This is a genomic window from Neobacillus terrae, from assembly GCF_011393025.1.
GTDB lineage: Bacteria > Bacillota > Bacilli > Bacillales > Cytobacillaceae > Neobacillus_A > Neobacillus_A terrae.
This window is the reverse complement of sequence record NZ_JAAOEO010000017.1, coordinates 1-57,013: the sequence shown is the minus strand read 5'-3', so window position 1 is coordinate 57,013 and position 57,013 is coordinate 1. Positions and strand designations below refer to the sequence as shown.

Annotated in this window: 59 protein-coding genes, 1 pseudogene and 2 riboswitches (1 of these 62 cut by a window edge); of the genes and pseudogenes, 13 read left to right on the top strand and 47 right to left on the bottom strand. The window is 40.3% G+C overall.

All coding sequences use genetic code 11. From position 1 onward, the window contains the following. Positions 1 to 644, top strand: partial view of a M23 family metallopeptidase gene (locus tag G8761_RS19675; RefSeq protein WP_420800274.1) — the 3' portion only. Its footprint begins 346 nt before the window's first position; 644 of the gene's 990 nt are visible here — the last part of the coding sequence; its start codon lies beyond the left edge, outside the window; its stop codon occupies positions 642 to 644. A gap of 46 nt (positions 645 to 690) precedes the next feature. Here the strand turns inward: G8761_RS19675 and yunB are convergent, their stop codons facing one another. The 31 genes from yunB to G8761_RS19530 form a co-directional block, all read right to left on the bottom strand. Then, entirely contained in the window at positions 691 to 1,452 is a 762-nt protein-coding gene (gene yunB / locus G8761_RS19670) for a sporulation protein YunB (protein WP_166029674.1), read from the bottom strand. A 73-nt stretch (positions 1,453 to 1,525) separates the two neighbouring features. Beyond that, the gene (locus tag G8761_RS19665; RefSeq protein ID WP_166029673.1) at positions 1,526 to 2,620 is read right to left on the bottom strand and encodes an HD-GYP domain-containing protein; all 1,095 of its coding nucleotides are present in this window, start codon (positions 2,618 to 2,620) and stop codon (positions 1,526 to 1,528) included. Between the two features lie 480 nt (positions 2,621 to 3,100). Beyond that, complete coding sequence (locus tag G8761_RS19660) at positions 3,101 to 3,403, bottom strand: YunC family protein (RefSeq protein WP_166029672.1); 303 nt, start codon at positions 3,401 to 3,403, stop codon at positions 3,101 to 3,103. Positions 3,404 to 3,463: 60 nt separating this feature from the next. Further along, positions 3,464 to 4,816: a bifunctional metallophosphatase/5'-nucleotidase gene (locus G8761_RS19655; RefSeq protein ID WP_166029671.1), complete on the bottom strand. Its 1,353-nt coding sequence runs from the start codon at positions 4,814 to 4,816 to the stop codon at positions 3,464 to 3,466. Between the two features lie 30 nt (positions 4,817 to 4,846). After that, positions 4,847 to 5,668, bottom strand: coding sequence for a sulfite exporter TauE/SafE family protein (locus G8761_RS19650; protein ID WP_166029670.1), 822 nt, complete (start codon positions 5,666 to 5,668; stop codon positions 4,847 to 4,849). 19 nt (positions 5,669 to 5,687) lie between these two features. Beyond that, entirely contained in the window at positions 5,688 to 6,533 is an 846-nt protein-coding gene (locus G8761_RS19645) for a DUF72 domain-containing protein (protein ID WP_166029669.1), read from the bottom strand. A gap of 354 nt (positions 6,534 to 6,887) precedes the next feature. Then, a complete protein-coding gene (gene sufB / locus G8761_RS19640) occupies positions 6,888 to 8,285 on the bottom strand; it encodes a Fe-S cluster assembly protein SufB (protein WP_166029668.1) in 1,398 nt (465 codons plus the stop codon). Positions 8,286 to 8,371: 86 nt separating this feature from the next. Beyond that, the gene (gene sufU / locus G8761_RS19635) at positions 8,372 to 8,812 is read right to left on the bottom strand and encodes a Fe-S cluster assembly sulfur transfer protein SufU (RefSeq protein WP_166029667.1); all 441 of its coding nucleotides are present in this window, start codon (positions 8,810 to 8,812) and stop codon (positions 8,372 to 8,374) included. Then, entirely contained in the window at positions 8,802 to 10,031 is a 1,230-nt protein-coding gene (locus G8761_RS19630; protein WP_166029666.1) for a cysteine desulfurase, read from the bottom strand. The genes sufU and G8761_RS19630 overlap by 11 nt, the downstream gene beginning before the upstream one ends. Further along, entirely contained in the window at positions 10,031 to 11,335 is a 1,305-nt protein-coding gene (gene sufD / locus G8761_RS19625; protein ID WP_166029665.1) for a Fe-S cluster assembly protein SufD, read from the bottom strand. Before sufD ends, G8761_RS19630 begins: the two co-directional genes overlap by 1 nt. 19 nt (positions 11,336 to 11,354) lie before the next feature. Next, positions 11,355 to 12,140 (bottom strand): Fe-S cluster assembly ATPase SufC, encoded by a 786-nt coding sequence (sufC, locus tag G8761_RS19620; RefSeq protein WP_166029664.1) that lies wholly within the window; start codon positions 12,138 to 12,140, stop codon positions 11,355 to 11,357. Between the two features lie 501 nt (positions 12,141 to 12,641). Then, positions 12,642 to 12,794 (bottom strand): YuzK family famiily protein, encoded by a 153-nt coding sequence (locus tag G8761_RS19615; protein WP_166029663.1) that lies wholly within the window; start codon positions 12,792 to 12,794, stop codon positions 12,642 to 12,644. A gap of 157 nt (positions 12,795 to 12,951) precedes the next feature. Beyond that, the gene (locus tag G8761_RS19610) at positions 12,952 to 13,320 is read right to left on the bottom strand and encodes a carboxymuconolactone decarboxylase family protein (protein WP_166029662.1); all 369 of its coding nucleotides are present in this window, start codon (positions 13,318 to 13,320) and stop codon (positions 12,952 to 12,954) included. 509 nt (positions 13,321 to 13,829) lie between these two features. Then, positions 13,830 to 14,663, bottom strand: a complete 834-nt coding sequence (metQ, locus tag G8761_RS19605) for a methionine ABC transporter substrate-binding lipoprotein MetQ (protein ID WP_166029661.1) — start codon at positions 14,661 to 14,663, stop codon at positions 13,830 to 13,832. Positions 14,664 to 14,678: 15 nt separating this feature from the next. Continuing rightward, complete coding sequence (locus G8761_RS19600) at positions 14,679 to 15,347, bottom strand: methionine ABC transporter permease (protein ID WP_166029660.1); 669 nt, start codon at positions 15,345 to 15,347, stop codon at positions 14,679 to 14,681. Then, positions 15,340 to 16,365: a methionine ABC transporter ATP-binding protein gene (locus tag G8761_RS19595; protein WP_166029659.1), complete on the bottom strand. Its 1,026-nt coding sequence runs from the start codon at positions 16,363 to 16,365 to the stop codon at positions 15,340 to 15,342. Before G8761_RS19595 ends, G8761_RS19600 begins: the two co-directional genes overlap by 8 nt. Positions 16,366 to 16,515: 150 nt before the next feature. Continuing rightward, positions 16,516 to 16,625: riboswitch (SAM riboswitch) on the bottom strand. A gap of 122 nt (positions 16,626 to 16,747) precedes the next feature. Next, a complete protein-coding gene (locus G8761_RS19590; RefSeq protein ID WP_166029658.1) occupies positions 16,748 to 18,064 on the bottom strand; it encodes an O-acetylhomoserine aminocarboxypropyltransferase/cysteine synthase family protein in 1,317 nt (438 codons plus the stop codon). Positions 18,065 to 18,133: 69 nt separating this feature from the next. Further along, positions 18,134 to 18,239, bottom strand: a riboswitch (SAM riboswitch). A 64-nt stretch (positions 18,240 to 18,303) separates the two neighbouring features. Continuing rightward, positions 18,304 to 18,663, bottom strand: coding sequence for a hypothetical protein (locus tag G8761_RS19585; protein ID WP_166029657.1), 360 nt, complete (start codon positions 18,661 to 18,663; stop codon positions 18,304 to 18,306). A 207-nt stretch (positions 18,664 to 18,870) separates the two neighbouring features. Then, positions 18,871 to 19,245 carry an MFS transporter gene (locus G8761_RS27915; RefSeq protein WP_338000997.1) on the bottom strand — a complete coding sequence of 125 codons (375 nt, stop codon included), beginning with the start codon at positions 19,243 to 19,245 and terminating at the stop codon, positions 18,871 to 18,873. A gap of 208 nt (positions 19,246 to 19,453) precedes the next feature. Further along, entirely contained in the window at positions 19,454 to 19,714 is a 261-nt protein-coding gene (locus tag G8761_RS27910; protein ID WP_338001002.1) for a hypothetical protein, read from the bottom strand. Then, entirely contained in the window at positions 19,621 to 19,968 is a 348-nt protein-coding gene (locus G8761_RS27905; RefSeq protein WP_420800275.1) for an MFS transporter, read from the bottom strand. The genes G8761_RS27910 and G8761_RS27905 overlap by 94 nt, the downstream gene beginning before the upstream one ends. A gap of 224 nt (positions 19,969 to 20,192) precedes the next feature. Then, positions 20,193 to 20,504, bottom strand: coding sequence for a thioredoxin family protein (locus G8761_RS19575; protein WP_166029656.1), 312 nt, complete (start codon positions 20,502 to 20,504; stop codon positions 20,193 to 20,195). Positions 20,505 to 20,512: 8 nt separating this feature from the next. After that, positions 20,513 to 20,866: a toprim domain-containing protein gene (locus G8761_RS19570; protein ID WP_166029655.1), complete on the bottom strand. Its 354-nt coding sequence runs from the start codon at positions 20,864 to 20,866 to the stop codon at positions 20,513 to 20,515. Between the two features lie 173 nt (positions 20,867 to 21,039). Continuing rightward, positions 21,040 to 21,276 carry a YusG family protein gene (locus tag G8761_RS19565; protein ID WP_166029654.1) on the bottom strand — a complete coding sequence of 79 codons (237 nt, stop codon included), beginning with the start codon at positions 21,274 to 21,276 and terminating at the stop codon, positions 21,040 to 21,042. A 514-nt stretch (positions 21,277 to 21,790) separates the two neighbouring features. Next, entirely contained in the window at positions 21,791 to 22,426 is a 636-nt protein-coding gene (locus G8761_RS19560) for an FMN-dependent NADH-azoreductase (protein ID WP_166029653.1), read from the bottom strand. A 751-nt stretch (positions 22,427 to 23,177) separates the two neighbouring features. After that, positions 23,178 to 23,318, bottom strand: coding sequence for a hypothetical protein (locus tag G8761_RS19555; protein WP_166029652.1), 141 nt, complete (start codon positions 23,316 to 23,318; stop codon positions 23,178 to 23,180). Positions 23,319 to 23,494: 176 nt separating this feature from the next. Then, entirely contained in the window at positions 23,495 to 23,878 is a 384-nt protein-coding gene (gene gcvH, locus G8761_RS19550; RefSeq protein WP_166029651.1) for a glycine cleavage system protein GcvH, read from the bottom strand. Positions 23,879 to 23,959: 81 nt separating this feature from the next. After that, positions 23,960 to 24,316: a Spx/MgsR family RNA polymerase-binding regulatory protein gene (locus G8761_RS19545; RefSeq protein WP_166029650.1), complete on the bottom strand. Its 357-nt coding sequence runs from the start codon at positions 24,314 to 24,316 to the stop codon at positions 23,960 to 23,962. A 250-nt stretch (positions 24,317 to 24,566) separates the two neighbouring features. Further along, positions 24,567 to 26,351 (bottom strand): acyl-CoA dehydrogenase family protein, encoded by a 1,785-nt coding sequence (locus tag G8761_RS19540; protein WP_166029649.1) that lies wholly within the window; start codon positions 26,349 to 26,351, stop codon positions 24,567 to 24,569. A gap of 250 nt (positions 26,352 to 26,601) precedes the next feature. Continuing rightward, positions 26,602 to 27,777: an acetyl-CoA C-acetyltransferase gene (locus G8761_RS19535; RefSeq protein WP_166029648.1), complete on the bottom strand. Its 1,176-nt coding sequence runs from the start codon at positions 27,775 to 27,777 to the stop codon at positions 26,602 to 26,604. Positions 27,778 to 27,835: 58 nt separating this feature from the next. Then, entirely contained in the window at positions 27,836 to 30,259 is a 2,424-nt protein-coding gene (locus G8761_RS19530; RefSeq protein ID WP_166029647.1) for a 3-hydroxyacyl-CoA dehydrogenase/enoyl-CoA hydratase family protein, read from the bottom strand. Positions 30,260 to 30,439: 180 nt separating this feature from the next. Between G8761_RS19530 and G8761_RS19525 the strand changes: the two genes are divergently transcribed. The 3 genes from G8761_RS19525 (at position 30,440) to G8761_RS19515 (ending at position 31,462) form a co-directional block, all read left to right on the top strand. Next, positions 30,440 to 30,574 carry a YuzL family protein gene (locus G8761_RS19525; protein WP_081679976.1) on the top strand — a complete coding sequence of 45 codons (135 nt, stop codon included), beginning with the start codon at positions 30,440 to 30,442 and terminating at the stop codon, positions 30,572 to 30,574. 233 nt (positions 30,575 to 30,807) lie between these two features. After that, a complete protein-coding gene (locus G8761_RS19520) occupies positions 30,808 to 31,089 on the top strand; it encodes a hypothetical protein (RefSeq protein ID WP_166029646.1) in 282 nt (93 codons plus the stop codon). Positions 31,090 to 31,117: 28 nt separating this feature from the next. Further along, positions 31,118 to 31,462, top strand: coding sequence for a spore coat protein (locus tag G8761_RS19515; RefSeq protein WP_166029645.1), 345 nt, complete (start codon positions 31,118 to 31,120; stop codon positions 31,460 to 31,462). Between the two features lie 275 nt (positions 31,463 to 31,737). Here G8761_RS19515 and G8761_RS19510 read toward each other — a convergent pair whose 3' ends face one another. The 3 genes from G8761_RS19510 to G8761_RS19500 form a co-directional block, all read right to left on the bottom strand. Continuing rightward, on the bottom strand, positions 31,738 to 31,986 hold the full coding sequence (locus G8761_RS19510; protein ID WP_166029644.1) for a DUF2573 family protein: 249 nt from the start codon (positions 31,984 to 31,986) through the stop codon (positions 31,738 to 31,740). Positions 31,987 to 32,110: 124 nt separating this feature from the next. Continuing rightward, positions 32,111 to 33,280 carry an FtsW/RodA/SpoVE family cell cycle protein gene (locus tag G8761_RS19505; RefSeq protein WP_166029713.1) on the bottom strand — a complete coding sequence of 390 codons (1,170 nt, stop codon included), beginning with the start codon at positions 33,278 to 33,280 and terminating at the stop codon, positions 32,111 to 32,113. Between the two features lie 133 nt (positions 33,281 to 33,413). Further along, a complete protein-coding gene (locus G8761_RS19500) occupies positions 33,414 to 34,202 on the bottom strand; it encodes a DUF4931 domain-containing protein (protein ID WP_166029643.1) in 789 nt (262 codons plus the stop codon). 226 nt (positions 34,203 to 34,428) lie between these two features. On the opposite strand from G8761_RS19500, the gene G8761_RS19495 reads away from it, so the two are divergent. Both G8761_RS19495 and G8761_RS28160 read left to right on the top strand, forming a co-directional pair. Next, on the top strand, positions 34,429 to 35,208 hold the full coding sequence (locus tag G8761_RS19495) for an undecaprenyl-diphosphate phosphatase (protein WP_166029712.1): 780 nt from the start codon (positions 34,429 to 34,431) through the stop codon (positions 35,206 to 35,208). A 409-nt stretch (positions 35,209 to 35,617) separates the two neighbouring features. After that, positions 35,618 to 35,843 (top strand): annotated as a pseudogene (locus G8761_RS28160) (transposase); the annotation flags it as partial. A gap of 325 nt (positions 35,844 to 36,168) precedes the next feature. Here the strand turns inward: G8761_RS28160 and G8761_RS19490 are convergent. Next, positions 36,169 to 36,831: an FMN-dependent NADH-azoreductase gene (locus tag G8761_RS19490; RefSeq protein ID WP_166029642.1), complete on the bottom strand. Its 663-nt coding sequence runs from the start codon at positions 36,829 to 36,831 to the stop codon at positions 36,169 to 36,171. Positions 36,832 to 37,126: 295 nt separating this feature from the next. Between G8761_RS19490 and G8761_RS19485 the strand changes: the two genes are divergently transcribed. The 5 genes from G8761_RS19485 (at position 37,127) to G8761_RS19465 (ending at position 41,354) form a co-directional block, all read left to right on the top strand. Then, entirely contained in the window at positions 37,127 to 38,071 is a 945-nt protein-coding gene (locus tag G8761_RS19485; RefSeq protein WP_166029641.1) for a helix-turn-helix transcriptional regulator, read from the top strand. After that, positions 38,068 to 38,934 (top strand): ABC transporter substrate-binding protein, encoded by an 867-nt coding sequence (locus G8761_RS19480; protein ID WP_166029640.1) that lies wholly within the window; start codon positions 38,068 to 38,070, stop codon positions 38,932 to 38,934. The genes G8761_RS19485 and G8761_RS19480 overlap by 4 nt, the downstream gene beginning before the upstream one ends. Before the next feature lie 85 nt (positions 38,935 to 39,019). Continuing rightward, positions 39,020 to 39,718: an ABC transporter permease gene (locus tag G8761_RS19475; protein WP_166029639.1), complete on the top strand. Its 699-nt coding sequence runs from the start codon at positions 39,020 to 39,022 to the stop codon at positions 39,716 to 39,718. After that, entirely contained in the window at positions 39,715 to 40,473 is a 759-nt protein-coding gene (locus G8761_RS19470; protein ID WP_166029638.1) for an ABC transporter ATP-binding protein, read from the top strand. The genes G8761_RS19475 and G8761_RS19470 overlap by 4 nt, the downstream gene beginning before the upstream one ends. Before the next feature lie 122 nt (positions 40,474 to 40,595). Further along, on the top strand, positions 40,596 to 41,354 hold the full coding sequence (locus G8761_RS19465) for a (S)-benzoin forming benzil reductase (RefSeq protein ID WP_166029637.1): 759 nt from the start codon (positions 40,596 to 40,598) through the stop codon (positions 41,352 to 41,354). Positions 41,355 to 41,404: 50 nt separating this feature from the next. Here G8761_RS19465 and G8761_RS19460 read toward each other — a convergent pair whose 3' ends face one another. Together G8761_RS19460 and G8761_RS19455 are read right to left on the bottom strand one after the other, a co-directional pair. Beyond that, positions 41,405 to 42,775 carry a HAMP domain-containing sensor histidine kinase gene (locus G8761_RS19460; protein WP_166029636.1) on the bottom strand — a complete coding sequence of 457 codons (1,371 nt, stop codon included), beginning with the start codon at positions 42,773 to 42,775 and terminating at the stop codon, positions 41,405 to 41,407. Further along, on the bottom strand, positions 42,753 to 43,463 hold the full coding sequence (locus G8761_RS19455; protein ID WP_166029635.1) for a response regulator transcription factor: 711 nt from the start codon (positions 43,461 to 43,463) through the stop codon (positions 42,753 to 42,755). The genes G8761_RS19460 and G8761_RS19455 overlap by 23 nt, the downstream gene beginning before the upstream one ends. A 357-nt stretch (positions 43,464 to 43,820) precedes the next feature. Here G8761_RS19455 and G8761_RS19450 point away from each other — a divergent pair, with 357 nt between their 5' ends. After that, positions 43,821 to 45,182, top strand: a complete 1,362-nt coding sequence (locus G8761_RS19450) for a sensor histidine kinase (protein WP_166029634.1) — start codon at positions 43,821 to 43,823, stop codon at positions 45,180 to 45,182. Between the two features lie 272 nt (positions 45,183 to 45,454). On the opposite strand, the gene G8761_RS19445 is transcribed toward G8761_RS19450, so the two are convergent. The 8 genes from G8761_RS19445 to G8761_RS19415 all read right to left on the bottom strand — a co-directional run bounded on the left by G8761_RS19445 (position 45,455) and on the right by G8761_RS19415 (position 54,157). After that, complete coding sequence (locus G8761_RS19445; protein WP_166029633.1) at positions 45,455 to 46,888, bottom strand: amino acid permease; 1,434 nt, start codon at positions 46,886 to 46,888, stop codon at positions 45,455 to 45,457. Between the two features lie 182 nt (positions 46,889 to 47,070). Then, a complete protein-coding gene (locus G8761_RS19440; protein WP_166029632.1) occupies positions 47,071 to 48,300 on the bottom strand; it encodes an MASE3 domain-containing protein in 1,230 nt (409 codons plus the stop codon). A gap of 563 nt (positions 48,301 to 48,863) precedes the next feature. Next, positions 48,864 to 49,019 carry a hypothetical protein gene (locus G8761_RS19435; protein ID WP_166029625.1) on the bottom strand — a complete coding sequence of 52 codons (156 nt, stop codon included), beginning with the start codon at positions 49,017 to 49,019 and terminating at the stop codon, positions 48,864 to 48,866. 272 nt (positions 49,020 to 49,291) lie between these two features. Beyond that, entirely contained in the window at positions 49,292 to 49,741 is a 450-nt protein-coding gene (locus G8761_RS19430; RefSeq protein ID WP_166029631.1) for a C40 family peptidase, read from the bottom strand. 439 nt (positions 49,742 to 50,180) lie between these two features. Next, positions 50,181 to 51,005 (bottom strand): ammonia-dependent NAD(+) synthetase, encoded by an 825-nt coding sequence (gene nadE / locus G8761_RS19425; protein WP_166029630.1) that lies wholly within the window; start codon positions 51,003 to 51,005, stop codon positions 50,181 to 50,183. 257 nt (positions 51,006 to 51,262) lie between these two features. Then, positions 51,263 to 51,394 carry a hypothetical protein gene (locus G8761_RS27690; protein ID WP_275940724.1) on the bottom strand — a complete coding sequence of 44 codons (132 nt, stop codon included), beginning with the start codon at positions 51,392 to 51,394 and terminating at the stop codon, positions 51,263 to 51,265. 81 nt (positions 51,395 to 51,475) lie between these two features. After that, entirely contained in the window at positions 51,476 to 52,522 is a 1,047-nt protein-coding gene (locus tag G8761_RS19420) for a polysaccharide deacetylase family protein (protein WP_166029629.1), read from the bottom strand. Between the two features lie 609 nt (positions 52,523 to 53,131). Beyond that, on the bottom strand, positions 53,132 to 54,157 hold the full coding sequence (locus tag G8761_RS19415; RefSeq protein ID WP_166029628.1) for a ThiF family adenylyltransferase: 1,026 nt from the start codon (positions 54,155 to 54,157) through the stop codon (positions 53,132 to 53,134). Between the two features lie 221 nt (positions 54,158 to 54,378). Between G8761_RS19415 and G8761_RS19410 the strand changes: the two genes are divergently transcribed. Next, the gene (locus G8761_RS19410; protein WP_166029627.1) at positions 54,379 to 56,211 is read left to right on the top strand and encodes an aldehyde ferredoxin oxidoreductase family protein; all 1,833 of its coding nucleotides are present in this window, start codon (positions 54,379 to 54,381) and stop codon (positions 56,209 to 56,211) included. A 61-nt stretch (positions 56,212 to 56,272) separates the two neighbouring features. Here G8761_RS19410 and G8761_RS19405 read toward each other — a convergent pair whose 3' ends face one another. Both G8761_RS19405 and G8761_RS19400 read right to left on the bottom strand, forming a co-directional pair. Further along, positions 56,273 to 56,545, bottom strand: coding sequence for a MoaD-like domain-containing protein (locus tag G8761_RS19405; RefSeq protein WP_166029626.1), 273 nt, complete (start codon positions 56,543 to 56,545; stop codon positions 56,273 to 56,275). 1 nt (position 56,546) lies between these two features. Further along, positions 56,547 to 56,819, bottom strand: coding sequence for a ubiquitin-like small modifier protein 1 (locus tag G8761_RS19400; RefSeq protein WP_166029711.1), 273 nt, complete (start codon positions 56,817 to 56,819; stop codon positions 56,547 to 56,549). Between the last annotated feature and the right edge of the window lie 194 nt (positions 56,820 to 57,013).

Genomic DNA, 57,013 nt, shown 5'->3' with positions numbered 1-57,013 from the left:
GCATCAATGATGATGAAGATGTTCTCTATTCCTTTGCTGTTTATCTTCTCTCCTATGGAATTGACCAGGAGAATATTAAAATTGCTCTATGGGATTATTATAAACGTGATAAAACAGTGGGCATTATTGCGGACAAAGCAAAGATCTACAGGCACTTTGGAAGGATTGATTTAGAGGATTCCGCCTTTCCTGTTCCTATACGGAGCAACCATAGTTATAACAATACATGGGGAGATGCACGAGGCTGGGGCGGGAGAAGAATACATGAAGGAACGGATATTTTCTCCCATTACGGTGTACCAGTCCGGGCAACAAAGTATGGAATTGTTGAAATGAAGGGCTGGAATAAATTTGGTGGCTGGAGAGTAGGGATTCGTGATATTAACAATACCTATCATTATTTTGCCCATCTTAGCGGCTTTGCCAAAGATCTTAAAGTAGGCCAGATTGTAGAACCCGGCACCTTGATAGGCGGGGTAGGAAGCACAGGCTACGGGCCTCCTGGGACCTCAGGAAAGTTCCCGCCTCATTTGCATTACGGCATGTACAAGGACAACGGTTACTCTGAATGGTCCTTTGATCCATATCCACATTTAAGAATGTGGGAGAGAACCGAAAAATTAAAGGCGAGAAAAAATAAGTAATCCGGCATGAAAAGGACTGCCCCTGACGGACAGTCCTTTCCACTTTTTAATGTCCAGGTACTGGGAGTTCCAGAGAAGGCGATGAACCTCCTCCGCCATTGTAAAACTGAGGAACATCCCCTTGTATCAATCCGGCTGCTACCGGTATGTTTTGTTTCAGCTTGGTAATTTTTGTGGCAAAAGGAGTAATAATTTGAATAGAGACATCCAAGTGAATGGAAATTTCAATCCAAGTATTATTAATCCCCATTGGTTTTACAGTGGTTTTAACATCAGGACGGACGTTTCCAATCGCGTTAAAACGAACTGGAATTTTAGGTCCCAGGTTACCTAACAAAGTAATATTTGAGGCCTGGCCTAAGGGAACATACCAAATAATACCCTCCAAATCCTTTGGCTTATCCGTTTCAATTCTTACATCTGACAGTTGTTCGAGTGCAGCAAGATCACCCTTTTCTGCCATCTTTATATTCTTTTCAACTTCCAGAGTCGTTTCTGCCAGAGCTCTGTTAATGATGTCTGTTTTCATATTGTAACTCGAAGCCTTGCCGTTTTTCCCCGGAATTTCTTCCATAATTTCATTGATATCTTTTACGTTAACGGTCTTCTTAATAACAGCCTTTGTTATAACCATAGAGGCAATTTTTCTTGTCTGAGATTCCGCATAGCTCATGAGAGTGGGGGTAATTCCTTTATTGACAATCCACATCCCGGCTGCTGTAGAAAAAATGAAAAAAATAAAAGTTAATAAAAATACATATCTATAAGGCAAAGGGCCTCTACGGAAAGACCTGATGCGCAGCTTCACAAAAAAACCCCCTTTACAAGCTAATTGTATGCTTGTAAAAGGGGAACTAGCTCTAAAAGTTATTAAAATTGAATTAGTTCTTTTTAAAGGTGGTGTCGCATTCAGAAATAATGATATGCAGCTCTTTTTTTAAATCAAGTTCATAAGGCTTGATTTCTTCTCCCTTTTCCTCGAGGACCCTTACAACCGGACGGTCACTCAATCCCTTATTTTGCCTGCTTACAACTCCCTTACGTCCATCTGAAAGCACTACAGTAATTCCCACAGGGTAAATTACGACTGCTCTTCTAAAAGCATCGACCACTTTTGTATCATAAAGAGTTCCAGATCCGGCGTATAAAATTTCCAGAGCCTCATGGGGCAGCATTGCTTTTCTGTAAACCCTGTTGGATGTGATCGCATCGAATACATCAGCCACCGCAAGGATTTTTCCATAATCGTGAATATCATCTCCCGTAATCCCGCGGGGATAACCCGACCCATCAAGCCTCTCATGGTGCTGAAAAGCACAGTGTGCTGCTAAAAGAGGAACTGTCGGGATGCGTCGCAGAATGTTAAATCCATCCTCCGCATGTTTCTTAATTTCTTCATATTCCTCTTCAGTTAACCGCCCGGGTTTCAGGAGAATCTGCTCAGGCACTTTCATTTTGCCAACATCATGCAAAATTGCTCCCAACCCCAATATTTCAAGCTCTTTTGATGTTAATTTCATTTCAAGTCCGATTGCCAGGGTATACATGGTAACGTTCAAGGAATGAGTAAAGATATAATGGTCGTAAGTAAAAACATCAGACAGCAGTACGAGCAGATCTTGATTTCCTTTTATTTCTGAAAGGAGATATTTTATTAAGGATTTAAAATCCCCCGAAGCTTTTTCTATCACTAAGGAACCGGAAACGTACGTATCCTTTTGAATCTTAACGAAATTGGATTCTATCGTAGTCATAGCCTTTCTTCTGGCTTTAACAGGAATAGGGTCCTTTAGTTTAATATCATCAGTCTTTTTATCCTTTACATAAATATAACAGATGCCCATTCCCTCGAGACGGCTTAAAAGCTTGTCCTCCAGTTTGACCCCCTCGTTCAAGAGAATCTTTCCACGGTCATTATATATGGCCTTGCCAAGTATTGCCCCTTTAGGAACGGAGCTGGTGGCGACTAATCTCATAGTAAACTCCCATCTCAAAATAAATCCGAATCGGCTGAGGAGTTCCAGCCGTTTGGAGAGGTAACAGATTTAGGTACAAAGTTCGACAAATTCCTCTATTTCTATTATTATCTAATCCTTTTAATACTTTCAACTATCTTATGTCCCACTTTTATGATTTTTTTAGTGAAAATGAAATTACCCAATAGTGAAAGGTTACAGGACGGTATTAGTCTGGCCTCCGGGAACTAAGTAATGAAAAATTTAAATTTACCAATTTATGATGAAAGTGACTTTCATTAAGAGGATGAACAACAAAGGCAGGCCGCTGCACGAGAAAAAATCGTTCATCCAGGCTAAAGCTCTGGCCGGCTGCAAGCCCGGAAAGTCATTATTAATGTCCATCTGACCACTGCAAATGAATCCCCTTTCTATCAGGAAGGCAACATTGAGGCACTATGTTTTCTTAAAAACACAAAAAGCCCACCGCGATGGCAGGCATTATATCATTTTTAATAAAGCTTCTTTTCCAAACATCCCTGGCAAAATTCCGAGCTTTTCAGCCTCATAAGTTACCGATTCCAGCGGTGCATCAAGAAGTTCCTGAATCGTTTTTACCCCAACCGCACGACCTGCAATGATTCCCCGGTCATGTAATTTAGTATTTAATAATCCAACATCAAGAGCACCACACATAATATAGCCCTTATCATTGGATACAGACAGCAGAGTGGTTTTTGGAAGCTTTACCATAACAGCAAAAAAAGTATTGCCTTTTATGTCAACAGGAAACAGGTCAATCATACTCTCACTCCTTCCCTATCCATAACACTTTATGTTACGGACAGGAAAAGGTGAATTTGTCTATTTTGTCAGTTTCCATGCAAGGAGATCTCGGAGGAACTCGGGCATGAAATACCTTTTATGAGCTGACCGTTGTATCACTGGGAAAAACCTCCCGAAAGTAAACATATCAGGTATAGCAAGCTTGTAAATAGTATTAGGTTTCAAATTCCTTCCTTTTATCCGAATTTCTTGCAGTTCATCAATAAATTCTATCTGATCATAAACCATATTACCCATTACCTTCCCACGGAAGCCAAGCCCTTTGATTTGCATATGAGGCCACTCCTCATCCCTTGTCTGTAAAAGAATTTCCCTAAGTTCATTTCCGGGTAATTCAACTACACAAGGATTAATTGGGTGAGGACAAACAGTCAGCAAATCATATTTTGTTACATCACCCGAAATTGGACCGAGCAAAAGCCCTGCATTTAAAAAGGCACAATCAGCATCGCACCACTCTCTTAATGCCTCACAAAGCAGCTGCGGAAGTTGCGAAGGTTTAAAGTACTCGCTTTTAAGAGGCTGCTCCAGAGTGACAATTTTTTCACCCAGGAGGTGCTTTCCGTTTTCAAAAAGATTACTTGCCTCCTCAGTTTCTCCTACTGGCGCCTCTATTTCATTCACATCGTATAATATAGCCTTTTTATTTGCTGTCAGGCCAATTGAGCTTACATTAAGCTCAACATGTCCAACAAAGGCACCATGCTTTCCAGCCCCGCATAGAAGGGTTTCATTCACCATTTTTCCTTCATGGAGAATATGGTGTGTATGCCCTCCGAGGATAATATCAATATCAGGATAATCTGCGGCAATTCTTTCATCCTCGTGTAAACCGAGATGAGAGAGAAAGATAATGATATCTGCTTTTTCTTTTAATTCAGGTAAGATGTTCTGCAATTCCTGTAGAGGCTCCTCCAGCTTCCAGCCAAGCAAGTCATAAAAAAGGTTGAAGTACACAGTTAAACCGAAGACACCAATCCGAGTGCCTTTTTTTGTTGTGTAGATTGTATACGGTTTTGCCCAGCCGGGACGTTCCCCATTCTTATAAAACAGGTTTCCGAGCAAGACATCAAATTGAGCATCCTGGTAAACACTATCCAGGTCTTCATGAGGAAGGGTTATACCCTCGTTGTTCCCAATCGTTACCGCTGTGTAACCAGCCTGGTTTAATAACTGGGTGTTCCCTTTGCCATGCGTTCCTTCGGTAAAAGGGTGCCATCTATCCATATGGTCACCTATATCGAATAAAAAAACTTCATCACCGGCCTCTTTATGCCACCTTTGGCGTTCCTGAAGCAAATGCCGGATTCGGGGCCAGTGATCAAAATGGCTATGTAAATCATTTGTATGGTAGATATGAATATTTTCCATTTTTGCCCTCATCCTCTAATTTCTTATATGTTAACCAAAAAACCCTTGATAAATAAGCCTTACTCCCACAATAACCAATATGGTTCTTAGGAGAATTACAATTGTTTTGCTCTTAAGTCTTGTATTCAGATAAACACCGACCTTTGCTCCCATCCATGCACCGGGAATTAAAGCGAAAGCATATAACCAGTTCACATTTCCTAATGCAACATGGGTAATGGAGCTGAGGACTGAAGACGGAAATATCATAAACATGGAGGTAGCTACTGCCACATGAGGCGGGAAAAAGAAAATTAAAATCATAGCAGGCACCATTAACGAGCCTCCGCCTACTCCAAAAATCCCGGAAAGAAAACCTACCACAAATGAAATAAGAATGCCTGCAATAGGATTAAAACCATATTCAAAGGTTGTGCCAGTATTATCGGTAAATGTTCTTACAATTCCTTTATCCTTACGATAAGGAATCGGTTTTAATTTATTCTTTAAGGTTAGGATAATTGAGACAAGAATAATAAAAAGGCCGAAAAAAATATTAAAGGATTTAAGATTCAGACTTTCTGTAACCCAGGCTCCAAGAATGCTTCCCGGACCGCTTCCAATTAGGAAAAGCAAGCCGCTTTTATAATCTACCGTTTTATGTTTCATATATGATAAGGTAGATGATAGTCCTGTGAAAATCATCGTGAATAAAGAGGTCCCCACAGCCACCTGTGGTGTTATATGATCAAATCCATGAAGAGTGCCTAAGTATAGCAGCGCCGGCACAACAATGATGCCTCCTCCAAGGCCAATCAATGAACCGAGAGAGCTCGCTGCCATTCCCAGCAAAACCAGTAAAACCCATTCCATATATTATCCTTCTTCCAAGTTAAAATAAATCAAGCTGTCTGGGAGCAAGATTTTCATATTCAATATTTAACAGGCTGATCATTTGCCTGGCATTATCTGCAGCATCTCCGCCGGAGTTGTTATTAAATAAGACATATACTTTCTCCGATTGTTTTTGAAGATTTTTAATGTATTCTGCCCATTCTTCCAGTTCCTGTTGATTATATCGGTACAAGTAACGAACTTCGCGCCAGTTTGATGCATTTTTCTGCTGCCATCCATGGAGATTACGGCCATGAAAGCGCACAAGTACGTTTTGAGGGCTTATGGTTTCTAAAACAATCGGGACCGACCCTTCCCCTGTCTGAGGCTCGTCACACACAACATGAATCCAATCTTCTTCCTTCATAAAAGCAAGTGTCTTTTCGCGAAGATCAGGAGAAAACCATGTTTGATTCCTGAATTCAAGCGCACAAGGTATACTTCCCATTTGCTGCCTGCACCATCTTAAATAATCAACATTTTCCTTTTGGCAATCAAACCATGGCGGAAACTGAAAAAGAACCATCGCGAGTTTTCCAGCAGTTTGATAAGGCTCCAAGGAATCAATAAACGCTTCAAACATTTGCTCCTTGCTTTCGAAGGGGATGGCTCCCCGCTCATGCCCTGTCATACCCTGATAGGCTTTTACGATAAACTGAAATGCATCAGGAGTCTCGTCAACCCATCTTTGTGCATTCTTTTTCGGCTGAACAGCATAAAAAGATGCATCCACTTCTACCGTTGGAAAATAACCTGCATATTCTTTTAATTTATCTCGCGGCGGGATACCTTTTCGATAAAGGCTCTCATGATCTCCCCACCCGGTTACTCCGATATATATCATTAACCCCACCCCCAAAATAAATTTTAACATAGCCTTATGAAAACGCACACTTTGTCGTATTTCTCCATTTCCCCTTTAATAGACGGAGTAAAACTTTAAGACTTAAACAACAAAATTCATAACATATCATTGCCTTCCGCTTATGTTTTTCCTTTTTGAAAAAGAACTTCTTTCAATTCCCCCAGCTTCTGCCTCTTTGAAGAAGTCTTCTACTCCTTTTTCCAAAACTTCTACCTCTTTGTGGCAATCTCCTACTCCTTTCCCCAAAACTTCTACCTTTTCTTACTAAAATAGGAAGTCTTTTCAAATAAAAAAACCGCCTGCCGTAGCGGCGGGCGGTTAGGTTGAATAATATTATCCGATAGAACCTTCCATTTCGAACTTAATCAGGCGGTTCATTTCAACTGCATATTCCATTGGAAGTTCTTTTGTGAATGGCTCGATGAAGCCCATTACGATCATTTCAGTAGCTTCTTGTTGTGAAATACCACGGCTCATCAGATAGAAAAGCTGTTCTTCAGAAACCTTTGATACCTTAGCTTCGTGTTCCAATGAAATATTGTCGTTCAGAATTTCATTGTATGGAACTGTATCAGATGTTGACTGATTATCCATAATGAGTGTGTCACACTCAATGTTAGCACGGGCACCGTCAGCTTTACGGCCGAAGTGAACGACTCCACGATAAGTAACCTTACCACCATGCTTAGAAATTGACTTGGAAACAATTGTAGATGAAGTATTCGGAGCCAGGTGAATCATTTTTGCACCTGCATCCTGGTGCTGTCCTTTTCCAGCAATCGCGATGGACAATGTCATGCCGCGTGCACCCTCGCCTTTTAAAATAACAGCAGGATACTTCATAGTAAGTTTCGAACCGATGTTACCGTCAATCCATTCCATTGTTGCATTTGCTTCGCAGACAGCACGTTTTGTAACCAGGTTAAACACGTTATTCGCCCAGTTTTGGATTGTTGTATAACGACAATAAGCATCTTTTTTAATAACAATCTCAACCACTGCACTGTGCAGGGAGTTAGTTGTATAGACTGGGGCAGTACAACCCTCAACGTAATGCACGTGTGCACCTTCATCTACAATGATTAAGGTACGTTCAAATTGACCCATGTTTTCAGAGTTAATGCGGAAGTAAGCCTGTAAAGGAGTATCCACTTTTACACCTGGTGGTACATAGATAAATGAGCCCCCTGACCATACGGCAGAGTTAAGTGCAGCAAACTTGTTGTCTGTTGGCGGAATTGTTTTTCCAAAGTGTTCACGGAAAATATCTTCATTTTCTCTTAAAGCGGAATCGGTATCTTTAAAGACGATTCCTAAATCTTCAAGTTCTACCTTCATATTGTGATAAACAACTTCAGATTCATACTGTGCAGATACCCCAGCAAGGTACTTTTGCTCTGCTTCAGGAATTCCTAGTTTATCAAAAGTAGCCTTGATTTCTTCAGGTACTTCATCCCATGACTTCTCAGATTTCTCCGATGGTTTTACATAATACGTAATTTCATCAAAGTTTAATGCATTCAAATCGCCGCCCCATTGTGGCATTGGCATTTTGTAAAAATGCTCAAGCGACTTCAAACGGAAGTCTAACATCCATTGTGGTTCGTTCTTCAACTTAGAAATTTCTTTTACTATATCAGCTGTTAAACCGCGTTTTGAACGGAATATGGAAACGTCTTTATCGGCAAAACCGTATTTATAATCACCTATTTCAGGCATCTTTTTTGCCATCTTCGTTACTCCTCCTTATTAAGAAATGCGTAAGCGCCCTGCGCTGGAGCCAAATAAAAAATGGCTCGGTGTAACGCATCCTTTTATTATTCCCCTTCTCCCTGGAATCCCTTTTCCATAGCCTTCCATGCTAGAGTAGCACATTTAATTCGGGCCGGAAACTTGGAAACTCCCTGAAGGGCTTCAATGTCACCTAAATCCATTGTGTCGTCGTAGTCTTTTCCCAGCATCATGTCGGAAAAAATTTTCGAAAGCTTAACTGCATCTTCGACTTTTTTTCCTTTAATAGCTTGAGTCATCATGGAAGCAGATGACATCGAAATGGAGCAGCCTTCTCCCTCAAACCTTGCATCTGCGACAGTTCCATCTTCCACTTTCATGGTGAGCTGTATACGGTCGCCGCATGTAGGATTATTCATATTGACTGTTAGGCTGCCATCCTCCAAAACACCCTTATTTCGTGGGTTTTTATAATGGTCCATAATTACCTGGCGATAAAGAGTATCTAAATTATTGTTAGAAGACATTGCTGAAATACTCCTTTGTTTTGACAAGCCCCTCTACCAGCTTATCAACATCTTCTTCTGTATTGTACAGGTAAAAGCTGGCACGTGCAGTTGCAGTTGCTTCAAGCCAGCGCATAAGCGGCTGAGCACAATGATGGCCGGCACGCACTGCGATTCCTTCAGCATCCAAAACAGTTGCAACATCGTGCGGGTGAACATCGTCCAGGTTAAAGGTTATTACGCCAGCCCGCTTTCCTGCTTCCTTCGGTCCGTAAATCTTTATACCTTCAATTCCAGACATTTTTTCCATAGCATATGCTGCTAGCTTATGTTCATGAGCTTCAATTTTCTCAAGGCCCACCTGCTGAAGGAAATCAATAGCAGCTCCAAGACCAATTGCACCTGCAATAATTGGTGTGCCGCCTTCAAATTTCCATGGAAGCTCTTTCCATGTCGATTCATAGAGGTGTACAAAATCAATCATTTCTCCGCCAAATTCGATTGGCTCCATTTTTTCAAGCAAGTCTTTTTTACCATAAAGGACACCAATTCCGGTTGGACCGCACATTTTATGTCCTGAAAAGGCAAAGAAGTCACAGTCAAGATCCTGAACATCAACTTTGATATGCGGAGCAGCCTGTGCCCCGTCCACCACCATTACTGCTCCGTTTTCATGTGCAATTCTTGCTATTTCTTTAATTGGGTTAATAACACCCAGTACATTAGAAACATAAGTAACAGATACTAGTTTTGTATTAGAAGTTATGGTTTCACGAACATTATCCAAAGACAGGGTGCCATCTTCCTGGAGCTCCAAATACTTAAGAGTAGCGCCAGTCTTGCGGGCCACCTGCTGCCAAGGAATGATATTGCTGTGATGCTCCATCAGAGAAATAACAATCTCATCGCCTTCTTTTAGGTTATCTGCAGCATAGCTTGCAGCCACCGTATTGAGGGCGGTTGTTGTTCCTCTTGTAAAAATCACTTCCTGGATTGATTTTGCATTTATGAATTTGCGGACCTTTTCCCGGGCTCCTTCATAAGCATCAGTTGCTCTTGTTCCCAAGGTATGGACTCCGCGGTGAACATTCGAATTATAGCCGCGATAGTATTGATCTATCGTTTCGATTACTTGAACAGGTTTCTGTGAAGTAGCAGCACTGTCAAGATAAACAAGCGGCCTTCCATTGACTTCCTGGTCTAAGATGGGAAAATGTTTACGAATATCCTCGATATTCATTAGCGCACTTTCCTTTCAATTACTTCCGTAAGCTGATTTTTAACCCCTTCAATTGGAAGCTGATTTACAACTGGTGCAAGGAACCCGTGAATAACCAGGCGTTCTGCTTCTTTTTGAGGGATTCCGCGGCTCATTAAGTAATAAAGCTGTACTGGATCTACACGTCCGACTGAAGCAGCGTGGCCCGCTGTTACGTCATCCTCATCAATTAACAGGATAGGATTCGCATCCCCACGTGCTTTTTCACTAAGCATTAAAACGCGTGACTCCTGCTCAGCATTCGCTTTGCTTGCGCCATGCTCAATCTTCCCAATACCATTAAATATAGCAGAGGCACTGTCCTTCATAACACCATGCTTCAGGATAAACCCTTCAGAATTTCTTCCAAAGTGAACAACTTTGGTAGTGAAGTTTTGAGTTTGCTCGCCACTTCCAACTACTACGGTTTTAGTATCAGTAAAGGATCCATCGCCTACAAGGTTTGTTGTATTCTCAGATATAGTATTTCCGTCATTCATCAACCCAAGAGCCCATTCAATTCTTGCATCTCTGCCGACAACTCCACGTCGGTTTACATAGGTAGTGATACCTTTTGCCAGGTTGTCAACCGCACCGTATTGAACTCTTGCATTGGAATTAGCAAAAACCTCTGTCACTATGTTAAAAATGGCATCAGATGAATCAACGGTAGAAATGTAATTTTCCACATAAGTAACAGAGCTGTTATCTTCTGCAACTACAATCACGTGATTAAATAATGTCGCTTCCGCATTATCATGTACATAAACCGCTTGAACTGGTTCACTGATTTCAACATTTTTTGGAACATAGAGGAAAGTTCCGCCGTTTAATAGAGCAGCATGTAAAGCAGCCAGACGATGCTCATCTGCTTTTACTCCTGTCATAAAGTACTTCTGCAAAAGATCGCTATGTTCGCGGGCTGCTGTTAAAATATCTGTAAAGATAACTCCCTTACCTTTTAAATCATCTGTTAATGATAAAAAAGCAGAAGTCTGATTACGCTGAATATATAAATTTTTACTGCTTGCTTCTGTTATCAAAGCCTTAACTTCCGGAGCAAGCTCATCCAATGAGTTAAAAGTCTGGCTTTCAACTGTATGGCTGCTGAACTGTGTGAAATTCCATTTATCTATTTTAGTCTTATCCGGTCTTGGCATCGGAAGAGTTTCCGCGTTTTCAATTGCTTTTAAACGCAGGTCTCCAAGCCATGCTGGTTCGCCTTTTCCCTTTGAGAAAGAAGCAACATACTCCTTGTCAAATGGCAATTTGGTTTCAGTTGTCATTTCAGATCCTCCTCAACGCTTACGCTTCTTGCCCAACTGTTTCATCTTCAATGCCTAGTTCTTGTTTGATCCAGTCATATCCTTCTGCTTCCAGGCGCTGCGCAAGCTCAGGTCCGCCAGACTTAACAACTCGGCCCTGCATCATGATATGCACAAAGTCAGGAGTAATATAGTTTAAAAGACGCTGATAGTGTGTGATAACCAAGCAGCCGAAATCTTCGCCGCGCATTTCATTAATACCCTTAGAAACTACCTTAAGGGCGTCAATATCCAGACCGGAGTCAATTTCATCAAGGATTGCAATTCTAGGTTGAAGCATCATTAACTGCAGGATTTCATTTCGTTTCTTTTCACCGCCGGAGAAACCTTCATTTAAATAACGCTGGGACATATCCTGGTCCATTTCAAGGAAATCCATTTGCTTATCCATCTTACGGATAAATTTCATAAGGGAAATTTCATTACCTTCACCAAGGCGGCTATTTAGAGCTGAACGTAAGAAGTCAGCGTTTGTTACGCCGTTAATTTCACTTGGATACTGCATTGCAAGGAAAAGGCCTGCACGTGCACGCTCATCCACTTCCATTTCAAGAACGTCCTTGCCATCAAGAGTAATGCTTCCGCTTGTTACAACATATTTTGGGTGTCCCATAATGGCAGAAGAAAGAGTAGACTTTCCTGTTCCATTTGGTCCCATAATTGCGTGGATTTCTCCGCCTTTTATTTCAAGGTTAACACCCTTTAAAATTTCTTTCCCATCAATTTCTACATGAAGATCTTTGATCGTTAAAGTTGACCCAGCCATATATATACCTCCGAAAAATATAATATCTTGTCATAAAGAACTTACTCACCGCTGTTAAAACAGCGCAATCTAGCATCCCTTATGAGATCAGAATTTAAGGACCTAAATTCTGCTTGTACTTAAAATGACATATTTCTATTCTCATTTTATTCTCATTACAATCTTATAACAAATGAAAAGTGTTAGCAACTCTTAAACAGTATTAAATACAGGGGCTGTTACTGGCCTACTCCGTGCGTAACACACTGCTTTGATGTTCTATTTTTTCCTAAGATAGGTCTTTCATGTATGGGAAAACTGTCTCCATTGGGTGAACCCTATATAGAACATTCATCAAAAGTGGTTTTAGAGAGATGCAGTACATTTCTACATAGTGGCGGATCCCTTTGTCCTTCATTGCATCTAAGGTGAATCAACAAGTCTCAAGGCCCTTAAGTAAAAAAGAAAGCCAGTGAGTCTCCACTGGCTTCCGTATTTCTTCATTATTATATATATTAATCATTAAAGATGAACTTTTCTGTCTAAATCAGCAACGATACGCTGACTTTTTATATAGTCTTTTTCCCTTTTTTGCTCAACTTCCATTCTGACATCATGCTTGCGGCAATACACCTCATATCCAATTCCGTGGGCAGTATGCATTGCTTTTTCCATTTCAGCTGTGTAATTGAGGTTAAGACTACTAATTTTAAACGCTTCCCTTCTGTTATTAAAAGTATGGTCTTTATTTTCATACCCTATGAAATTGAATGAAAACGCCAATAGGGAAGAAAGTGCTGCCAACTTTTGGTATAGGGAAGATATTCAAAAATTATTGTTTTAACTGATTAAAGTCATTCATGGCCTCTTGAACAAGTGTCACAGCCTGGCTCATTGCAGCTCCGCCACCAAATGCAGCAGTTACACCGACAGCTTCGAGGATTTCTTCTTCGGATGCTCCTTCATCTAAACAGCCCTTTACATGATAAATAATACAGTATTCATCCTGAGAATACAGGCTTATACCAAGGGCAATCAGCTGCTTATCTTTTTTAGAAAGTGTTCCTTCCTTAAAGCACTCTTCTGTAAAAGCATTATAGTGTCTTGCCAGCTCAGGCATTTTTTGTGTAAAGGTTCCAAGTCCTGCTTTGTATTCATATAGTGCTTCTTCTGTTGAGTTTCTAGGCTCAAAATGTTCCATTTCACACACTCCTACTTTAAGTTTATCAAAATTAGTATGCAAAAATTTAGAAAGGACTATTCCCAGAAAAGCGAAAGCGCCCGTTCACAAAGCAGCTACTATGAGTAGCATGAATATTGCCTCTTCGAAAGTACGACCAGCAGCTTTGGGTCGAGCTGAACATTAGCAGGCTTGATTATGCTATGGCATAGGAGCAATTTCGTCAGACTTATCGCAGGGAGGAACGGGATGGACACTAGCTGCACCAAGTTTCACCTAGAGGTCATCTCGATGCAAGATACTCATTGTAGCTGTTCAAAGTTAAAAAATCACTTGCATGGAGCCAGACAGAGCAGCATACATCTAGAATCCTATGAATGGAGACTAATTTCCCAATAGAAAAACTTGGCATTCGCCGTGCCTTTTTTTGGCGGATGCCTTAGTTTTGCTTATGTGTTCAGAATTTATGGATATAAATTCTGATTAGCTAAAAAAAGCAGGCACATGTGATGCCTGCTTTTCCAACTTTATTATTCTGATACAGGAACAACTGCCCCTTTGTATTCTTTAAGGATGAAGTCCTGAATTTCTTTTGAGTGAAGAACGTTAACAAGTTCTTTAATTTCTTTTTTGTTTTCATCACCTTTGCGGACAGCAATGATATTCACATAAGGAGAGTTTTTGTCTTCAATAGCAATTGAATCTTTTAAAGGATTTAATCCTGCATCAATAGCGTAGTTAGAGTTGATAAGAACCGCGTCTCCTTCTCCATTGTTGTAAATCTTAGGAAGAAGTGAAGCTTCATACTTTGTATCAAATTTAAGATCTTTAGGATTTTCAACCACATCTTTAACAGTTGCAGTAGTTTTATCAATGCCTTCTTTAAGCTTAATTAATCCTTGTGCTTCAAGTAATGAAAGCAAACGGCCATGGTCAGCTACAGAGTTGCTCATGATTAAGTGAGCACCTTTTGGCAGATCCTCCAGCTTCTTATACTTTTTAGAGTAAACACCGATTGGCTCGATATGGATTCCGCCTGCACTAACAAAATCATAATTGTTTTCTTTGATTTGAGCTTTTAAATAAGGAATGTGCTGGAAGTAGTTGGCGTCAAGTTCTTTTGATTGTAACGCTTTGTTTGGAAGTACATAGTCCTGGAACTTTTTGATTTCTAAATCGATTCCTTTTTTAGCAAGGATTGGTTTAGCTTTTTCAAGAATTACTGCATGGGGAACGTTTGAAGCACCTACTACTAATTTCTTATTGCCATTTTTACTGCCTTCTTTTTTATCCCCGGAAGTTCCGCATGCTGCAAGAACAAGTGCCAATGATAATGCTAAAAGAACACTTAACCATTTTTTCATTTTTTTCTGTCTCCTTTATCTTTTATCTATTTTTGAAGTGATGATGTCACCTAAAAACTGAATAATAAATACAATTATTAAGATAATGATTGTCGCAATCAGTGTTACATCATTTTGGCTACGCTGATATCCTTCTAGGTAAGCGAGATTCCCCAGGCCACCTGCACCAATAACGCCTGCCATTGCTGTATAACCAACAAGGGCAATCGCCGTAACTGTGATTCCGGATACGAGTGCAGGCATGGATTCCGGAAGTAATACTTTAAAAATAATGGTTGATGTTGATGCACCCATTGATTTAGCTGCTTCAATTACACCTTTATCGATTTCTCTTAAGCCAATCTCTACCATCCTTGCGTAGAATGGTGCTGCACCTACAATCAAAGCAGGCAATGCAGCATTCTCACCAATCATGCTTCCAACTAGGATGGTGGTTAATGGTATTAATAGGACTATTAATATGATGAAAGGAATGGACCTGAAAATATTTACAAAAGCACTAATTATAGTATTAACAGGCTTGTTCTCCCAGAGATTATCTTTCCCTGTCAGAAATAATAATAACCCGAGAAGCAGTCCCAGAATAAATGTTGCTACTACTGAAATAGCTGTCATATACAAAGTTTCTGTCGTTGCGGCCCACATGCCCGGCCAATCTATATCCTGAAAATACGGCTTATCCATTTCTGATCACCTCAACTCCCACCTGCTGTGTCCCGATGAATTCAATGGCTTTTGCTATCTCATCCTTTGACCCATCAAGATGAATAAAGAGTGTGCCATATGACCCGCTTTGTGTTTGTGAAATTTTGCCTTGAAGGATATTAACAGTAACATCAAAATGGCGGATTAGATTTGTAATAACAGGCTGTTCAGCTGATCCCCCAACAAATGTTAATTGAACAATTTCACCTGAATGATATTGTTCAATTAACTGTTCAACGGTTTCTTTTGTTTCCTCAGGTTCTGTTACCTGCTGAACAAAGCGTTTCGTAATAGGCTGCTGAGGGTTTTTAAACACTTCAAGAACTGAGCCCATTTCAACAATACGGCCATTTTCCATTACAGCTACTCTATGGCAAATTTTTCGAATAACGTGCATTTCATGTGTAATCAGTACAATGGTTAACCCAAGCCTTTTATTAATATCAACAAGCAGCTCAAGGATCGAATCCGTTGTTTGCGGGTCAAGAGCAGAGGTTGCTTCATCGCAAAGAAGAACCTTTGGATTGTTAGCAAGAGCCCTTGCAATGCCTACTCTTTGTTTTTGGCCCCCACTAAGCTGTGAAGGGTAGGAATCTTCCCTGCCTTCAAGACCAACAAGCTTTATAAGCTCATCAACCCTTTTAGTACGTTCCTTCCTAGTCACACCTGCAATTTCCAGAGGAAATGAAATATTTTCACGTACTGTCCTCGACCAGAGAAGGTTAAAGTGCTGAAAAATCATACTGATTTCCTGTCTGGCTTTACGGAGCTCTCCACCCCTAATTTTCGAAACTACCCGGCCGGCAACAGTAACAGATCCTTCGGTAGGAAGCTCCAATCCGTTCAGCATTCGGATTAACGTACTTTTACCAGCACCGCTATATCCAATTACGCCAAAAATTTCACCTTCATTTATTTCAACGTTGACATTGTCAACGGCGTGTACGTTTCCTTGTCTTGAGGAATAAATCTTTCGGACATTTTTAATAGAAATCAATCAACTCACCTACTTCTCTTCCATGTTAGTTTATTACTCTAAAAAGATTGCAAAAATGACGATCATAATTAATTATAGGATACTTAATTCGGTAAAAAATGCAAAAATGCCTTTCTGCACAGGCAGAAAGGCATGATAAACAAGTCCTTTCTCCCATCTCCCAAAGCAATGCTTTGTGTGAATTGGCACCATTTCAATATAAAAATATTGACGGTTGCCGGGCTTCATAGGGCACATCCCTCCACCTCTCTTGATAAGAGTAAATCCGAATTAATATTCAATTAATTTTAAGGTTAAAAGAATTACGTTTGCTATCGTAACATGGAAAAGAAGGGGTGTCAACAAAAAACGACAAAATATCCCTTCCATTAATTTCTATTCCTTAGGATTTTACAGTTTTGGATACAAGGCCAGTAGCTGCCTCAATTGCTGCTTCCAGATCTTCAATCAAGTCCTCAGCATTTTCAATTCCTATTGATAAACGGATAAGATCCTCTGAAACTCCTGAAGCCTTCAATCCCTCTGCATCAAGCTGCTGGTGGGTAGTACTTGCTGGGTGGATAATTAAACTCTTTGCATCACCGACATTTGCCACATGAGCCCAGAGAGTAATAGAGTTAATGAGCTTTGCTCCTGCCTCTCTTCCACCTTTTATACCAAAGACAACAACTGAACCTGCCCCTTTTGGCAAATATTTTTCAGCCAATTCTTTATCAGGGTGTTTGGAATGTCCTGGGTAGGATACCCACTCAACTGCAGGATGGTTGTCTAGGAAGTCAACTACCTTTTGTGTGTTTGCCACATGCTCTTTCATACGTACATGGAGTGTCTCAAGTCCAAGTGTAAACTGAAAGGCATTTTGCGGACTTAGAGCCGGTCCGAGGTCTCTTAAGAGCTGCACTCTCGCCTTAACAATATAGGCTGCTGCCCCAAGCGCTTCAGCATATACAATGTCATGGTAGCTTGGATCAGGCTCAGTCAATCCAGGGAATTTTGGTGAGTTCCAGTCGAACTTCCCTCCATCAACAATAACCCCTCCCAGCGTAGTTCCATTCCCAAGCAGCCATTTAGTGGCTGAATGAACCACAATATCGGCTCCATATTCAATTGGTCTGCAAAGATAAGGAGTGGCAAAAGTATTATCTACAATAAGAGGAACTCCTGCTTCATGAGCAATGCTTGCCACTTTTTCAATATCAAGAACGCGAAGACTAGGGTTGCCGATTGTTTCTGCAAAAACCGCCTTTGTTTTATCGGTTATAGCTTCCCGGAAATTCTCCGGATCCTCAGGATTTACAAACTTGACGTTAATGCCGTACTTTGGCAGAGTTGATGCAAATAAGTTATAAGTTCCGCCATATAAGGTAGAAGCTGAAACAATCTCATCTCCTGCTTGTGCAATATTTAAAATCGCAAGTGTTATAGCGGCCATCCCACTAGCAACCGCCAGTGCTCCTACTCCGCCTTCCAATAATGCAATCCGTTCCTCAAACACCGTAACTGTCGGATTATGAATACGGGTATAAATATATCCAGGCTCCTTTAAAGCAAATAAATCTGCTGCATGATCAGTACTTTTAAACTGGTAAGCATTGTTTTGGTAAATTGGCACAGCGCGTGCCCCGGTCACAGGATCTGGAGATAGTCCTCCGTGAACACTTAATGTTTCAAATCGATAAGCCTTTTTTTCATTACCCATCTTCAATTCTCCTCCCGTTGACATCACATAAAGAACAAAACCCCCGCTTCATAAGAAGAGAGGGCACTCTTCTTATCTTCCAAAGCATAAAAATGCTCTGCTGGATTTAGCACCGTGTTAAATAACCGGTTGCCGGGCATCGCAGGGCCAGTCCCTCCGCCGCTCTTGATAAGAATATTATGTAGTTGTCAGTATTTATTGAATAGTTAAATAAATACTATAATATTTTGAAAAAATCGTCAATCTTTATTTTTATCCTTTTGGGATACTGCCAGAAAAAAGATAGATTCAAGCCTTAACATGCTTCTAAAGGAAGCATTTGCTTTTAGTTCCCCTCTTTTTATTAAGTCTCTAAAAGTTGCTCTGCCTGTAAATAGTTCCTTAAAGGATTCCGCACTGCCATATATTACGGTTCCTTCAGAAAAATTATTACTGAAGTTGTCTATCACTATCTTGTCCCCACAGGACATAAGCGAAAAACTTTTATTATGATCTTCTACTTGAAAATGGACGGGAGCGGAACTTCTATTCCAATATAAATCTGATAAATATTTTTTCTTCTCAAGTTCCTCAACAAAATTTTGCAGCGCTTTGATCATTTTGAACACCCCTGCAAAATTAATTCCTCAAAAGCGATGAATTTCCCTTTAATATTTCTTCGACAGTTATTTTATATTTTTGTAAAAAAAGAAAATGCCGTTCAGTCATTCGGCATTGTCAAACATTTCCCGAGAAATATGACAGGATTTTCTCTGCTTTATACTGCTTTAGCGGAAACTGTCTTTTTCCCCGGACGTATCATACCCCTAAAAACAGGTTGACCCAACAAGATAAAGAATGGCTGTTATGCAGAAGACATAAGCATATCCCCAGTAGGGCCCATATTCAGAAACAACTCCCATAGAAATAGGTCCCATCAGCGGCCAGTCAAGATTAAAAACCATCTGGTTCACTGAATTACCAAGCTCCTTAACCGAATCATCGACCTTTTTCATCATTAGAGAGGATTGGATAGGATTCGCCGCATTTATTAGGGCTTGTCGAAATAGGAAGCCAAGAGCAGCAATCCATAAATGGTGAGCAAAAGCGGTTAGCAGAAGAAATGGAAGAGAAGAAAGCTGAAGAAATACAACTGCTCTTACCCCCCCTACTCTTTTTATAACCTGAGGGCCTATGATCATAGCAAGAGCTGTTGCCGCCTGGCCAAGAGAAATGATTCAGGTTTAGGAGCAGAAAAACGGTCTGCAAAATAAAGATTCAAATATGGAATAACCAGACCAGCTCCAAAGCCAATCAATAATTTGGCCCAAGTAAAAAGAAAAATCATCTTAAGTCCATTGCTCCTCCAGTTTAGCTTTTTCACTGGTTTTGCCGCTTTATCCTCGGACTTTACTGGAAGCTTCTCCTGGAACTTAGACGCAGGGATTGCCCCGATAAGAAAAATAAGCGTCCGATTATTAAGGTTAAACGGATGCTATTTACATTATCTAAGAATAAGGAGAAACCATCATTTAAAAAGCCACCCAGCAGGTTTCCGGATACGTTTGAACCTGTCATTAACGCGAAATGAAGGCTAAATAAATTAACCCTATCTTCAGCCTTCGAATTTTCAGCCATCCAGGGAATCCCTGAAACTTGAGAGAAAGCCATTGTAAGACCGCCCACAAAAGCAAGAAAAACCAAAGAATCCTGAACAGCCATGACACAATACTGAGAAAAATAACTTTTCTTCTTCCAAACCTGTCACTAATTAAACCGGCAGGAACCATAATAAGTGCTGTGGAAAGTGATGCCATTGAAATGATTTGTCCATTAACGGTTTCTGGCATACCCAGCTTCCTAATATAAAAATTATAAATAACCATAAAAACGGCCATATCAATTTGAGTTAATATATTCGCCATAAAGCTGAGTTTAATGTTTCGATTATAGCCACAGAATTGTGCTATAAAGCTTTGATAGAAATGCATGGTGGGCGGTGCTTACTTTCGCTGCCCTAAATATATTTAAGATGCTAACTGAACATGGTGGGTCGAGTGAACTAGAATGATTACCACAAAAAATCCAAAAGGGGATTCGGAATAAAACATTCCGAACCCCCTTTTGGAGATGAAATCATCATTTGTATTTAGTAAATCATTTTTTTAATTTTCTCCACTAAGTATGGGACCGAATGAAAGGCATATATCTTTTCTAGCGCCTCGCCATCCTTTACAAACAATAGGGAGGGTACACTTTCAACGGAAAGGCTTTGAGCCAGGTCAGGGACATAATTTGCGTTTAACTTTCCGATTGACAAGACAGGCATCAACTCAGATATTACAAGCAGCATTTTTGAAGCTACCTGACAAGTTCCACATAAAGGTGTATAAAAATAAACAAGCCCTGTTGAGCCATTTTCCATAAATGAAGTATATTGTTCTTTCGACCATTCATCCATGTACGGCATCAACCTTCCAAAAACTTTGTATGGACATCTATATTGGCCCCTAAAAGAACGGTTGCCAGATGATTCTGCGGTGCAGTAGCAACTTCCCGATACATCCTGTCAATGTATAGATGTTCTGCCTCGGGAATCTCCCTTTTAAATCTTTTTCGCAGTTTTTCTCCTGCCTCGTCTGCATCAAGGAGAATATAAACATCCTTGTCTTCAAGGAATTCAACCAATTCGTCGAGTTTTGTCATGCTGATGGTTCCATTTGTACAGATTATTTCAACCGGTTCCTTTACGATGCTTTTTACCTTCTTTTTATCCGATGTGCCTTCAACAATAATGACCTTATCAACATACTCATCATTCATAAACATCACCCAAATATAGTAATGGCCAGCCCCGAAAATCGAATTGTATCATTGTACTTTAGCATATTCAATGTCCGACAATATTGTGTAATAATTTAGCTGTGTATATTTACTATATCATCATTGTCCAAACATGAGTAGAAAGTTGCTTATCTCCGCGGGCAAGCGGTAATCTAACACCATCCACCCTCATCACAATCTGTATACCGCGCATCCCGGCCTTCAGACACTGTCACATTTTGATAAATCTTAGACTGGTCCGCTTCAAAATGGTGTTCCAATTCATATTGTATATTTTCAGGGAGCTTAATTTTGCCAATTGGGCTATTTTCAAGAAGCAGTTCAATTCCCCCATTCTTTATTTTCCCGACAATACGATCAGTAACATCAACTTTATCTTGTTTTAACATTTCTTCATTCATCCTTCCCTGACTTTTATGTAGGTTTAGCTTTCCCCCTTTTCACCCAGAAAGTATGGTAATAATAAGAAAAGCTTTTCAGTTGTAATGAAAGAATATGTAAGGATAAAAAAAGGCTCTTTTCTAAGAGATTGTTGCTATTTGAAGGAACTGTGAGAAAAAATAGGCGAGACTCCTCGAAAATGCATTCGCATTTCCTTCGTGCGTGAGCGGATTCCATGATGCAAATTCAATGTCCTGCGGGAAAAGCAAGACCAGGCGAGACCCCGCAGGTCGTTAGCTACCGAGGAGGCGTGCTCCTGCGCCACAGAATACTCGAAGAAGCCAATCTTCAGCTCGTCGCAAAGCTGCAAGTAGCTGTACACAGATGCATAATCACGAAGTTATTTACAGACAGTAGCTTGATTGCCCGCGGAAAGCGAGTCTATTTTTAATATTATATACAACAAAGTTTACGAAAAGAGCCTAAAAAAAAGAGCCATGTGGCTGGCTCTTTTGAAATTTCTTAGAATGTCTGTGCAAGGTCTTTCGCACGTGCAATCCCGTTTTCTTTAATTTCCTGTGCTTTTTCTGGCATTGCAGCTTGACCTTCGATGAATAATCCTTCAAAGGAAGGTACACCAAAGAATTGCATCATAATGGACAGATAACGGTGTCCCATTTCCATTTCAGCAGCAGGACCTTCTGAATAGATGCCTCCGCGTGCTTGAATGTGAAGTGCCTTTTTGTCTGTCAGCAATCCAACAGGGCCTTGTTCAGTATATTTGAAAGTTTTTCCTGCAACAGCTACGGAATCCATATATGCTTTCATAACTGGAGGGAAAGAAAAGTTCCAGAAAGGTGTTACAAATACGAATTTATCTGCTCCAACAAACTGTTCACTTATTTCAGCTAAGCGACCAACTTTTGCTTTTTCGAAATCTGATAGTTCTTCAAAAGCAGAGCCTGAACGAAGTTTTCCCCAGCCACTAAAAACATCGGCGTCAATTTGAGGGATATCTTCTTTAAAAAGGTCAAGATGAATGATTTCATCATTTGAATTAACCTCTTTATATGTTTCAATAAATGCCTTACCTGCTGCCATACTAAATGATTGAGTTTCATCATTTGGATTGGCAGTAATGTATAATACCTTTGCCATTTTCGTATCTAGCTCCTCTTTTGTGCATAATCACTGTTGTGGCACAAACCATATTGTTTTGAACTAAAGCATTTTTAATTCAAAGTAATAGTACCGAATAAAAATACTTTTTTCAAGAAAAAAGTTTAAAGATAACTCGCGATGGCATAGCCGTATTTGTATGAGTTCAGTATTAGTGAATTTAAATTCTAATTAGCTAAGAAAAGCGCAAGCGCCCGCTCAGCGAAGCAACTACCTGAGTAAACTTCCTGTAACAGCTTCTCTGAATAGACGACATGCAACTTTGCGACGAGCTGAACATAAGCTTCTTTGAAAAAGCTGTGGCGCAGGATCACTGGAGTTCAATGTTGACCTATCGTAGGGAGAAGCGGGCTGAGCGCAGGAGCTAGACAATTTAAAAGGTAAAACTTTATACTTTCCAGAACAAAAGGCGCAAGCGCCCTGTTAAGATGAAAGGCTAAATACGCCACGTCCTCGAAAAGCTGCGCTTTTCTTCGTGCGATGCGGATGCTTCTGAAGCTTTCCTTGTCCTGATTTCTGAAGTGATTTGGCTTATGACCCCGAGCTGTTCGAATCATCACCTATTGGTCATGATTCTCACAAGATATTCAAAGAAGCATATTCTCGAGGAAAACTGGCTGGGCGCTGGAGCTGGATTACAATAACCTAGTTCGGAGTTTTCCACAAGGTGAAAATCTATAATTTCCTAACCGATAAAAAAAACCTGCATTTAGCAGGTTCCTTGTATTCCTTATTCACCATTAGATAAATCATAAGGGTTGGCTCCGAGGTTTTTTCTGATTTCATCAGTTAGTTCAAACGCAACAGGTTCCTGTCCGTCATTAAATTCCGGGTGAATACTTCCATCAAAATGTAGTGGTTTATTTTCCATTTGATCACCTCCATTTTCCTTTAATTGTTTTTATTATGTACATACATTTTACTATATATTTGGAAAATAAAATACAAATTATTTAGAAAATTCGTTACTTTTTACTTACGTAAAATATAAAACAAAAAAGCGCCCATTTCCAAAAAAGGAAAAGGAACGCTTTTATAAATCTTTTATTAGTCTTCTTTAGTCATTTCTTCGTATTGTTCTGCAGTCATAAGATTATCAATTTCGCTGCTGTCAGAAGGCTCAATTACAACCATCCATGCTTTTTCATATGGAGATTCATTTACAAATTCAGGGCTGTCATTTAGGTCTTCATTTACTTCTACTACTTTTCCGCTCACTGGTGCATAAAGTTCGGAAACTGTTTTTACTGATTCAACACTGCCGAATGGCTCGTCTGCAGTTAATTCGTCTCCAACTTCAGGAAGCTCAACGAAAACGATATCTCCCAGCTCAGATTGAGCAAAATGAGTAATACCAACGCGAACTTTTTCTCCTTCAACTTTTACCCACTCGTGTTCTTCTGAATAACGTAAATCCTTTGGTGTTGTCATTGAAATCCCTCCACTATTTCGTTTAATAAATCTATCCTTATAAATAGATAGCCTGAGTTAGTGCTTACAGCCGATAATGAATTAAAGCCACTTTTGCTTATATTCCTCTTCTTTAAAGCCGACAGTAACATGATTACCGTCAGTCAAAAGGGGACGCTTGATTAGCATTCCATCAGAGGAAAGCAGGTCCAAAAGTTCTTCCTCGGACGCTGACGTAACTTTATCCTTAATACCTAATTCACGGTATTTTTGACCGCTGGTATTAAAAAACTTCTTTAATTCCAGACCGCTCTTTTTATACAGTTCCTCTAGCTCATGGCGAGAGGGAGGATTGTCCACAATATGTACTTCATTATAAGAAAGCTCGTGCTCATCAAGCCACTTTTTTGCTTTCCTGCATGTGCCGCATTTTGGGTACCAGTAAAAAGTTAATGCCACTTCTTCACCATCCTCTATTTTCTCAATGGGACTTACTCAATATGAATATTATCATATCAGCTTTTAAATTCCTAACAAAAGAAGTACTCTTTGAAACCGTATTCGCGGAAATACCACTATAATATTTTCGACCCTTCTAAAAAAATTCCTTCTAACAAGTAGGGAAACTTTTTTGCCTTTAGAAAATGAAAGGCTCCCTTCAGAAACAGGGAGCCTTTCAAGGCAGTATGCCGATTTTTTCAGCTATGCATTAAACGACAAAACGTTCTGCTTCAATCAGTCTATCGGCTGCTTCACGCTTTTTCGCAATTACATTAATTGGAGTATAACGGGTAAACTTGCGCAGTGAAGACATTAGCATACGAAGAGTGTCCCCTTGCTCTACTGCTACTAAAGTTTCCTTAGCATGCTGCTCGATTTCATTAAATGCTTCTTGGCAGAAAATTTGAGTGTAGAGAAGCTTTTGCTGGTTCTTCTCAAGCCCTGACTTTTGAATAGCCTTTTCAGTACGCAATATCACTGATTCCATTGCATATGCATTAGAAACAATATCAGCAATGTTTGAAAGAATTTCCTGCTCTTTTTCAAGCGCTTTGCCGAACTTTTGTGCAGCTAAGCCAGCAGCTAATAAGCCAATTTTCTTAGCATTTTTCACTAAGTACTTTTCTTGTGCAAGTGGCTCATCCCCAGGCTCTTCCGGCATCATCATCATTAACTCTTCTTGAAGAGCCTGTGCCTTTTGGAATAATGGCAGCTCGCCTTTAAATGCTTTTTTCAAGAAAGTACCTGGAACTAATAATCGGTTGATCTCATTTGTTCCTTCAAAAATACGATTGATACGAGAATCGCGGTACGCTCTTTCAATTTCATACTCCTGCATAAAGCCGTATCCGCCGTGGATTTGAACGCCTTCATCCGTTACGTAGTCAAGAACTTCACTTGCAAAGAATTTATTTAGAGAGCACTCGATTGCATACTCAGCAATAGAATTTGCAACTAATTTAATATCCTTTGCTTCTTCAGTGGAAAGTTGGCCCTGGTTGTTTTCAAACAAGCCAATAGTACGGTATACAGAACTTTCAGCCGCATAAATTTTAGAGGCCATTGTACCGAACTTTTCTTTTGTTAAATTGAATTGAGAAATTGGCGTTTTAAACTGCTGACGGCCATTGGCATATTTAACAGTAATTTCAAATGCCCGTTTAGAACCGCCGACTGCGCCTACCCCAAGCTTGTAACGTCCAATATTTAAGATATTGAAGGCAATAACATGGCCCTTGCCATATTCACCCAATAGGTTTTCTTTTGGCACTTTAACATCTTCGAGAATCAACGTACGAGTGGAAGAGCTCTTAATACCCATTTTCTTCTCTTCTGCTCCTGTTGAAACGCCCGGAAACTCTCTTTCAACAATAAATGCTGTAAAGTGCTCACCATCAATTTTCGCATAAACTACAAATACATCCGCAAATCCAGCATTTGTAATCCATTGTTTTTCACCGTTTAACACATAATGAGTGCCTTCTTCATTTAATCTGGCAGTTGTTCTTGCGCCAAGAGCGTCAGAACCTGAGCCTGGTTCAGTTAGTGCATAGGCAGCAATTTTTTCACCAGAAGCCAAAGCTGGAAGATACTTTTTCTTTTGTTCTTCATCTCCGAATAAAACAATAGGAAGTGATCCGATACCTACATGGGCACCATGAGATAATGAGAAGCCGCCTGCTCTGGACATTTTTTCAGTAATCAGTGCGGAACTTACTTTATCGAGCCCTAAACCTTCATACTCCTCTGGAACGTCTGCCCCTAATAAACCGAGTTCGCCTGCTTCTTTTAATAGCTTTACAGTGCGGTCAAACTCATGCTTTTCAAGGTATTCTACCTGTGGAAGTACTTCATTCTCTACAAAGTCATCTGTTGTTTTAGCAATCATTTTTTGTTCATCGGTAAAATCCTCCGGAGTGAACACATTCTCATAAGAAATATCCTCTATTAAAAAACTACCGCCTTTAACCAACTTTTCTGTTTGGTTTGCCATTTTTTGACCTCCATTCAAATTTTAAGGCTCTCTTAAGCTAAATTTTGATATTCTTGAGAATCCGCTCCCTAGCTAGTTTTACGCAGGAGATTAAACTAGGATCTTCGAACAAGCACCGCACTAAGAAATGTGAAAGCATTTTCAAGGAGTGTCGCGGATTCTCTTTTATTCATGTGTTTACAAAAATTTAACAGAGCTGATTTTAAAACTTACACTTCCCGCAGCAGTTTATCTGCCCATAATGAAAATATTATAGAAGTTCAAAAACGCCTGCAGCTCCCATTCCGCCGCCAATACACATGGTTACAACACCAAATTGTACATTCCTCCGCTTCATTTCATGAAGCAGTGTCAGTGTAAGCTTTGCCCCTGAGCATCCAAGCGGATGTCCCAGTGCAATGGCACCACCGTTTACGTTTACTTTTTCTTCATCTAGTCCTAGCTCCCTCATTACCTGAATGGACTGAGAGGCAAATGCTTCGTTAAGTTCAAACAGCCCAACGTCAGAAACTTCCAGCCCTGCAAGCTTTAATGCTTTTGGTATAGCTACCACTGGACCTACACCCATAATTTCAGGTGGGACTCCTCCAACTGCAAAAGATCTGAATTTTGCCATTGGCGCAAGTCCAAGTGAGTCCGCTTTTTCGCGGTCCATTACCATAACAGCTGCTGCACCGTCACTTGTCTGTGAAGAATTTCCGGCTGTAACAGATCCAGTAACGGAAAATGCCGGGCGAAGTCTTCCAAGTGTATTTAGGTTTGTGTCAGGCCGAACTCCTTCGTCCTGAGTGAATTGAGCTGTTCTTTCAACCAGCTTGTTGTTTTTTCCAACTGATCGGAAAGTAACATCAACTGGAACAATTTCACCTGCAAATTTTCCTTCCTGGATTGCTCTTGCTGCCCTCTGGTGGCTTCGTACCGCAAAGGCATCCTGGTCCTCACGGCTGATGCCGTATTTTTTCGCTACTTGTTCAGCTGTGTGCCCCATTCCCATGTAATATTCAGGAGCAGATTCAGCTAATCTGATATTTGGCCGGGTAACATGGCCCATCATTGGCACAAGGCTCATAGATTCTGCCCCGCCGGCAATAATCGTATCAGAATGGCCCAGCATGATTCTCTCAGCCCCGTAAGCAATTGCCTGAAGACCGGATGAACAATATCGGTTAATCGTAATGGCTGGAACTGTATGCGGAAGTCCTGCAAGTGCTCCAATATTACGCGCCATATTTAATCCTTGCTCAGCTTCAGGCATGGCACAGCCAATAATTAAATCATCAATATTTCCTTCATAGTTTCCTGCGCGTTTCAATGTTTCTTTAACAACAAGTGCTCCCAGATCATCAGGACGAACTTGGGCGAGCGTCCCTTTTTTCGCTTTTCCAACCGGGGTTCTGGCACCGGCAACGATCACCGCTTCTCTCATTTCTGTCCCTCTCTTTCCTACTATTTATCTGCAAATCTGTTTTTCTATTAATTTTGTATTAATTACGTAACGGTTTTCCTTTTAACAGCATGTGTTGCATTCTTTGCTGCGATTTTGGATCTGCAACAAGGCTTAAGAATGCTTCTCTTTCTAAATCCAGAAGATACTGTTCATCCACTTCGGTACCATATGGAACCTTTCCTCCAGAAAGCACAAAGGCTAACTTTTGGGCGATTTTCAAATCATGCTCGGAAATATAACCAGAATAAAGCATAGCCTGTGCTCCCAATAAAAGAGCTGCATAGCCTGTTTCTCCGACTACAGGTACTTTTTTCCGAACAGGTGGCTTATATCCTTTTTCATAAAGGGCAAGTGCCGCCTGCTTTGCGTCATACAGTAAGTGATCCCCGTTTACGCTGACACCATCAGCAAGGTCAAGGAAATTGTTTTGGCGGGCTTCATCTCCTGAAGTTGAAACCTTTGCAGTAGCGATTGATTCAAATACTTTGTTAACCACCTTTTGCAGATCAAACTCTACACCGTTTGGAAGGTTTTCAAGATGCTTCATATAAAGCTCTTTATTTCCGCCGCCTCCAGGAATCAGTCCCACACCGACTTCAACAAGCCCCATATAAGTCTCGGATGATGCCTGGATATGTGCAGCAGGAAGACAAACCTCTGCACCCCCGCCAAGGGTCATTCCAAAAGGAGCAGCCACTACTGGCTTTGTACTATACTTAATTTTCAGCGCGGCCTGCTGGAAATGTCGGACAACCATATCGAGTTCATAAACATTGTCATCCTGAGCTTCCATAAGAATCATAGCCAGGTTTGCACCAACGCAGAAATTTTTACCCTGGTTGCCGATTACAAGACCTTTATAATTCTTTTCGACCTCATCCACTGCAAAATTGATCATTTGGATAATATCAAGTCCGATTGCATTGTTAGGCGAATGGAATTCAAGAAGGGCAACACCATCACCCATATCAATCAAGCTTGCACCGCTATCCTTTTTGATTACACCATTTTTCTTTTTTAATGCTTTAAGGTCAATGACCTTTGGGTTAACCTCAATTGCTTTGTATTCGCCATTATCATAATATTGGAGTCCGTTTTCACTTTCTTTATAGAAAGAGGTAAAGCCTTTTTCGAGCATTTCAGTTACCCAGGCAGGAACCTCCAAACCTGATTCCTTCATTTTCTGAACGGACTTATCAAGACCGATGGCATCCCAGGACTCAAATGGACCCTTTTCCCAGCCAAATCCCCATTTCATGGCACGGTCGATGGCTACAATGTCATCTGCGATGGTTCCAAGAAGCTGGGCAGAATAAACAAAAACCGGGCTGAAAATATTCCATAATAATTCGCCTGCGCGGTCATCAGCGTATACAAGCGCTTTCAATTTATTTGCCGTGCCTTTTTCCTGTTTGCTTAATTCAACAGATGCTGTTTTAAGTTTTTTGCGAGGCCCGTACTCAAGAGTATTCGGATCAAGTTCCAATATTTCTTTTCCCTGCTTCCAAAAGAATCCCTGTCCTGATTTACTTCCCAGCCAGCCTCTTTGAAGCATCTCCTTCATAAATCCAGGCACTTCAAAAATTTCCTTCTCCTGGCCTTCAACCTGTTCATAAACGTTATTTGCAACATGAACAAAGGTATCAAGCCCTACTACGTCAAGAGTTCTAAAGGTTGCACTCTTCGGTCTGCCAATCAGGGGACCTGTTACAGAATCAACTTCACCGACACTGTAGCCGCCTTTCAGCATTTCCTTTAATGTTACAAGCAGTCCGTATGTACCAATACGGTTGCCAATAAAGTTTGGAGTATCCTTAGCTAAAACCACACCTTTTCCAAGAACATCTTCACCAAATTCCTTCATGAAAGCTACAACTTCAGGAGAGGTATTTTTTGTGGGAATTACCTCTAAAAGCTTTAAATAGCGCGGTGGATTGAAAAAGTGTGTACCAAGAAAATGCTTTTGGAAATCTTCCGTTCTTCCTTCTGCCATCTCTTCCACCGAGATACCAGAAGTATTTGAACTAATAATGCTTCCAGCTTTTCTATAATGATCAACTTTTTCAAAAACCTGTTTCTTAACATTCAAGTTTTCAACGACAACCTCGATAATCCAGTCAACTTCACTCAGTTTGCTTAAGTCATCCTCGAGATTTCCTGCCTCAATTAATCCCAGGTTCTTTTTAGATGTTAATGGAGCCGGTTTTTGTTTTAAAAGCTTTTGAATAGATGCTGTACTGATACGATTCCGGACTTGCTTATCCTCCAGGGACAGCCCTTTTGCCTTTTCATCTTCTGTCAGTTCACGAGGAACAATATCCAGTAATAAAGTTGGTATACCTATGTTAGCCAAATGTGCCGCAATCCCTGAACCCATAACGCCCGAGCCCAGGACAGCAGCTTTTTTAATCAGTTGGGTCACCTTTGTCTCCCCCTTCGACACTTTTGAATGAACACTCATTCATTTTATATACAAAAAAAATTTCCTGGTTGAATGAGCTTTGTTATTAATACTATAAAATATTTCAAAAATTTCCGCAATAATTAAGCGTGGAAAAATGAAAATTTTTAGAAAAGTTTTTTTTCTGCTTTCCGCTTTTTATTTTACATTTTGGGGAAGATTAAAAAACGGGGTGATAATATGGCAAGAATGAAGAAAAATCCTTCCAAGGCAGGGGTCAGTGCCGCTAGCGTTAAAGGAAATGCCGGCCCGACAGTTGAAGGAGATGGCGGCGGAAAAAGAAACAGCCAAAATAACCAATACAAGAAAAGATAAAATCCTATTCCAGAACTTGCTGCAAGCAGGCGTGTACCGCGACTATTATTATTTTATGTAAGTAAATACAAAATGGCCTGGCAAATGCCGGGCTTTTGCATTTTATTTTTCTGTTAACTTTTTATGTAACAAATTTATGTCTAATTTAGCTATCTGTATAGAAATAAGGCAATTACACAAACTTAAAAAAGCAGTTACAAAAAAGCAAATCCATTTATTCAGGAGGAACACCTATGCAACAGCAAAATATGAACACACAAAACCAGCAAGGTATCATGCAAACACCACCTTCAGTGATTTCTACAAAGGATGCACTTTATGTAAACGACATGATGTCATGGAATTTACTCGCGGCTAAAAAAGCAAACTTTTTTGCTCAGCAATGCCAGGATCCCGAGGTTAGAGCAGAAATTGAAAAATGCAGTGCTATGCACCAACGCCACTACCATCAAATCCTTGGACATCTCAACTCCCATCTAAATCAAAACCAATCTTCAGGAACCATGCAGCAATAAGTATCTAATAGCCGAAGGAGATATGAATATGAATCAAAATTCAAACCAGCAAAAAATCCAAAATCCTGAAACACAGATTCAAAAAACTCCGCAAATGAATGACCGGGATTTTATTAACGATATGCTTACTACTGAAAAGTATATGACCACTGCCTATTCAGTTGCAATGCATGAAGCAAGCCATGATGGATTATATCAGGATATCCTGTCTATTTTTAATGAAACCGAAAATTGCCAGCGTGACCTTTATAATGCTATGTTCCGCAAGGGCTGGTATAAAATCGAGGCAGCTGACCAGCAAAAGCTTCAGCAGGCTTATCAGCAATTCCAAGGGTACACAAATCAATTCCCAGGCGGAAGTAATATACAATAAGAAAAGCGCATGCACCCGTTCAGCGAAGCAACTACCTGAGCAACTTCCTGTAACGGCTTCTCTGAATAGACGACAAGCAGCTTTGCGACGACTGAACATAGCTTCTTTGAATAAGCTTTGGCGCAGGAGCACTTAAGTTCGATGTTGACTTATCGTAGGGAGAAACGGGTGGACACTGGGTGCTGGAGCTAGACAATAGAAAATTGTAAGGGCAGTTCCAAAAACAACCGCCTAAGTAACAAAAACGGGGATTAGCCTAAGCTAGTCCCCTTTTTTTATGCTTTTGATGAGCGGTGCTGCTCATTTAATTCTTTTATTTCACCGATAAGTATCTTCATATTTTCTTTTGCTTCGGGATATAACCCGTTCCAGTGCTTGGCAAGGGCTGGCATCGATTTGGCGATATGGGTATATAAAGCCCACATTTTTACCTTTTCCATTATTTCTGTGTCTGTTTTGCCAACCAGCAACTCGGAATATTTTTCAATCAGGGCATCAAACTGGCGGGAAAATTCTTCTTCCATTACGAACACCTCTCTTACTATATGCTAAGAAAGATTGTACCCTTCTCAAATTCAAACAACAAGTTTACTTGGGATACTTTTTATAAAGAAAAACAGCACGCCGATTTGGCATGCTGCTTTCCGGTTATGCTGTTGTGGAGAACATATATTTTTTATAATGATAGCGGATGGAGAAAATAAGGCCGATGCCCAGCATATTCCCCATGAGCGAGCTTCCCCCATAACTGATAAATGGCAATGGGATCCCAGTAATCGGCAGCAAACCGATTGTCATTCCGATATTCTGAAAGACGTGGAAAGTGATCATACTGATAACTCCGACACAAAGGTATGAGTAGAAATTATTTTTCGTTTCCATCCCAACCTTTGTAATATGGTAAATCAGTAAAAAGAACAAGCTAATTAAAATACTTGCGCCCACAAAGCCAAATTGTTCGCCTACAACGCTGAAAATAAAGTCGGTATGGCTCTCAGGCAGGTAAACATCCCGATGCCCATAACCTTTTCCGCTCGTTTCCCCAGAACCAATAGCCAAAAGAGACCTGGTCAGCTGATATCCTGTAGAGCTCTGGTTATTATAAGGATCAATCCAGGAATATATCCGAGCAAATTGATATTGCTGTACACCAAGGTATTTCTCCAATAAATCAGGCTGTGCTAAAACAAAGTAAAAAATAACCGATATAAAAAATACGCCTGTCGAAAAAATTGGAACAAGAATTTTCCAGGATATACCCGATATAAATATCATTCCAATCATAATTGCCAGGAATACAAGAGATGTTCCAAGGTCCTGTTTAATAATTAATGCAAGCGGAACCATTGTCACAATTCCCATCTTAGCCAGAAGCCAGAAATCCGTTTGAAGGGTTTTAATCTGATTTTTATGATGATGTTCCTCAATTACCCTTGCAAGTCCGAGAATAATAAAGACTTTAACGAACTCCGAGGGCTGAAGTGAACCCAGGCCTGGTACCTTAAACCAGTTTTTTGCTCCATTGATTGTAGGAGCAATACTTGCAGGTGCAATAATCAATAATATTAGAAGAAATAAGCCAAAACCGTATGCATACCAGGTCAGTTTTTTTAGCTGATCCGAATCAAGGGTAATAACCCCCGCGATAATTCCGCCGCCGACAATATACCAAATGATTTGTTTCACTACAAAGTTTTCTTTATACTGCCCTGTTGACTGTGCTGTGTAAATGCATAGACAGCTTGCTACAAACAGGAGGAACAAAATAAATACTAAATTATAATCAAGTCTTGGAGTTGTATTTTTATTAGAAGTCATGTCGTCATTTAATTCTCCTTTATTAGAACCCAAAAAAGGAACCCGTACAATATTCCATTATATTTTTTCTGAGAGTAAATCACAACTTCTAAAGGCAAATGGATTTTTTTACAATTTTAGTTTCCCCTCAATATTAGTTAGAAATTCCTTTAGTTACTTCCTCAGCGAAATAAATCTCCCTGACTTTCCGTGCCATCCAATCGAGGTTATTTGGAACCTGTGGAATCCCATAACCAATGTAGAGTGGCGTAGTTACAAACCGAGGAACAATTTTTGCATAAATCCTTTTATCTAAATGATGGAAAAAGATATTATAGCTTGAACATTTAAACGGGAAATGATTAAGGAGATAATGAACAGCTGTCTGTACATAGACACCAAAGTCTTCCTTATACTGAGAATCATCCATTTGAACATTTAATTCATAAAAGCCAATTCTTGGCTTCGTTGAAAGTGTAAAGCTGACACCATTGTTTTCCTCAATCAATAATCCATCAAAGCAATCCTGGTTAATATTTTCCCGGTAATCAATATCATTGAGGCCAACAATTTGCATATGTGGATGTGCTAAAGTCCCTCCAGACAAAGGGCCATGATTTTTGAAGAATATTACGGATTCAAAATTCTCGCTTTCCTCCATCTCAAGCCAATGTTTTAAACCAAACTGTAAAAGTTTATGTAATTGCCCCGAACTATAAGTTGAAATCTCCCCCTCACAATCGTCCGTTTCAATTAATACAGTTTGATAGGCATTCTCCAAAACCGGAAATTTATTTTTTAAAAGGATCATTCCCCCATCTTCCGCTATGATATCTGATAGCTGGTTTCTGTCACAAAAAGGACATGCCTGCTCTTTATTTCTGATATTCTCTGGTTTTTTAACTCCTATTGAAGTATTAAAAAAAAGATATCCGTTTCCCAATGTCAACTTCTCCTCCCCGAAAATCTACCTCTATTTTATTGGTTTTATCGAAATTTTACGATTATCTTGCATGGATTTTAAGTTTATCTTGTACTATTTAATATATGGTCTTTTGCCTTTGGAAATAATCCCCTTTCTTTTATTGGCGGTATAAAACTATCCACCTAATATGAAGAAGGAAACCAGGTACATATAAAATACTAGAAATAAGCGAGGTTTTTGTATGCTGACAAAATTGGAATCTTTTATTCTTGGAATTATTCAGGGATTAACCGAGTTTTTGCCGATAAGCAGTACTGGCCATCTATATCTAGGAAGAAAACTGTTTCATTTGCAGGAAGCTGGATTAATGCTAGATACCATGCTCCACCTGGGGACTTTGGTTGCTATCCTCATTTTTTACCGAGCAGAATTTATTAAAATCCTAAAAAAACCATTCAGTAAATTAACTTTCTTACTAATTATCGGCACCATACCTGCAGCTGTGATTGGCATACTATTCAAGGATTACTTTGAGGAAATCTCGAAAACAGGTGTTACTATTGGATGGGAGTTTTTGATTACGGGGGTTTTCCTGTGGATGGCAGACTCTATTAAAAATGGCCATAAAAAAATGGATGATATAAGCTATGCGGATTCCTTTATTATCGGGGTCTTTCAGTCGGTCGCGATTTTTCCAGCCATCTCCCGCTCAGGCATGACTATAGTTGCTGCTTTATGGAGGAAATTAGACCGGGAAACAGCAGCTTATTTCTCATTCCTACTTTCCACTCCAGCAATAGCCGGAGCCGTTGTTCTCCAATCTCTTGATTTATTTGAAGGCCAGGGGGAAGAAATCTCATTGGCTGCTTTACTTGTTGGAATTATTTCTTCCGGAGTGTTTGGCTATATCGCTGTTAAGTGGATGATTGGCTACCTGAAAAATCATTCTCTTAAGCCATTCGCCATCTACGTTTGGGCTCTCGGGCTATTGATCTTATTCTTTCAGTTTACAGGAAGATTTTAAAAAAACGCGGCCAATGCAGGCCACCTCAGACTGTAGACAAACTTGAAATTTTTCGAGTTTGTCTACAGTCTTTTAAAATGAAATAGGTAATTAGGAAAGTTGATTTCCACTACGGGTGGACGCTTTCCGCGGGCGGGGCCGAGCCGCTTCCCTCGCTGCGCTCAGTCCAGGGTCTCGACTTTCCCGCTTTTCCCGCTGGAGTCGCCACCCTCCGTTCCAATTAATTAGCAATAATCTTTACTTTACAATAAGTATTCCTTAGGTGAAGAACCCGGATGACCAAAATCAATACAATGAACACGTGCATATAAAAAAAGTTTCAAATAGAACTAAATCATGACCGTAAGGAACATGGAAAAAGGCCGTTTACCCCTAAGAAGTTTTACTATGTAAGATAAGTAATAGTTAACAAAAGCTCATACAGCGTCATATTCGGGAGGCCTACCTAGAAGAGGGAGAACATTAACGCAATTATTTAAATCAATAAGATAAACACAAAACTCAAGGAAACGATTGAACGTGTCTTTGCTGATGTTAAAGAATAGCATGGTATGTGATGGACAAAACCCAAGAAGTCTTAAAAAATTGTCATGCAGGTGTTGGCTTAGTTTGCTGCCATTAATTCAAAGAAACTGGAACTTGCACTTGGCATATTGGATGAGGTAGACTCAAAAAGCTTACATATCAGTTTTTTGAGTCACTTATTTGAAATATACTATTTGATTGGGGAGTAAGGTGCTTAACTCCTGGGGGATTAGCGTTACAGGCGAGACCCCGCGGGAGTTTGCGACGAGGAGGCTCGGCGAACGCCCCCCGGAAAGCAAGCACCTGGAAAGAAAATCACCCTATTTTCTATTATTTCTATCAAAATTGACAAAAGGCATCGAGAGACCGTGCTCCCGATGCCTTTTGTCGACAATCTTACGCGGCCAATGCAGGCCGCGTTTTCTCTTTTCATTATTAAACTCTTGCAGGACTTAAAGCCATTTCTCTTGCTGCGTCTGCAGCTGCTTCCTTTGCAGCTGCAACAATCTCTGCGGCCTGCTTTGGGAAGTGGTCCATACCTTCAGCTATAACAGAATCCATAAGCTCCAGTCCTAAAAATCCAAGTGCTTTTCTTAGGAAACGATCACCGAATTCGAAGTCAACCATTGGACCGGTTGTATAAATGCCGCCCCTGGTCTGAATATGAATGGCTTTTCTGCCCGTCAGCAAGCCCTCGGGGCCATGTTCCGTGTTTTTGAATGTTTTATTAACAATAAATAAATTATCAAGGAAGGCTTTTAAAACAGATGGCGATCCGAGATTCCATAATGGTGTAACAAATACATAATAATCCGCATCAATAAACCTGTCAGCGAGAGCATGCATTTCAGTCAGCTTCTTTTGCTCACCCTCGGATAGCAGTTCAAAGGTGTACCCCATAAAAGAAAGTTTGGCTCTTCCATAAAGAAGATCCATATCTATTTCAGGAATTTCCATATCATATAAATGCATTTTTTTTACTTCAACATCAGGCTGTATCTTTTTAAACTCCTCTAAAAAAACCTCGCCGATTTGCATTCCTTTAGAGCGTTTTACGTCGTTTTTAGGATTTGCAGTAATATATAACAGCTTAGCCATCAGGATCCCTTCCCTTGCACGGTATTTTCTTCTCTCCTTATAGTACAAAAAAATCTTTTGTTCACGGATGAACAAACAGTGACGTTAGTGAACTTTATGTGAATTTTTCATTGAAATTAACTGACTATTAAAAATTCCTTCTTGCCGGATAAATTTTTTTACCTTATATTTAAACAAAACGGAACAAAATTACATAAAACATAACAAAACTCAACAAAACGGAACTTTAATCACAGCAACAAAGATACACACTACATATAATTTTGTTAAACACCTTGCGAAGGAGGACTGCGAAATGGAAGAAAAAGCTTTTACTCCAGATGAGGTTGCGAAAATCTTTCAAATTTCCAAGCACACAGTCTACGAGTTAATTAAGAGGGGGGAATTAAGGGCCTTCAAAATCGGAAATAAAATGAGAATTGAACAATCCGAGATTGATAGGTTCAAAGAAAGCGCAAAGGCTCCAGCACGAAAAGAATTTGATCAGCAGGATGTTTCTCCAGCCAGCGGAACTGCTCCTGTGAGACTCTCGGGAAGCCACGATTTTCTTGTTGAACACTTTGTTAAGGCTGCTTCATCAGATCTGGCTCAACAGATTCTTCCTACATATATCGGGAGCCTTGAAGGCCTCATGATGCTTTACAGAGGCCAAAGCGATATAGCTGCCGTGCATCTTTTAGACCCATCATCACAAGAATATAATCTTCCATTTATTAAACAGCTTTTTGTGTATGAAGAAATTTCTGTAATACGATTTGCTTCAAGAGAACAAGGCCTGCTTGTCGACAAAGGCAACCCTAAAAATATCCAAGGGTTTGAAGACCTGACAAGAAAAGATATTCAGTTCGTTAATCGGCAAAAAGGCTCCGGCACGAGATTCCTTTTAGATTCTAAGCTTATGTCACTCGACATATCCCCCTCAAACATTAAAGGATATGAAATAGAAGAATGGAATCACCTATCGACTGCTTCTTATATTAGCAGCGGCAGAGCAGATGCAGCTTTTGGGATTCGTTCCGCGGCTGGCCAATTGGGGCTGGATTTTATCCCTGTTGCTAAAGAACAATTCGATCTTGTTTTTCGCTGGTCCCAGGAAAATAAGAAAGCGCTCTCTGGAACCCTTGAGTACTTACAATCCAATGTTTTTAAAAGCAGTCTGACCAATCCAGAAGGCTATGATATAACCGAACTCGGAAATATCATTTATCAAACCACAAACACGGAGGTATCATCTATATGAAAAAAAGTTTTTTAGCCAGCATGCTTGTCCTGCTTCTTGTTATTTTGGCAGCGTGCGGAAATACAAGTGGAGAAAAAGCATCTGCAAAGGATAAAAAAGAAAGCCCGGAAAAAGCCGCTCCAACGGAAATGATTCTTGCTACTACAACCAGTACACAGGATACAGGCTTACTCGATGTTCTTGTTCCAAAGTTCGAAAAGGAAAACAATGTAAAGGTAAAAACCATTGCAGTCGGTACTGGACAAGCTCTTGAAATGGGAACTAAAGGCGAAGCTGATGCCCTTCTTGTCCATGCACCAAAATCTGAGCAGGAAATAGTAGACAGTGGAGATGCTATCAACTACAAACGCGTTATGTATAATGACTTCGTTTTGGCAGGCCCTTCGGAAAACCCTGCAGGTGTATCAGGCGATGATATCAATGCAGCTTTCAAAAAGCTTTATGATTCAAAAGCAGTCTTTGTTTCCAGAGGTGATGATTCTGGTACTAATAAAAAGGAATTGTCTCTATGGCAAGCCCTGAATATCAAACCATCCGGAAGCAACTATATTTCCACTGGCCAAGGGATGGGAGCCACACTTCAGGTAGCTGCAGAGAAAAAAGGATATGTACTGACAGACCGCGGAACTTGGCTTGCACAGGAAAAGAACCTGAAAGGCTTGAAAATTGTGGTTGAAGGCGGCAAGAACTTGATGAATATTTACCACGTTATGCAGGTGAACCCTGAAAAGCATGACAAGGTAAACAGCAAGGATGCTAAAAAGTTTGTTGATTTCATGGTTAGCAAGGATGTTCAGGATATCATCAAAGACTTCGGTGTTAAAAAATATGGCCAGCCGCTGTTCCATCAATATACGGAATAAGAAAAGCCGAAGTGCACGAGGAAAAGGCCCTGTTTTTTTGGGGCCTTACCTTTGTTTTTACTGATATTTATAAGGCGGGAGAAAAATGGAACTAATCATCGAAGGACTTAAAAAGGCCCTGGATATCATTCTTTCAGCGGATCCTGAGGTTATCAGAATTACGCTGCTTACTTTAAGAGTGTCCTTCACTTCTATCCTTATAAGCACCATAATTGGCCTTCCGCTCGGCATGGCTATTGGACTTTCTCGGTTTAAAGGAAGAAAAATCATCCTTATTTTTATAAATATAGGTATGGGCCTTCCTCCCGTAGTGGCTGGACTATGGATTACGCTTCTTCTTTGGCGTTCCGGACCGCTCGGCAACTTCTCGCTTCTCTATACACCTACAGCGATTGTGATGGCTCAGGTTCTTGTATCTCTCCCAATTATTACAGGCCTGACAAGCTCAGCATTTCAGCAAATTAATGATAAGTTGCTTTTACAAATAAAAGCGATGGGTGCTACCAAACGGCAAACACTGCTCATTCTTTTAAAGGAATCGAGGATTGCAGTAATGGCAGCCATAATAGCCGGATTTGGCCGTGTAATTGCTGAAGTCGGGGCTGCCATGATGGTAGGCGGGAATATACTTGGAGACACCCGAATCCTCACAACAACAATAGTTATGGAAGTCTCAAAAGGTAATTTTGATCTTGCGCTTGCCCTTTCATTTATTCTGCTGTCTGCCGCCTTCTTGATAACCGGAACACTGACTTTTCTTCAGCAAAGGACGCGAAACCTATGACACCTTTATTACAGCTTGATCATGTAAAGTATCATGCAGGAGAAAAAGAGATTCTAAATATAGCCAGTTTCCAGCTTGAGCAAAATGAATTTAAGGGAATAATGGGGCCAAATGGCGCTGGGAAAAGCTCTCTCCTCAAGGTAATGGCCTTCTTGGAAAAGCATACTTCAGGCAGTATACTTTATCGGGAAGAAGCAGTTTCAGCAAATACTCTTCCTATTGAAACCAGAAGAAAGTTCGCCGTTGCTATGCAGCAGTCACTGCTGCTGGACTCATCCGTTTTCCAAAATATTTCCTTAGCTCTTCGGTTAAGGAGCGTTCCTAAAAAGGTCATTAAAGAAAAAACAGAATTATGGATGGATAGATTTCAAATCAGCCACTTAGCCAGAAAAAATGCCCGCTTGCTCTCAGGCGGGGAAGCACAAAGAGTTAATCTCGCCAGAGCTATGATTATTGAGCCAGAAATTTTATTTCTTGACGAACCATTTTCAGCTTTGGACTTCCCTACTAAAATTAAACTCATGGAAGACTTCAAAAAAATCACTGCACAAACAGGAACCTCCTGTCTTTTTGTGAGCCACGATTTATCAGAAATCCAGTACCTGACCTCCAGGCTTGCTGTCATGATGGATGGGCAGATTATTCAGGAAGGAAACACCAGCGATGTTATAGACCGTCCCAATAAGCTGGCAGCTACCTTTTTAAATGAGTGGAAACGATTTTATCATATAACCACTAGGGAACAGATGGTTTAATGGCCGTCTGTTTTTTGATGCTATTTTTTTGCTAAAGGGTTTTATCAGTTGATAAAATAGTATTTGAAATGAAAGCGCTGAAACTTAACCATATTATGGTCAGCCCTGGAGGAGAAAAAAATATGAAATACGCTATTATAACTGGCGCATCACGCGGACTTGGAGAAGCTGCTGCTAAAAGAATACTGGAGGAAGGCATTTCGGTCGTTTCGATTTCACGAACCGAAAACGAAGCACTTGCAAGGTTTGCGGAAGAGAATAACTATTCTTTCCGCCACATTACATGCAATCTGGAATTAGAGAAAGAAGTAGAGGAGGTCTTTTCCGATTTAGCCTTCGCTCTTTTTAAAAAGAATCCGGAAAAGATTTATCTGATTAATAACGCAGGGGTTGTGGACCCGATCGAGAAAGTCGGTAACCTTGACCAGATACCAGTTTTGAGGAACTTCCAAGTTAACCTGGCTGCTCCGATCCTGATTACAAATACTTTCTTCAAAGCCTCTCAGAATATGGAAACATCTATCTTATCTATAAATATAACTTCAGGAGCTGGGGAGCACCCTATAGAAGGCTGGAGTATATATTGCAGTGCCAAGGCAGGACTTAACATGTTTACACAAACTGCTGCCCTCGAGCAGGAAAGCATGGGAACGTCCAATCAGATTATTGCTTTTAGCCCCTGGATTATGGATACTGGAATGCAGGAAACGATCCGTTCAGCCGCACCGGAGGCCTTCAAGGACCTTGACCGTTTTAAGGAATACAAGGAGCAGGGCATGCTTAGAAAGCCGGAAACAGTTGCTAATGCATTAGTTGACCTTATCCTTCACGAAAACATCATAAACGGGAAAATTTATAACGTCAATGATCTTTTAAATTAACCTTATGTATCAGCCCTTCCGGATTATGGGAAGGGCTTTTAATTTATCTCTTAATCCTCTTCTTTTGGGAACCAAAGATTGATAGTCGTTCCCTTTTTCAACTTACTCTTAACCTGAATTTTCCCTTTATGGGCATCCATAAGTGCTTTTACGATGGATAAGCCAACGCCCACTCCACCGGTTTTTCTGTCCCTGGATTTATCCCCTCTATAAAACCGTTCAAAGATATGGGGGATATCATCTTCATCCATACCAGCTCCTTCATCCCTGATCTGAAATCCGATATAATCCTCTTCCTGCACAACGGAAAGCGAGACAGTTTTTCCTTCAGGTGTATATTTTAGTGCATTATTAAGAATGTTTGACAGAATCTGCACGAGCTTGTCTTTGTCCGCCTTAAACCATTCCTCTTGTTCAAAGGGCTCCATCTGCAGCTCAATACCTCTTTGATGAAAAATCGGTAAAAACATTTCCCATACATCAGCAAGGAATGTTCCCGCTTCTATATCAATCTTTTCCAGCTTAATCTGCGGATTTTCAGCTGCCAGCAGTTTTTCTAGTTCATTGATAAGCCGAACTAGCCGCATTAGTTCTTCATGGCTTTGTTTTAATCGCTGTGGAGTAGGTTCCCAAATTCCGTCCTGAAAAGCCTCAATCTGGCTTCTTAATGTGGCAAGTGGCGTTCGGAGCTCATGCGCCAGGTCTCCCGTAAATTGCTTTCGCAGCATCTCTTCCTTTGAAAGGGATTCAGCCAGATTATTAAAGGATACAGCCAGCTGCTTCACCTCATCCGGAAGCCCTTTTAATGGAGTCCGCACAGTAAGATTATGTCTTTGCAGCTCATGAGCTGCAAACGAAAGAGTTTTTAGCCCTGCAGTAAGTTTCCTTGAAAAGATAAGGCTAAACAGGATCGCCAAAACAATGGTTAGACAGACAGCAGCATATATATATAACTGAATGGTTTGGAGAAATGTATGTTCGTCATCGATCAAGCCTTCAGGATAAATAGCTACCAGCTTGCCTATCCGGGCATCATCTACTTTAAGATTGTATGTCTTGCTCCGCCACTCATCCTTATTTTTAATAGGCTCGGTTAACCCAAGACCATTCATCATTCCCCTAATGCTGGATGAATCCATCTGGAGCTGGCCAAACCTGTCATAGAGCTGAAAATACAGCTGATCTGTCAATGCATATTCATGCAGGCCAATAATTGGCTCGCTTGTAAAGCGGCCATTGCTTTTAAAATCCTTTTCAATCGCCAGGACAACCCGGTCAATCTTTTTTTCCCGATTGGTATCCAGATAGTTTTTAAAGCTTTCTTCAAAGCCCCACTGGATAAAAAAACTGACAAATAAAATGCCGATCATGCTGATAAGTAAAAAATAGAATAATATTTTAGACCGGAGAGTTTGCAGCATCCAGGGTCCCTCCAAACTTGTATCCCATTCCAAAAACAGTCAGGATAAAGATCGGCTGTCTCGGATCCCCTTCCATTTTCTTGCGGAGGTTTTTAATGTGTGTATCCACACTCCGCTCATAGCCTTCATAGTACATCCCTTCATCCTGGATTTTCTCCAGCAGGTCAAGGCGGCTGTAAACTCTTCCAGGACTCATCGCCATATTCGTTAAAAGCTTGTATTCTATCGGAGTGAGGCTGATTAAATGACCGTTTGCTGTTACTTCTTTTTTTATCAAATCAATAACCAGCTTGTTTTTATTAAAAGAAATGGAGTCTTTTTTCTCAGCCTTTTTAACCCTTCTTAAAATCGCCTGTACCCTAACGACAACCTCCCTTGGGCTGAAGGGTTTTGAAACATAGTCATCCGCGCCCATCACAATTCCATTTATGCGGTCATCCTCTGCCGATTTTGCTGTCAGCATTAAGATAGGAAGATCTGAGTCTTTCCGGACAAGCCTGCAAACTTCTTCCCCCGATATGTCAGGAAGCATTAGATCCAAAATCATTAAATCGAGTTCTATGGTCTTTGCCTTTTTCAGTGCATCAATACCATTATCGGCAGAATGAATTTCATAGCCTTCTCTTTCCAGATAGGCCTCGAGGACTTCTATTATTCTCTTTTCATCATCGACGATCAGAATTTTCATTGCCCCTCACACTCCCTCTATCTACACCCCCATCATATCATTTTTAATCCTGACAAAATTCATCTTCACAAATTCCCCACAAGTTCTTCATAACATCTTCAATCTTTCCCGATAAGATGTAAATGTGATTCGGAATTAAAGTTTGAACCATTCAGCTTTACCCTTTATTTAACCTCCCTTTTTTATACATAGGATGCCTCAGTCGCTGAGGCATCCTTTTTCTTTTGACCTCAGCTATCTATTACTTTTGATTTTTTATACAAATGCTCTTTGGTATTACTTTTTAAAAATTCGCTACAATCGACACAGCCGCCCTGTTTAATTTTGATGTATTCTATAGAAAGGGGGCGATATTTTATGAACAAAATCTCATTTAAGATTGGATTGTTTTTCTTCCTGGCTGTTTTGCTTCTGGAGGGTATCTCGATGTTTTTTCTTCATAATAATATTATTCATTCTAGGATTCATGATGAGCTATCGGCTCTTCTTACCAGAGGCAACAATCATCGGGAAATCCTTGAAGCCTCCTACCATGAGGAAACCGTCAAACATATCGCTTTAATGGAATCGAAGACAGATACACAGGTTATATTAACGGACACTAAAGGCACGATTTATATGTCCTCCAATAAAGTGGTCCCTGAGATGAGACGTATTATTAAAAAACCGCACAGAAAAATCCCTCATGAAGGCAAGATTTTGGAATACGACTGGCAGCAACAGCCGTATATTGCATCCATCAGCCCCATTGTGATCGACCATAAGGCTAATGGCTATGTTTATATGTTTCAAAACACAGAAAAAATTAAAGAGCTCATTTCCGGTTTAAACCGGCATTTCTTGCTTGCGGGAATTCTTTCCCTCATCTTTATGTTTATCATGATTGTTGTTTTAACTAGACTTGTTACCCACCCGCTTATAAAAATGAGTGAAGCAACGAAACGGATTAGTAAAGGTGATTTTAGTGTAGCTCTTCCAAAACTAGGAAAAGATGAAATAGGCGTATTAGGGGAGTCGATCACTGTCTTAGCAAGGGATTTAGAAGTATTAAAAAATGAACGCAATGAATTCCTGGCAAGCATTTCACATGAATTACGCACCCCATTAACCTATATAAAAGGGTATGCTGATATTGCGAGAAGACCGGAAACAAATGATGAAGACAAATCTCAATATCTTGGGATTATACATGAAGAATCAGTTAAGCTGGCCAAGCTGGTGAAGGATTTATTTAATTTAGCCAAGATGGATGAAAATACTTTTTCAATTGAAAAAGAAACAGTCCAGCTTTACCCGTACTTTAGAGGGCTATATGAAAAAATTGCTCCCGCTTTTAGAGAAAATAATATGGACCTCCAAATTGATTGTTCTGCCGAACTGTCAGCGGATATTGACCCCATCCGTTTTGAACAGGTCATTCTAAATCTGCTGGATAATGCGAGAAAATACTCTGAGCCATTTACAAAGGTCATGCTTGAGGCAAAAGAACATAGCGGAAGAATTGTAATTCAAGTCAGGAACGAAGGAAAAGGAATCCCGGCAGAGGACCTCCCGAGAATATTTGATCGTTTTTACCGTGTCGATAAATCCCGGACAAGAGCTCTGGGCGGCTCCGGCCTTGGCCTCTCCATTGCCAAGGAGTTAGTAGAGGCACACGGCGGTACAATCACAGTAACGAGTGAAACTAACAAGGGCACTAAGTTTGAGATTATATTGTAAAAAGAACAAAAGGCGCAAGCGCCCTGGAGCTGGATTACTATAACCTAGTTCGGAGTTATCCACAAGGTGAAAATCTATAATTTCCAAAACGATAAATAAACCTTCCCAATTCGGGGAGGTTATTTTAATAAAAAGTCATCTTTAAACATTAGAAAAACTTAGCATTGCCAAGTCCTTTTTGGTGGATGCCTTAGCTTTTCTTATGCGTCAGAATTTATGGATATAAATTCTAATTAGAACAAAAAGGGCGCCCTTTGGGCACCCTCATTCATTTATGCTGATAAGGCTTTTTTCTGTTTTTCTCGTTTTACTTTTCTACGATGCTTTAGCATTGGGCTGTAGAAGAGAATGCCACTCGCCAGCATCATCACACCAAACGTGAAGGTTTTCATATCTGCTGTTCCTGCAACTATAACCCAAACGGAGTAAATAGTAGAAAGCAATCCGATAATACCATCAACTATTCTTGAGCGGGTATTTTTATATGTTTCGCCCGTAACGACCAATTTTACTTGGTAGACAGAGGAAATCAAATATGGCACCAGATAAGAAAGTGTTGCTATTACAATGACAAAATCGAAAGCCTGTGATATTGATTTCGATACTGTTGAGAAAATAAATAATTGCCCCAGTGCGTTTGTAACAATTAAAGAGAAGCTTGGAAGACCTTTTTTGCTTTCTTTTAAGAAAACTGGAAGGAACATTCCCTGTTTAGCTGCCTGATACGGAACCTCTGCGCTGAGCATTACCCAGCCAATAGTAGAACCAATCAAGCTTATCAATCCAAGCCCTGCAAGCAGCTTTCCGCCAATTGGACCAAGTACAGCTTGAATCGCATCAATTAAAGGCTTATCTGAGTGAATAAGTGCCTTTTGGTCTAACATACCCATAACAAGGGTGCTGATACCCATATAGATTACAAGAGCAATAACCAATCCAAGAATGGTTGCACGTTGAACATCTATCTGCTTTTTCGCGCGAGATGCAAACACCATGGCAGATTCAACACCAATGAAAGCCCATAGTGTTGCAATAGCAGCACCATTTACTTGAGACATAAGGCCAAGAACATGCCCTGCTTCATCTTTTCTTTGTGCAAGTATAGGAAGCATATTGCTTTTTTCAAAAGCAAACAGCCCAATTACGATAAAAAGGAAAAAACCAATAACTTTTGCTGCAGTTGCTGCAAAGTTTAATTTACCTGCATTCTCCATACCGCGTAAAATAATAAAATGTGTTCCCCAAAGAAGGACTGTACATATAATAAAGGTTAAACCATTTCCAACTTTCATTGTAAAGCTTCCAATAGTAAACCACTTAGCATTGCTTGTTAAAATCGGGAAGAATGTGGACAGATAACTTGCGAAGGTAGTAATAATAGCAACATTTCCTGCAAGGTTTCCAAGCCAGTATCCCCATGAAGACATAAATCCTGATAAAATCGATGCCTGTGAGTCTGGTTTAAAAAGCTCCTTGGCATAAATTTGCGGTCCGCCGGTGAGATTTGGTTTTCGAATCGCTAAATTTCCAAAAACAAGCGCAATCATTAATACTCCTGCACCGGTTAAAAGCCATGCAAGGACTACACCTGCCGGGCTTGCTGCTTCGGCCAATGATCTGGGAAGCATAAAAATTCCCGATCCAACCATATTTCCTACGACAAGAGCCGTTAATATCCATAAACCTAATTTATTTGAATTTCCCATGAGGTATTATTCCCCTTTCAGGAATTTTATTTTCCATTAAAATGGCATTAGCCTGTACAAGAATACAACCCAAAGCATTTAATGTCAATGGAAAAATTTATCTCATTAAAGTGTTAGAGTGTTAAAATTAGTTCACTAAATAGAAGAGCCCCTCTTCTCAAGAGGAGACTCTGTAAAAAATGTTATTTATTACCTTGTCGAAACCGCAGGATTTCTATTACTGGGGGATAAGGCTTCGGCTCTTGGCCTGTCTGTACAATATCTGAAATGTCCGTAACCACACCCATTACCTCACTCTTATTTCTTTCTTCGAAAAGGGGCATAAGTGAAATGACAATGGATTTATTTCTCCATCTGGCGTTAAAAGTAATCCTTTCACGAGTTTCCCATGCGAATTGGTAAAAATCTAAAATATTACTTTCCTTTCCAGAAAAAAAGCCTGCTACATCTTTTCCCACCATTTCACTGGGGGAGTAACCCATTTGATATAATAGGTCTCCATCACAGTAGGTATATACAAAATGATCCCCTATCTTTTTAAATTTAAATAGAATTCCCGGATGTTCAATCATTACTGCCTCTATCTTATTAGAGATATCTTCCTCCATAATTTCTTCTGTATCATTTGAGGAAGAGAAATAAATTCCTTTTAGGATAAAGTAATAACCCACCATTTTAAAAAGATGGCCAGAAAAATTATCGATATCAAAAATACTTAAATAAATCGTGAAATTTAATTCCGACAAAAACAAAAAGGTAAAGGCTAAAGCAACGTATAGCTCGCTAAGCTTTTTTTTAAGATAATATTGGTAAAGACTAATAATAATGGATAAAAACTGCATAAAGCTGACTGCATATTCTATCCCATTTTTTATTAAGGTGGTTCCCTTTCCCTCAATCACCAGCATTGGCAGCCTTTTTTCATAAAAAATGATTAGAAATACCGCTACTACTACAAAAAAGGCGGAAAAAAGAAGGGCAGCCGTTCGATAATCTTTTTTTAATTTTTTATCCGGAAGAAGCAATACCATCAGCATGAACACCGATTCCAGAATCCTTGCAATTACCCAAGCCCAAGTCGCTTTTTCAACTGAACTAGGTGTAATAAAGTATGGCATTCCTTTAAAGGATAATGTATGAAGCAAATCAACCATACCCACTATAAAAAAAGTAAGAGAAATGAATAAAATTCTCCTCGTTCTTTCCTTTTCGAGCCTTTTCCATCCGTTTAAGAAAATGGCCATTGAAATAACAATGCTGAAAAACTCCAAAAGCGTATGAAAGCTAACGTAGTTAGTTCGATCGTAAAGCATTGCGAGCTGTGGATGATAGATGTGTATAAGCATTAATAAAAGTGTAGCCCCAATGATGTAAAACAAAAATTTGCCTTCAGTCAGGGTCGATCTCATCATCATTCCACCCCTTTCGAGAGTAAAAGCATCTACTTGAAAATCCTTTTCTATTCATTATAAAAGGTCTTCACCGGGATCACCCTACCAACAATTGGCTTTTTTATGAACTTTGTTGTTAATATAAAATCCAGAGTGAGTTATATTAAAGAAATACCCTTTCAAGCAACTAAAAACTCAATTTTCCATTAAGAATAGTAAAAAGGAAAAAGGCTGTCCTTAAATCGGGACAACCTTTATTTATCATTGCTTGCCAACCGTGGCACTATTAAACTCGTCAATTATTTGGTATTTCTTTTTCTCGGTTTTCAGCGCAATTTGGCAATACTTTGTATCATTTTCAAAGTATCTTTTTCTTAGCGGCTTACCGCAAACAAGTACATAAGCCCATGGATAAGCATGGTATCACCCTTATAGTGAAAAAGGGTAAAACCTTCCTTTTTTCTTAAAGTAACCGCCTTGCTGATTAACAGTAATGTCTCCTAAAAGCGCTCCCCCTCGAGATAAGCTTCTTTATCTCAATTATATAAAGGAAAAACATTTTCCGATCAGACCTTCTTGACAGTTTAAAGGATGTTTAAAAAGTTAAAAAAAGGGGTATAAAATGTACAAAAGCCGCAAGCGCCCTGATCAGATGATGAAAGGCTAAAATCGCCACGTCCTGTGGCAACGCCTTCCTGACCCACATCCTGTGGGCCTCCAACAGGCATAAGACGAATCACGTAGTCATCCTCGGAAAAGCTAAAGCTTTTCCTTCGTGCGATGCGGATGCTTCCGAAGCTTTCCTTGTCCTGATTTCTGAAGTGATTTGGCTTGACCCCGAGCTGTTCGAATCATCACCTATCGGTCATGATTCGAACAAGATAATTAAAGAAGCATATTCTCGAGGAAAACTGGCTGGGCGCTGGAGCTAGATTACAATAACCTAGTTCGGAGTTATCCACAAGGTGAAAACCTATAATTTCCTAGATAACAAAAAACCTCCCTAAGGAGGTTAGATTCTCTTTGATCCATAAAACGCTTTGCTCCAGTAAGGGTTTGACAAGCTGTCGACGCGTACCCCTTTTGAGCTTGCATGAACAAATTGATTTGATCCCAGATAGATTCCTACGTGGCTTGCTCCCTTTGTATAAGTAGCAAAGAAAACCAGATCACCTTTTTGCATGCTCATTTTTGATACAAACATTCCTGTGGCATACATTCCCGATGCTGTTCGTGGCAGCGCTTTTCCTGCTGCCTTGAAGGAATAGCCTACCAGACCTGAGCAGTCAAAACCACGAGGTGTTGTTCCTCCCCATCTGTAAGGAACTCCGATATATTTCTTAGCTACATTTGAAGCACTTACTCCATAGGAAGCAGCTTCCGCTTTATTAATTCCCGATCCGGCAAATCCACTGATGAAAAGAGTTGCTGCAATAAATGCCGTCATAAGTAATTTTCTCATGATGTCCCCCGATTTCAATTTAGTGATTTGTCTCTCTCTTAATCTAGTATCAGTATCTCATAGAAATAGGGGGAGAAAATTTACAGATTTATTTTAATATTGTTTCATTTGTGTTACAAAATTAGTGTTATTTTTACTATAAACGACAGAAAAACTACATTTTTTTACGCGAAAAATTCTGAAAACCCTTACACATCAATGATTTTGTAATATTAAGGGCTAGCTTCTGCTTGTACATTTCTTGCTTGCGAGTCTCTCCAATAGTGTCAATTTTATGACTTCACTATAAAAGATGGGCTCTATTAATGTATCTCAGATTCCATTACCATCTTGGCCTAAAAGCTAGAGAAACTGGCTCTAGCAATCACTCCTTCAAAAGTTTAATTAGAGAAAAATAAAAGACGGGAAAGGAACTCCCGTCTTTTCATCTATTATTGAATTATTCCTTCCACCACTGATCAAACATGGATGCGGGCATGTGCCGTTTGTGTTCAGATATCAAGTAACGCTGTTCAATTTTAGCAGCCGCTTCCTTTGATACTGTCTTTCCTTCAAGGTAATCGTCCAATTCATCGTACGAAATGCCAAGTTCTGTTTCGTCTGCCTGGCCTGGCTTTTGATCAAGAAGGTCTGCAGTAGGAACCTTTAAATATAATCTCTCTTCCGCACCAAGCTCTTTTAGAAGAGCCCTGCCCTGACGTTTGGTCAATCCGCTAAGTGGCAGGATGTCCGCACCACCATCGCCATGTTTTGTAAAAAATCCTGTAACAGCTTCGGCAGCATGGTCGGTTCCGATTACTAATAGCCCTTCCATTCCGCCAACTGCATACTGGGCAATCATTCTCATTCTTGCCTTCACATTTCCCTTTTGAAAATCACTTAACGGCTGTTCATTCTCTAAGCGGTTGTATTCATTCTCCACTTGATCCACAGCTTCTTTAATGTTAAAAACCAGATCACGGTCTGCTCTGATGAATTCCAACGCACGCTGGGCGTCCTCTTCATCCTTTTGAGCACCATAAGGAAGTCTCACCGCAATAAAAAGGGCCTCCTTTCCCTCCTTGCGAAGCTCTTCAACAGCAAGCTGGGCCAGACGGCCTGCTAGAGTAGAATCCTGACCTCCGCTTATACCAAGTACGAACCCTTTAGATTTTGACTTTTCGAGGTACTCTTTGAGGAATCCTACCCGTTTTTTGATTTCTTCCTGTGGATTGATATTTGGATTAACATTTAAATCTTCCATTATTCGCTTTTGAAAATCCATCTGTTCCACTCCTTTATCAGTAATTAATTGTAAATATGTATATCCTTTATACTTCCCCAAAAACTCTTGGAGAAACAGCACAGGAATCTTTACATCATTTTAGCATTTATGTTTCATGGTTTCTAATTTCAAGCAGGAAACGGAGTTTTTAGGGAATCTCCTGAACAATTTAAAAACCCCTGGAAGACAGGGGTTTTTAAACGTATTGCACTCTGCCCTTTGCCTACATGCCAGGCAGAGACCAATTTGTTAGCATCTTACTTCTTCTTCTCTTTCGGTCCGGAAAAGGATTGCATCTGTCCCATCAACTTTTGGCGTGAATCCTTGCTTCGAAGTAAGTATGCTGCTCCTAAGGCGACGGTTGTCATCATCATTTTTTTTCTATCCATTTCCTTTACCTCCTTGAGATTCAAGATGCTACATATAGAAAGTTCCCTTTTTATACTAGAATCAAACGTCTTTTTGAAGGGTTAAAAATGGATAGGAGCCATTGAACTATTCAATGCTTTAAGTTCAAAGTTTTGGCTTTCCAAATAGTTTAATAGTTTTGGCAGATACTGAAGGGTTTCCTTCCGCTCATGAAGCAAAATAATAACTGGCCCGCCTTTCCCCGGATTTTTTTGAAGTTGGCCTATAACGCTATCAACATAGCGCTGATCTCTGTAGTACCAGTCCTTGCTGTCTATATTCCAGTCCCACATAAGATAATTAGCCTGTGCGACAGCCTGCTTATAAGCAGGAGTCATAAGAGGGGCACTTCCATATGGAGTTCTGATTAACCGGGAATCCACCCCGCTAATTTCTTTTAGCGTATTATGAGCCTGATTCATTTCTCCAACAACGGATTGAGAGGAGGCATAAAATTTCGTTTTATCATGTGTAACACCATGCATGCCTACACTTTGGCCATCCTTCACCATGAGCTTAACAGCTCCAGGATATTTTCTCATATTACCATCAAGCATAAAAAAGGTTGCCTTGGCATGATACTGATCCAATAAAGAAATGATTTCTCCTGAAAAAGCTTCAGGGCCATCGTCAAAGGTCAGGTACACCGTCTTTTTTCCGATGGGCAGCGGCTTTGAACTTGCAGGTACAGGTGAACTTGGAGGCTGTGCAGCAGGTACAGGCTTTTTAACTGGCTGGACGGGCTGCGGTGTTGGTTTTGCAGGCTGTGGAACTGCTGCTGGTTTTATGGGCTCAATAGCTGGATTAGCTTGCTGATGCGCCCTTGCTGCTTTTTCCTCAACCATTCTTTCTTCCTCAATCTTATCCTCTTTCCAGAATTCGGTTTCAGGCGAGTTGTCTGCTATATATTTATTTGAATTGTTTATTGTAGTGGCTGCGGTTAGGTTTTCATGAGGCAGTTGAATATTTGCATTTCGCCGGGCTGAAAAATTCTTTATATCGGCCTTAGCCTTAAAAAAATTCATTCCAAGCATTCCTGCAGAAAAAATCACAAGGAGTAAAGCGACAGGGAGGACTTTTTTAAATCGGTGTTTTTTATTTCTTGCCATTTCCCATTCCCTCTTTGAAGTATTTGTCTAATATATAGACGAATTTATGCGCCAGGAAGTTACAAATATATCAAAAATATTACAAATCTATTAAACCATAAAATTAATTAATAGAAATGCATCTTTTTAACCAAAAAGCGGAAAAGCCCGTTTAGCGACATAAGGTCATTTGAAGAAAGGCTAAGGTCGCGACGTCCTGTGGCAACGCCTTTCTGACCCGCATCCTGCGTGCCTCAGCTTTGACTGAGATAAAGGAAAAAGAAATGCGGAAGTGTCTTGCCCAGGGGCGACAAGAATAAGACGAGCCGGCGAGAAGGTTGTTCTTTAACCTTCAGACGGATTGGCTTATGACCTCGAGCCCCTAGACACTAAAGCTAGACAGCACGAAGAGTGAAGTGATTCGATGTTGACTTATCGTAGGGAAAAGTGGGATGGACACTAGTGCACCAAGTATTTACCTTTAGGTCATACTTGATGCAAGATACTCAAAGAAGCTTTACATAGATGAAAACTCGCTGGGCGCTGGAGCTAGATTCAGAAAACTTTGTGGAAGTAGTAATCAAGGTGTTGCCATATCAAAATAAAACAGGCTACTAGGGCCTGCTTTTATTAAGAGCCAATATATTTTGAATAATAGGATTTGGCTTTCGCAATATCGTTTGTCCCATGGACCATGGCCCGGCCCGTTTTAAAGAAAATCAATGTGATTTCATTGTCAGGGAAAAACCGAAGCAAAAATGAGTTATATTCTACCCTTCCTATTTTCCTCAAGCGTTCAGCTGCTTGAGCAAAATCAATCTCTAAGCCACTCCGTGGATTAATTTGGACGGTATTCCTCCCACATAAAGATGTAAATGCTGTCTGGCTGTTTGAGGTACGATCAAGAAAATCAAACTGGTTCCCGACACAGCAGGGGCAAGCAGGATTTTTCCCTTGTGTGATATCCATCTGAAAATATTCATTGTCCCATATATCAAACTGTTCCAGGTTTTGATTCGATTTTTCTCCCACTAAAATTTTTAAGGCTTCGACAGCTTCGAACGACCCGATAATGTCTGTGATTGGCGAAATGACGCCAACCGTGTCGCAGGTTTCTCCTCTGCCTGCCGGGGCATCTGGAAAAAGGCAGCGATAACAGGGGGTGGTCCCAGGATGAATTACCGCAAACATCCCTCTCGAACTGACAGCGCCCCCATAAATCCAAGGAATATTGTGTTTAACTGCTATATCATTGATAAGATAACGAGTTGCAAAATTATCTGTGCCATCAATGATCACATTGACATCCTTGAGCAAGTCTTCACCGTTATCAAGGGTAAGATCAGTGAGAACTGCATCAATTTTTACATTAGAGTTAATCTCACCTAACCTTTGTCTGGCCGCTATAGCTTTAGGAAGCTGTTCGAAAGCATCTTTCTCCGTATAAAGGGTCTGCCGCTGCAAATTGGAGAGTTCTATATTATCGCGGTCAATGATTCTTATAAAACCAACACCTGCTCTGACAAGATGGCTTGCAATAACTGTACCAAGTGCCCCCATGCCAACTATTGCGGCTTTGCTTTTGTTCAATTTTCCCTGGCCTGCTTCCCCGATAGGCGGAAACAATATCTGCCGAGAATAACGCCCCATCTCCATGACTGAACTCCCCACTTCCGTTATGACAACCTAAATTTTATTAATTATAAAAAATTTTACTAAAATTCTTTTAATTTTAAAATAGAAAAAGGAATTTATTGACCGGATATCTAATATTTAATAAAAGAGGATTTTTAACAATATTTTCGTTTTTTGTCATGCGGCAAAGTACGAAGTAGAGATTTTTAAAAATAAGGGTAAAGAAAGAGGTGTGTTAGACGATGAATCTTGGCGGTTTTAAAAACAAAGAAGTATTAGTTGATCTTTCTTCCGGTGTGGTTAGTTACAGAGGACTCAATGAAGACGATGCCAGAAAATACATCGGAGGCCGTGGACTTGGCGTTAAGTATGTTCTAGATAATGGTCCCGAGGTCGAACCTTTTTCAGAAGAAAATATTATTTGTATTATGACTGGTCCTGTGACTGGATCCCGCTCCTCTATGAGCGGACGCCTTGCGGTGGTAACCAAATCTCCTCTGACAGGAACAGTTACGGACTCCCATATTGGCGGCTGGACTGCAGCCCGATTAAAGTGGGCTGGAGTAGATAATATCATTCTTTCCGGAAAAAGTGATAAACCTGTCTACCTGTACATTGAAGATGGCAAAGCCGAGCTTCGCGATGCTTCCGATCTTTGGGGCCTTGGAACAAGGGGAGCCATTAAAGTCCTTCAGGATAAATATGGACAGGATGATTTAAGCGTTATGGCAATAGGCCAGGCTGGTGAAAATACAGTTCGTTTCGCTGCTTTTATTAATGAGCATGACCGGGCTGCAGGACGCGGCGGTACAGGTGCTGTTGCAGGGTATAAAAAACTGAAGGCCATTGTTATCAAAGCTTCTCAAAAAGGCAATATGCCTGAACCAGCTTTAAAGGATGACTATAAAGAAGCAAATAAGAAAGCAGTTAAAGCCATTTTGGAGGGCGGCCTTACAGCTCCAAATAAGGGCGGTTTATCCGTATATGGAACAAATGTGTTAACTAATTTAATTAACGAGGTGGGAGCGCTTCCAACAAAGAATTCCCAGATGACACATTGGGAAGAAGCGGAGAAGCATAGCGGTGAATATGTAAACAAGCACCTGCTTGTAAAAAATAATACCTGCCACGCATGCCCTGTCGGCTGTAAAATCGAAGTTGAAGTAAAAGATGGCAAATATAAGACTAGAGTTGAGAGTATCGAGTTTGAGTCAGCCTGGTCCCTTGGTTCCAACTGTCTTTTAAGCGATGCCGAAGCTATTTCTTATATGATTGACCGCTGTAATGAATATGGCCTTGATACTATTGAGCTTGGGCATGCGTTCTCCGTAACAATGGAAGCATATGAAAAAGGCATTATTGATGAAAAGCTTATTTGGGGCGATGCCGATAATATGATCGATTTAACAAGAAAAATTGCTTTCCGTGAAGGCTTTGGCGGCATACTTGCTGAAGGACCCGCAAGAGCTACAGCTCTATGGGGAGCTCCCGAGCTGTCGATGTCCGTTAAGGGCCAGTCTATCCCTGCTTATGACCCACGAGGCATTCAGGGTATCGGCCTTGGTTATGCAACAAGCAACCGCGGTGCCTGCCACCTTCGCGGCTATACAGTAGCCAGTGAAATTGCTGGAATCCCTGAACCAACAGACCGTCTTAAGCCTGAAGGAAAAGGTGAATTGTTAAAGGTATTCCAGGATATGCTAGCATTCTCTGATTCCATGAATATCTGCAAATTCTCATCCTTCTCGGAAAATGCGGAGCATTATGCAGAGCAATACAGCACAATGACAGGCATCCCGTTGACAGCTGAAGATGTAATGAAAGCTGGCGAACGGATTTACAACCTGGAGCGGTATTATAATAATCTGGCCGGCTTCGATAAGCGTGATGATGATTTCCTTCCTAAACGTTTTACTGAAGAGCCTGCAACTGGAAACAGTACTGGCGCAGTCAGCAGAATGGATATCATGCTGGAAGAATACTATCAGGTCCGCGGCTGGAAAGATGGCGTTGTGCCTGAGCAAAAGCTTCGTGAGCTTGGAATCATCGATCCCGAAACAACACAACTGGTTTAAAAATAAGAGAGGCTTCTGCAGCATTTGCAGAAGCCTTTTTCATATTTAAGTACCTTTTGTTTTACCCGCCAATTCTAGTTGTTTTATAGCGGTAGTTTTTTATTAATTCCTCAAGAGACCCTTCTTCCTCGGCCTCAAATCGGATCTTTACGGTGTTTACTTTAAATATTTTGGTAAAGGCTATCTCCTCTTCACTCAAAATGGATCCTGTCCATCCTGCTCCCTGATAAGTATTTGGAAAGGAACTAGTGATTTGCCTGCCGCCAAGCTCTTCAAAATACATTCCAAGATGATTCCTATTAATCCCCCGGAATTCCAAGTCGCGAAATGGCATATTATCCACCTGCCACTGGCGGAAAAAGGGCAAACTGGTCGCTCTCCTTAACTTCTGTCAGAAGTCCCGCCTCATGGATAATATTTCTTCCATTCACATATACATGGACAAAAGGAAGAAGTTCTTTTTCTGCTGTAAATATTTCTTTCTGAAGGTCTGGAAACATCTCCACCATTTTATCCAGTACATCAATTACCCGGCTGCCTTCCGGAACTACCTCAACTGTTACCCCGCCGCAAATTTGGCGGAGATTTGCAAACACTTTTACTTGCACAGTCATCTACCCCTTTCTCCTTATTTCCATCATAAATCGATAGAGAAAGGTTGTCACTTTCTAATTTAGAATAGTCAGTAATTTAAAATCGCTAGCAAAATAAATATCAATTTAAATAAGAACAAAAGGCGCAAGCGCCCTATTTTTATGATGAAAGGCTAAATACGCCACATCCTGTGGCAACGCCTTTCTGA

What these genes read in the sequence shown, in the direction of transcription:
- G8761_RS19485 (WP_166029641.1), top strand. Translation starts at nt 37,127, where the DNA reads ATGGAAGAAAAAGCTTTTACTCCAGATGAGGTTGCGAAAATCTTTCAA.
- G8761_RS19650 (WP_166029670.1), bottom strand. Translation starts at nt 5,668, where the DNA reads ATGGAATGGGTTTTACTGGTTTTGCTGGGAATGGCAGCGAGCTCTCTC.
- G8761_RS19570 (WP_166029655.1), bottom strand. Translation starts at nt 20,866, where the DNA reads ATGAATGATGAGTATGTTGATAAGGTCATTATTGTTGAAGGCACATCG.
- G8761_RS19480 (WP_166029640.1), top strand. Translation starts at nt 38,068, where the DNA reads ATGAAAAAAAGTTTTTTAGCCAGCATGCTTGTCCTGCTTCTTGTTATT.
- G8761_RS19465 (WP_166029637.1), top strand. Translation starts at nt 40,596, where the DNA reads ATGAAATACGCTATTATAACTGGCGCATCACGCGGACTTGGAGAAGCT.
- G8761_RS19515 (WP_166029645.1), top strand. Translation starts at nt 31,118, where the DNA reads ATGAATCAAAATTCAAACCAGCAAAAAATCCAAAATCCTGAAACACAG.
- G8761_RS19445 (WP_166029633.1), bottom strand. Translation starts at nt 46,888, where the DNA reads ATGGGAAATTCAAATAAATTAGGTTTATGGATATTAACGGCTCTTGTC.
- gcvH (WP_166029651.1), bottom strand. Translation starts at nt 23,878, where the DNA reads ATGACAACACCAAAGGATTTACGTTATTCAGAAGAACACGAGTGGGTA.
- nadE (WP_166029630.1), bottom strand. Translation starts at nt 51,005, where the DNA reads ATGGATTTTCAAAAGCGAATAATGGAAGATTTAAATGTTAATCCAAAT.
- G8761_RS27690 (WP_275940724.1), bottom strand. Translation starts at nt 51,394, where the DNA reads ATGGATAGAAAAAAAATGATGATGACAACCGTCGCCTTAGGAGCAGCA.
- sufC (WP_166029664.1), bottom strand. Translation starts at nt 12,140, where the DNA reads ATGGCTGGGTCAACTTTAACGATCAAAGATCTTCATGTAGAAATTGAT.
- G8761_RS19410 (WP_166029627.1), top strand. Translation starts at nt 54,379, where the DNA reads ATGAATCTTGGCGGTTTTAAAAACAAAGAAGTATTAGTTGATCTTTCT.
- sufU (WP_166029667.1), bottom strand. Translation starts at nt 8,812, where the DNA reads ATGTCTTCTAACAATAATTTAGATACTCTTTATCGCCAGGTAATTATG.
- G8761_RS19540 (WP_166029649.1), bottom strand. Translation starts at nt 26,351, where the DNA reads ATGGCAAACCAAACAGAAAAGTTGGTTAAAGGCGGTAGTTTTTTAATA.
- G8761_RS19585 (WP_166029657.1), bottom strand. Translation starts at nt 18,663, where the DNA reads ATGATCAAAGCGCTGCAAAATTTTGTTGAGGAACTTGAGAAGAAAAAA.
- G8761_RS19630 (WP_166029666.1), bottom strand. Translation starts at nt 10,031, where the DNA reads ATGAATATCGAGGATATTCGTAAACATTTTCCCATCTTAGACCAGGAA.
- G8761_RS19655 (WP_166029671.1), bottom strand. Translation starts at nt 4,816, where the DNA reads ATGGAAAATATTCATATCTACCATACAAATGATTTACATAGCCATTTT.
- G8761_RS19460 (WP_166029636.1), bottom strand. Translation starts at nt 42,775, where the DNA reads ATGCTGCAAACTCTCCGGTCTAAAATATTATTCTATTTTTTACTTATC.
- G8761_RS19470 (WP_166029638.1), top strand. Translation starts at nt 39,715, where the DNA reads ATGACACCTTTATTACAGCTTGATCATGTAAAGTATCATGCAGGAGAA.
- G8761_RS19660 (WP_166029672.1), bottom strand. Translation starts at nt 3,403, where the DNA reads ATGATTGACCTGTTTCCTGTTGACATAAAAGGCAATACTTTTTTTGCT.
- sufB (WP_166029668.1), bottom strand. Translation starts at nt 8,285, where the DNA reads ATGGCAAAAAAGATGCCTGAAATAGGTGATTATAAATACGGTTTTGCC.
- sufD (WP_166029665.1), bottom strand. Translation starts at nt 11,335, where the DNA reads ATGACAACTGAAACCAAATTGCCATTTGACAAGGAGTATGTTGCTTCT.
- G8761_RS19490 (WP_166029642.1), bottom strand. Translation starts at nt 36,831, where the DNA reads ATGGCTAAGCTGTTATATATTACTGCAAATCCTAAAAACGACGTAAAA.
- G8761_RS19610 (WP_166029662.1), bottom strand. Translation starts at nt 13,320, where the DNA reads ATGGAACATTTTGAGCCTAGAAACTCAACAGAAGAAGCACTATATGAA.
- metQ (WP_166029661.1), bottom strand. Translation starts at nt 14,663, where the DNA reads ATGAAAAAATGGTTAAGTGTTCTTTTAGCATTATCATTGGCACTTGTT.
- G8761_RS19405 (WP_166029626.1), bottom strand. Translation starts at nt 56,545, where the DNA reads ATGCCATTTCGCGACTTGGAATTCCGGGGGATTAATAGGAATCATCTT.
- G8761_RS19530 (WP_166029647.1), bottom strand. Translation starts at nt 30,259, where the DNA reads ATGAGTGTTCATTCAAAAGTGTCGAAGGGGGAGACAAAGGTGACCCAA.
- G8761_RS19535 (WP_166029648.1), bottom strand. Translation starts at nt 27,777, where the DNA reads ATGAGAGAAGCGGTGATCGTTGCCGGTGCCAGAACCCCGGTTGGAAAA.
- G8761_RS19420 (WP_166029629.1), bottom strand. Translation starts at nt 52,522, where the DNA reads ATGGCAAGAAATAAAAAACACCGATTTAAAAAAGTCCTCCCTGTCGCT.
- G8761_RS19665 (WP_166029673.1), bottom strand. Translation starts at nt 2,620, where the DNA reads ATGAGATTAGTCGCCACCAGCTCCGTTCCTAAAGGGGCAATACTTGGC.
- G8761_RS19475 (WP_166029639.1), top strand. Translation starts at nt 39,020, where the DNA reads ATGGAACTAATCATCGAAGGACTTAAAAAGGCCCTGGATATCATTCTT.
- G8761_RS19520 (WP_166029646.1), top strand. Translation starts at nt 30,808, where the DNA reads ATGCAACAGCAAAATATGAACACACAAAACCAGCAAGGTATCATGCAA.
- G8761_RS19505 (WP_166029713.1), bottom strand. Translation starts at nt 33,280, where the DNA reads ATGACTTCTAATAAAAATACAACTCCAAGACTTGATTATAATTTAGTA.
- G8761_RS19560 (WP_166029653.1), bottom strand. Translation starts at nt 22,426, where the DNA reads ATGGCAAAGGTATTATACATTACTGCCAATCCAAATGATGAAACTCAA.
- G8761_RS19430 (WP_166029631.1), bottom strand. Translation starts at nt 49,741, where the DNA reads ATGAGAAAATTACTTATGACGGCATTTATTGCAGCAACTCTTTTCATC.
- G8761_RS19450 (WP_166029634.1), top strand. Translation starts at nt 43,821, where the DNA reads ATGAACAAAATCTCATTTAAGATTGGATTGTTTTTCTTCCTGGCTGTT.
- G8761_RS19600 (WP_166029660.1), bottom strand. Translation starts at nt 15,347, where the DNA reads ATGGATAAGCCGTATTTTCAGGATATAGATTGGCCGGGCATGTGGGCC.
- G8761_RS19590 (WP_166029658.1), bottom strand. Translation starts at nt 18,064, where the DNA reads ATGGGTAATGAAAAAAAGGCTTATCGATTTGAAACATTAAGTGTTCAC.
- G8761_RS19455 (WP_166029635.1), bottom strand. Translation starts at nt 43,463, where the DNA reads ATGAAAATTCTGATCGTCGATGATGAAAAGAGAATAATAGAAGTCCTC.
- G8761_RS19510 (WP_166029644.1), bottom strand. Translation starts at nt 31,986, where the DNA reads ATGGAAGAAGAATTTTCCCGCCAGTTTGATGCCCTGATTGAAAAATAT.
- G8761_RS19525 (WP_081679976.1), top strand. Translation starts at nt 30,440, where the DNA reads ATGGCAAGAATGAAGAAAAATCCTTCCAAGGCAGGGGTCAGTGCCGCT.
- G8761_RS27910 (WP_338001002.1), bottom strand. Translation starts at nt 19,714, where the DNA reads ATGGCTTTCTCTCAAGTTTCAGGGATTCCCTGGATGGCTGAAAATTCG.
- G8761_RS19415 (WP_166029628.1), bottom strand. Translation starts at nt 54,157, where the DNA reads ATGGAGATGGGGCGTTATTCTCGGCAGATATTGTTTCCGCCTATCGGG.
- G8761_RS19645 (WP_166029669.1), bottom strand. Translation starts at nt 6,533, where the DNA reads ATGATATATATCGGAGTAACCGGGTGGGGAGATCATGAGAGCCTTTAT.
- G8761_RS19575 (WP_166029656.1), bottom strand. Translation starts at nt 20,504, where the DNA reads ATGGATGAATGGTCGAAAGAACAATATACTTCATTTATGGAAAATGGC.
- G8761_RS19555 (WP_166029652.1), bottom strand. Translation starts at nt 23,318, where the DNA reads ATGGAAAATAAACCACTACATTTTGATGGAAGTATTCACCCGGAATTT.
- G8761_RS19615 (WP_166029663.1), bottom strand. Translation starts at nt 12,794, where the DNA reads ATGGAAAAAGCAATGCATACTGCCCACGGAATTGGATATGAGGTGTAT.
- G8761_RS19565 (WP_166029654.1), bottom strand. Translation starts at nt 21,276, where the DNA reads ATGTTAAAACAAGATAAAGTTGATGTTACTGATCGTATTGTCGGGAAA.
- G8761_RS19440 (WP_166029632.1), bottom strand. Translation starts at nt 48,300, where the DNA reads ATGATGAGATCGACCCTGACTGAAGGCAAATTTTTGTTTTACATCATT.
- G8761_RS27905 (WP_420800275.1), bottom strand. Translation starts at nt 19,968, where the DNA reads ATGGCGAATATATTAACTCAAATTGATATGGCCGTTTTTATGGTTATT.
- G8761_RS27915 (WP_338000997.1), bottom strand. Translation starts at nt 19,245, where the DNA reads ATGATCATAGGCCCTCAGGTTATAAAAAGAGTAGGGGGGGTAAGAGCA.